The sequence below is a fragment of the Streptococcus sp. HMSC073D05 genome, assembly GCF_001812015.1.
GTDB classification, from domain to species: domain Bacteria; phylum Bacillota; class Bacilli; order Lactobacillales; family Streptococcaceae; genus Streptococcus; species Streptococcus parasanguinis_D.
Window position 1 is genome coordinate 153,755 of sequence record NZ_KV807483.1, and the last position, 44,467, is coordinate 198,221.

The following is a 44,467-nucleotide window of genomic DNA, read 5'->3' on the forward strand; positions in this document are numbered from 1 at the left end:
GAAGATGAGATCTATCGGGAGATCATTGTCCGTAGTCTCGGTCAAGGGGCTATGATCAACCGGACCATTGGGCACGGAGAAGATGCCCAGCCAGCGCCACTTCCAAAAGCGCATTTTAGAACCACCAATGAAATGCTGGATGAATTTGCCTTTTTGGGAGAAGACTTGGCGCGCAAGATTGTTATTGAAAACACTAATGCACTCGCAGAGACCTTTGAGCCGGTCGAAGTGGTCAAGGGGGACCTCTATACGCCATTTATCGACAAGGCCGAAGAAACAGTTGCGGAATTGACCTATAAGCGAGCCTTTGAGATCTATGGTAATCCGCTCCCTGATATTGTCGATCTGCGAATTGAAAAAGAATTGACCTCTATCTTGGGGAATGGCTTTGCAGTGATTTATCTGGCATCGCAAATGCTGGTGCACCGTTCCAATGAGCGGGGCTACCTGGTTGGATCGCGTGGATCCGTTGGATCCAGCTTTGTGGCGACCATGATTGGGATCACCGAGGTCAATCCGCTCTCGCCTCACTATGTCTGCAGCCAGTGCCAGTACAGCGAGTTCATCACCGATGGTTCTTATGGATCTGGTTTTGATATGCCAGACAAGGATTGTCCAAACTGTGGCCACAAGCTCAGCAAAAACGGGCAGGATATTCCTTTCGAAACCTTCCTTGGTTTCGATGGGGATAAGGTACCCGATATCGATTTGAACTTCTCTGGAGAAGATCAGCCAAGCGCCCACTTGGATGTCCGCGATATCTTTGGGGAAGAATATGCCTTTCGGGCAGGAACGGTAGGTACGGTCGCAGCTAAGACTGCTTACGGTTTTGTGAAGGGCTATGAGCGTGATTTTGGCAAGTACTACCGCGATGCCGAGGTCGAGCGCTTGGCTCTTGGTGCAGCTGGGGTCAAACGGACAACTGGTCAGCACCCAGGGGGAATCGTTGTTATTCCAAACTATATGGATGTCTATGACTTTACTCCGGTCCAGTATCCGGCAGATGATGTGACAGCTGAATGGCAGACCACTCACTTTAACTTCCACGATATCGATGAGAACGTCCTCAAGCTCGATGTCCTGGGACATGATGATCCGACCATGATTCGCAAGCTTCAAGACTTGTCAGGTATTGATCCGAACGATATCCCAATGGATGATCCAGGGGTCATGGCCCTCTTTTCTGGGACGGAAGTGCTAGGGGTGACAGCCGAGCAGATCGGAACGCCGACAGGGATGTTGGGGATTCCAGAGTTTGGGACCAACTTTGTTCGGGGCATGGTCGAAGAGACCCATCCGACGACCTTCGCAGAGTTACTTCAGCTCTCTGGTCTGTCTCACGGTACCGACGTGTGGTTGGGAAATGCCCAAGACTTGATTAAGGCAGGCATTGCCGATCTATCGACCGTTATCGGGTGTCGGGACGACATCATGGTTTACCTCATGCACGCGGGTCTCAAGCCTAAGATGGCCTTTACCATCATGGAGCGCGTGCGGAAAGGGATGTGGCTCAAGATCTCAGAAGAAGAGCGCAACGGTTACATCCAAGCCATGAAGGAAAACAATGTCCCTGAATGGTACATCGAGTCCTGTGGGAAGATCAAGTACATGTTCCCTAAAGCCCATGCGGCGGCCTATGTTATGATGGCCCTTCGTGTGGCCTACTTTAAAGTGCATCATCCACTTTATTACTACTGTGCTTACTTCTCGATTCGGGCCAAGGCCTTTGACATCAAGACCATGGGTGCAGGCCTTGAGGCCGTGAAAGCGCGGATGAAAGAAATCTCTGAGAAACGCAAGAACAACGAAGCTTCCAATGTAGAGATTGACCTCTACACCACCCTTGAGATTGTCAATGAGATGTGGGAGCGGGGCTTCAAGTTTGGTAAGCTAGACCTCTATCGCAGTCAGGCGACAGAATTCTTGATCGATGGGGATACCCTGATTCCACCATTTGTCGCTATGGATGGTCTGGGAGAGAACGTTGCCAAGCAAATCGTGCGAGCGCGTGAAGAAGGAGAATTCCTCTCTAAGACCGAGCTCCGGAAGCGTGGCGGTGTTTCGTCTACCCTGGTTGAAAAGATGGATGAGATGGGCATTCTTGGCAATATGCCAGAGGATAACCAGTTGAGCCTCTTTGATGATTTGTTCTGATGGAGGGAATCCATTCACAAAAGTTGATCCAGTTTCATCTAATTAAGACTTAACAGTAAAACCAGTAGAGATGATTTTTATGATTTTCATTTCTGCTGGTTTTTAGATATGATAGAATATAAATAAGTTTTTATCCAGAGACTAAAACTTTAGGAAGTTATATATTGAAATTATCAAAAATGATCGCTATAAATTATTAATAATGATACTCTCAAACAAGAGTAGGCTTAACGGAAGTAGTGTTTGCTATACCTTAATAACTTTTCGATATGGAATGGAGATAAGTATGATTTTAGGTGAAACTTATAGGAAAATAAGAGAAGAAAAGGGAATTTCTATTTCTTCATTAGCAGGTGCTGAAATTTCAAAATCTCAAATATCTAGATTTGAATTAGGAGAAACAGAGATTTCTGTCTTTAAGTTATTGTATCTTCTTGAAAGAATAGGAGTAACACTAGAGGAATTTCTGCTTATCTGTAATCATTATCAACCTTCGGATTTTAATACCTTAATAGCTTCTGTTAAACAGGCCGCATATAATGAAGATTCTCAAGCATTACTAGATATGGTAGAGAAAGAAATAGAACTTTTTCATAGGACAAATTCTCATTACCATAAATTAAATGCTATTTTCATTGAAAGTATTGTTTCGGGAATGGATAAGAATCATCAATTGAGTCGTCAAGACGCCTCTTATCTTACAAACTATTTATTTTCTGTTGAAAACTGGGGTTATTACGAAACGCTCATCCTTGGAAATTGCTGTCGTGTTCTATCTCCAGATTTATTATTTAGATATGCCAAAGAGGCGCTCAAAAAAGGGAAGTTGTATAGCTCTATACCTAAAAATAGACAATCTCTCATTCAACTACTTCTCAATTCTTTGATTATAATGATTGAGAACGACTTATATGAGGAATCTTTATTTTTAAAACAGGCTACGAAGAATATATTAGCGGATTCCACAGATTTTTTTGAACAAACTATTTTGCTGTATTTAGATGGATATTTGGAACTAAAATTCTATCATAATCAAAAATCACTTTTAAAAATCGAAGAAGCTTTAAAAATTTTCGAACTCTTCAATAAAACAATCTACAAAAATTACAAAGAATACTTTGAGAAACACATCATTCATTTAGTAGACTAGGCCATTTATCTATAGGGTAATAACGTGATCAAACTCTTCCAATATTTCTGGATTTTGATCATGAGTAATGACAATAACAATTGCATCTTTAATGGATAGAATGTAGTCCATCATTGCTTTGGCTTTTATTGGATCAAGGTTGCTTGTAGGTTCGTCAAAAATATATACAGAATATGGTTTGGCTAAAAACCTAGCTAAATCAATTCGTTGCTTTTCTCCTTCTGAAATGGTTTGATTTGATTGAGATAGACTCTTATTAAGGAAGTCTTCACTAAATCCTAAGGCTTTTCTTAATTTTTCAGTTAAATAAAGGTTTCTGGACAGTTTGATATTCTCTAGGATATTTCCTTCAATCAGAAAATCATTTTTTTGCACAAATGCAATATCTTTATATAACTCCTCTGAGGGAATATCAATATTCTGTTTTCCGTTGATTTTTATTTCCCCATCATAAAGATTTTTGGAATAATAGTTTAGTATTAATTTTACTAAAGTTGTTTTCCCAGCTCCTGAAGCACCTATAATCGCATAGCGTTTGCCTTTTTTAAATTCATAGGAAAAATGATCAAATAATATTTTATTTTCAATTTCATAATGTAATTGGCTAATAGAAATGGTCGAAATGTTATCACAATCAATTGTCCTTGTTTTATGGAAAAGTTCATGATTTGTCTCATATAAATTTTCTTGGATATTATCAATAATGGACTTGCTACTGCTGATTAAATTTTTATTGTAAAGAATAGATTGTAATGGAGCAAAAACACCGTTTAATAATTGAATACTTGCTACTAGTAATCCAATAGTCAGTAAGTTATTTCTTACAAAAAAGATACCAGCAACCATACAGGATAGTTGAGAGCCAAAACTTAGTAAAATTCCAGTAGTTGAAGCTAAGTCTTTTAAGAATTGATATGTTTTTCTGGACTCTTCAAATTCTAAACTGATTTCCTGAATTTTTTCTTGGGTCCAGCTTTGAATATTTAATAACTTAATTTGTTCAAAACCATTAATAAAGTTTGTCATTTTTGACAAATAGTGATTATTTTGTAGAGAATAATTATTTGTTGATTTAGTCATTAACTTTCCAGGAATTTGTGATAGAAAAATCGTTATACTCGACAATAAAAGAAAGACTAATGCTAATCGCCATTCTATATAAATAATAGCAACCACACTCATGATAAGGCTCCCTAAATTTGCAATTAGAGAGATTTTAGGGATTAATAAATTTTCTTGAATAAGGTCACTGTTTTTGGTGATATTATTTAAGAAATCTGAATGGTTACGGTTGTCAATTTGGTTAAATTCACGCGATAAATAATGTAATAAGAGACGCCTTTTTAGATCTAAAATAACTTTTTTTACATATTGGTTTTTAAGATAGGAATAGGAACAAGAAATCAAGAACCACAGTAAAATCGAACTTACACAAATAGTGATATGAAAGAGTAATCCACTATTTGAATTAGATATACTATCAAGTATTCTTCCTAATTGGAGAGAGAAGAATGTCATTAAAAGAGCACTTGTCAGACTTAATAAAATAAGCAAGAAATATAGTAATTTATATTGTTTCGTAATCTGCTTCATATTTTTCACCTCTTAATATATGATAGCAACATTATATTCTAAAACTAAAACTCAGGCTGAGATCTCCCATATTTGGGATACTAATTTTATTTCTTTACTATATTTTAGTTTACAGCTATCCATTGTATATCCTATGGATTTACAATAGCCTTCTTTTTTGATACAATAAAAGATAGAAAGAAGGTGAGAATATGTCAAAGACGAGCATGAGTATCCGTTTGGATAGTGAGGTTAAGGAGCAAGCCCAACTGGTATTTAATCATTTAGGGATGGATATGACCACGGCTATCAACATTTTCCTTCGTCAGGCTATTCAATATCAGGGCTTACCTTTTGATGTTCGATTAGACGATCGTGGTAAGTTGCTCCAAGTAGTAACGGATGTAGAGCAAAATCGGAATATGAGTCAGCCCTTTGAATCGGTCTCAGACTTGATGGAGGACTTGCGTGCTTAAGATTCGTTATCATAAACAGTTTAAAAAAGATTTTAAGTTAGCAATGAAGCGAGGTTTGAAGGCAGAACTGTTAGAAGAAGTTTTGAATTTTCTGGTTCAAGAAAAAGAACTTCCTGTCAGATATCGTGACCATCAATTGACCAATTCCAAGCATTTCCAAGGTGTTCGGGAGTGTCATATCCAGCCGGATTGGCTTTTGGTTTACAAAGTAGATCAGGATGAATTGATTTTAAACTTGCTGAGGACAGGAAGTCACAGTGATTTGTTCTAGAAACAAAGGAGGAGAACATGAAGTTAGAAATTTTTGCAGAAGACAAACCAGCTGAAAAAGTCTTTGAGTACAAGCTAGAAGTGGCAGACAATGTGCTGCTCCTTTCCACTGCCATGCTCTCAGGAGTGATTGCTCTAGCCAGCTTGTTTTCAGCCTTGAAAGATTAACTGACAGCCTCTATTTTCCTTTTGAAAATAGAGGTTTTTCAGTCCTTTCAGATCTGATAAGTGTTTTCTTTGGTACTGGATTGTGTTACAATTTTTAGTAACAAGTGTTTATAACAAGGAAACAGAAAAGATGAAACAAAGGAGAAGCGCGTGGCAAGATATTTAGTAGGGCCTTACAACAATAGTTGGAACTTTATGGATGCGCTTGAAAAAGCGCAGGATGGAGATACCATCGAGTTTGAAAATGGGTATGTGTTTCAATGGCCGACAGATGAGGTGATTGTGATCAACAAGAGCCTTCATTTTGTGGGGCATGTGGTTCCAAATCCAAATGGTAATGGGCGCATGTTTAACAACACGATTGAGGCTTGTTTCCGATTTGTAGAGGGAGCTCAGGTGACATTTGAAGATCTGTGGTTTAAAGTTGGTGGGAACTATACTGCCTTGACCTTATGGAATGAGTCAGCTATCACCTGTAAACAGGTCTATTTTGAAATCACTACTCCGACAAATAGTGAATTTTTTATCTATATGGATACGCATTCGAAAATGACATTGGATGGAGTTGGGATGAAGGTTCCGGAAAAACACCAAAGTGTCATCGGAATGTCAGCATCAGAACTGTCCATTCAAAATTCAACGATTTTTTCTAAGATAGATCTGTCAGAAGGATCTAAATTGACCTTAGAAAATGTCCATATTGAAAAATTTGGGAATAATACGATCCATGCCAAGGACTCAGAAGTGATCGCAAAAAATTCAACGATTACAGGCGGGGATCTGGAAAAGGACTTTCCACCAGTTTGGTTGAGGAATGTCATCTGGGAGTCTGAAAACTGTAAAATTGAGTTGCCTACTGGAACTGGAGTCTGTCTTGACAATAATGTTCAATTCAATTCGGATTCCGATCGTATCACCTCTCTCAATGCATTCAATAGTATGATCCGAGCTCACCAGGCTACATTTTCAGAATTTTTATGCGTCTATGAAGAGTCCTTTGCTTCCCTGACTGGAGAAACGACCTTCTTGAATGAGAATGCCCAAACCATTTCGTTTGGAGTTTTTGATGATGGTGTGCTGATGGCTGAGCATATGATTTGTCATAAGATTGCGGATCCTAATATACGGCTTCAAGGTGGAGCCTTTGCGAAGGTGGGCACCGTGACCTATAGGCAAGGCGATGCGCGTGATCTGACCAAGGAAATCGAGGATGACTGTGACTATCTTGTTGGCAGAGAAGTGGCCAAGGGCAATGCGCAAGTCGTTCCTACGGGACAGACGACGGATGCAACGGTGGCTCCAACCACCGCAAGAGACTCTGGTCCAGAGAAGAAACAAGATGCTCTTCAAGAACTCAATAGCCTGATTGGTCTTGAAAAAGTCAAACATGAGATCAAGAAAATGATCAACATGGTGGAATTTAACAAGAAACGAATCGCTAGTGGCAAGGCACCTGAAAAGCAAACCTTGCATGCTGCCTTTATGGGAAATCCTGGTACAGGGAAAACCACTGTGGCCCGTCTGTTGGGACAAGTGCTCTTTGATGCGGGTGTCCTCTCAGGGGAAGAATTCCGTTTCGTGGAAGCAACGGAGTCCGATCTGATTTCTTCGAATATTGGAGGAACGGCTGAACAGACCCAAGCCCTGCTTGAAAAAGCGCGAGGAGGCATTCTCTTTATTGATGAAGCCTATAGCTTGGATAAAAAGGACAGCGGTGCGGACTTTGGGATCGAGGCGATCAATACCATCCTCAAATTTATGGAGGACAATCGTGACGACATCATGATTATCTTTGCCGGCTATACCAAGGAAATGGAGGAGTTCTTAAAGACCAATCCAGGCCTTCGTTCTCGGGTACCAAATAATTTCATCTTTGAAGATTTCACAGGAGATGAGATTGTCCAACTAGGTGAAATGATCCTAAGCAAAGGGGACTACAAACTCGAAGACCGGGATTACTATGCGCGGCATGTTAAGCGGGCTTATGATGGCTCGCTAGATAAGAGCAATGGACGCTGGATCCGTAATCTGGATGAGCAATTGACCAAGACCATGGCGGATCGGGTGGTGGCCCAAGGTTCTGACGATATTGAGACCATCCTCAATAGCGATATCGATGCTGTCCTTAACCAAGGTAAGTATCAAGCAGGAGCCGACAAGGAAGAAGATGGGATGGCTGCCCTCAACCGTTTGGTTGGAATTGCCAAGGTGAAAGAGCAAGTCGAACAATTCGTAGCCATGGCTGAGTTCAACCAAAAACGGGCTGAACAAGGTGGCATCGTCGAAGACACGACCTTGCACTCTCTCTTTCTTGGAAATCCTGGTACAGGGAAGACTACCGTGGCCCGCATTTTGGGCAATATCCTCTTCCAAAAAGGGGTTATCAAACAGAAGAAATTCATCGAAGTTTCGCGGAGCAATCTGGTTGGAGGCTACCAAGGTCAAACAGCTTTGAAGACGCGCGAAGTCCTAGAAAGTGCACTGGGGGGAGTCCTCTTTATCGATGAGGCCTATACGCTCTATACCGGTTTAAATGACGATTTTGGGAAAGAAGCCTTGGACGAAGTCCTCAAATTTATGGAGGACCACCGCCGCGATATCGTTATTATCTTTGCTGGTTACACAAAAGAGATGCACGACTTCTTGCAGGTCAATTCAGGTCTGCAAAGCCGGATCCCGACTACATTTGATTTTGAAGACTACAGCCCAGATGAGATCGTTGAGATCGGTCTGTTAGGATTGCGTAAGCAAGGTTACCAGGTCAATGAAGCCCTTTATGGAGAGATTGTGAAAGGAAATTATATGCGTGCCAATGACCATAGTAATGGTCGCTGGGTTCGCAATCTCAATGAAAAACTCTTGCGCCAAGTATCAACTCGGGTAACCCGTGAAGGTAGTACAGACTACAATTCCATTTTGGATCAAGATTTGGAAGCTTTGAGAGAGAATAGCAGTTCAGAGCAACCCCATACCGTGGATGATCAAGGCTATGTTCTTCCTTAAGCTAGAAGGAACAAGAAAAAGGATTCTGCAGGAGCGGAATCCTTTTTGCATGGACTTATGGTATACTAGGAGAAGATTATTCACTTATGAAGGAGAAAGCAATGGTTTTACCAAATTTTAAAGAAAACCTCAAAAAATACGCTAAATTGTTGGTGGCGAACGGCATCAACGTGCAACCTGGCCATACCTTGGTCTTGAACATTGATGTGGAACAAAGAGAATTGGCCCACTTGATTGTGAAGGAAGCCTATGCATTGGGGGCGCACGAAGTGATTGTCCAATGGGCAGATGATTTTACTACCCGGGAAAAATTCCTCCATGCACCGATGGATCGCTTGGACAACGTGCCTGACTACAAGATCGCGGAAATGAACTACCTCTTAGACCACAAGGCTAGTCGCTTGGGTGTGCGCTCGTCTGATCCAGGTGCCTTAAATGGTGTTGATGCAGAGAAGCTTTCTGCCTCTGCCAAGGCTTTGGGCATGGCCATGAAACCAATGCGCATCGCAACTCAATCCAACAAGGTCAGCTGGACCGTTGCTGCAGCAGCAGGTTTAGAATGGGCGAAAAAGGTCTTCCCAAATGCGGCGAGCGATGAAGAAGCAGTGGATCTCCTGTGGGATCAAATCTTCAAGACTTGCCGGGTGTACGAAGAAGATCCAGTCAAGGCTTGGGAAGAGCATGCTGCTATTCTCAAGAGCAAGGCAGATACACTGAATAAGGAACAATTCTCAGCCCTTCACTACACAGCGCCTGGTACAGATTTGACTCTTGGCTTGCCGAAGAACCACGTCTGGGAATCTGCCGGAGCCATCAATGCCCAAGGTGAAAGCTTCTTGCCAAACATGCCGACAGAAGAGGTCTTCACAGCTCCTGACTTCCGCCGCGCAGAAGGTTATGTAACTTCTACAAAACCGCTTAGCTACAATGGGAACATCATCGAAGGCATCAAAGTGACCTTTGAAAATGGAGAAATTGTGGATATCACAGCTGAAAAAGGCGATCAAGTTATGAAAGACTTGGTCTTCAAAAACAAGGGAGCGCGTGCCTTGGGTGAATGTGCCCTCGTACCAGATCCAAGCCCAATTTCACAATCAGGCATTACCTTCTTTAACACTCTCTTTGACGAAAATGCCTCTAACCACTTGGCCATCGGAGCAGCCTATGCAACCAGCGTAGAAGGTGGCGCAGAGTTCACAGAAGAAGAACTCGAAGTAGCCGGCCTCAACCGCTCAGATGTCCACGTCGACTTCATGATCGGCTCAAGCCAAATGGATATCGACGGCATCCGAGAAGACGGCACCCGCGTCCCAGTCTTCCGCAACGGAGATTGGGCAATATAGGGAGCAGGACAGAAATCGGTAGACGCAGTCTCGATTTCGTAGTCCTGCCCCCACACAGTTGATTAGACTGGACGAAGAACCGAAAGGTTCGAGTGCCGTCAATCAACCACTGTGCCGAGAAACAGAAATCGGTAGACGCAGTCTCGTAAAAAAAGTAAGGTAGTAGTGATGATTCACTACTACCTTACTTTTTTGTCATTTGCGCTATTCTAAAATCAAGAGTCCTTCTTTGATTTCAAATGGGTTGTTTGGGTTGATGCGGTCATAGAACATGATACCGTTGGTGTGGTCGATTTCATGTTGAACGACGATGGAGTTGTATCCCTTGAGTTTGATGCGTTTCTTTTCCCCATCTTTTGTGAAATACTCAACTGTCACGCGGGCATGGCGAACCACATAGCCTGGGACGTTGCGGTCTACAGAGAGACAGCCTTCCCCGTCGCCAAGAGCCGCATCTTGAACAGAATGGGCGACAACCTTTGGATTGTACATGACTTCTTGAAGGCTATAGGCTTCTTTTGGTGGGTTTCCATCGGCATCTTCTGGATTGGGAACCAAAACAGCGATGATTCGTTTAGAGATATCCAGCTGAGGGGCAGCGAGCCCCACTCCTCCACGGAGGCCAAGTTTTTCAGCCATAACAGGGTCTTGAGAATGGTGCAAGAATTGCATCATTTTTTCACCCAGGATAATTTCCTGATCAGACAAAGGGAAGGTCACGTCTTCTGCAACAGCTCGAAGTGTTGGATTTCCTTCGCGGATAATGTCATCCATATCAATCAAATGGGATGCTCTTGTAACTTTTTCAATTGCTTTCATCGTTTTACTCTCACTTTCTTTCTACCCTCCATGATAACACAAAAGAGCCTAAAATTAAAGTTATCTGTCGACGGTTTCCGCATGTTTGATGGACAAATCATTCATCCTTTTTGCATCTAAAATCGTATAGACTCGCCCTTCTCTTTGGACTAAGCCCTCTTCGATCATCTGCTTGATGACACGGCTAAGGTGGCGGTAGCTGATCCCAAAACGCAGGGCCAGCTGATTCATCTTGGGCTTGAGGGTCCCATTTTCATCGCAATGCTCCAGAAAATGCGAGGCGAGGCGTTCCTTGACCGAATAATGAAAGTTGGCAGGAGCCAAATAGTTGATCTGGTGTAATTTCTCAGCCAAGGTCTTGGCCGTAGAGCGCAAAAAGGTTGGATCAAGCAGGAGGCGCTTCTTAAAGTGCAGGGCTGGGAGCTGGACGACTAGCGAGTCTTGGTCTGCAATGACTGATGAGATACAGACCCGATCGAGCAGGAGCTCAATCTCTCCTAAGAGTCCAGGTTTTTCTTGGATTTCAAGGATGGTGTCGTTGCCATTCTCAAGACTGTGGATAATCTTGAGCCGGCCTTTGAGAAAATAAGGAATGACATCTTGCTCAGAGCCTTGGCGGCAGATATAATCTCCAGCCTGGTAGAGAACGAGGTCCAGTTGGCTGAGGCAGTCGCCCGGAAAGATCTGGTCCAATTGGTAGTCTGTGATGATTTCCTTGAGTCTTGTAGATGGGGAAATTTTTTTCATCTCAATCTCCTAAAATAGGACAAATGTCCTGTTTTTCTATTTCTAAATTGATTATACTAGGATTCTATTGAAAATACTAGTTTGAATCTTTTCTGAAAAAACTAGTAAAATCAAATGTTACCAGTAAAGTGTAGGAAATAAAAAAATGAAAAAAACAATGGAAAGAATCAGTCTCTTGAGTTTGTCGCTCATGCTGATCTCATCCTTTTCAATTACAGCCGGTTTGCCGGCTATGAAGGCCTATTTTAGCCACTTCGGCTATACAGCAAGTCAGGTGGAACTCTTGGTTTCCCTGCCAGCCTTTGCGGTCGTGGCCATGCTTTTTTTAAATAGCCTGATCGAGCGGTGGATGAGTGAGCGCCAGATGATTGTCGTAGGGCTCTTGCTCTTTTCAACTAGTGGCCTCTTGCCTTTGGTTGTGCAGGACTATCCTCTCATCTTTCTGAGTCGTTTGCTCTTTGGCTTGGGGACAGGAATGATCAATGCCAAGGCTATTTCGATTATCAGTGAGCGCTACTCAGGCAATGATAAGACCCGGATGCTGGGCTATCGGGGGTCTGCTGAAGTGGTGGGCTCTGCCATCTTGACCTTTATTGTGGGACAACTCTTACCCCTAGGCTGGCCGGCGATCTTTGCCGTATATGGTGGTGGTTACTTGATTTTACTCCTCTATATCCTTTTTGTTCCCTATCCTAAGGGGCAAAAACAGGCTAGCTTGAAGGGGAAAAAGAAAGGTTCCGCACGCCTTCGCTCCCCTCAATGGCGTTTTAGTCTAATGCTAGCTGTGATTGCTGGTATCATCATTTGCTTCAATTCTATTATTAGCTTGCGCGTGCCGGATATTATCGTTGATGCTCGTATGGGAACGGCGACAACAGCTGGAACCGTCTTGAGTCTGATGCAATTGACAGGGATTGTAGCAGGGGTAGGCTTTGCCAGTTTAACACATGTTTTCAAAAAGAACTTGCTTATGATCATGTGCTTTGGCTTCGGTCTAGCTCTGGCCTTGATTGGCTTGTCTAGCCAGCTATTGAGCTTGGTTCTAGGAACCTTGCTGGCAGGATTTACCTACAGTACGGGGGTCACCAGTATCTTCTATCACTTATCTGAAAAAATCCCGACCAATCTCCTGAATCTTGCGACCTCGCTGGTCTTGATCGGCTGCAATCTCGGATCAGCCCTCTCTTCTTTTTTCATCCAGTTGGTAACGCCACTAGCTCCTAACAATCATCTGCTTTTTGTCTGGATTGGTGCTTTGATGGTTGGAACGGGAGTCTTTGCCTCACAATTGTTAGCACGAACGAAATGATGGAGAAATCATTTCGTTTTTTTAATTCAATCTATTGCGTCCTGTCACTAGCTCGTGTTATTATAGGAGGAGTGTGAAAAAAAGATTAGTTTAAAGGATAGAATAATGAAAAAAATCATGGAGAAAGTGAGTATTCTCGCGCTTTCATTTATTTTGACGACTTCGTTTTCGATTTCAAGTGCGCAGTCGGCCATGTTTGCCTATTACAAGGGAATTCCTCACAGCATGATTGAGCTCTTGGTCTCGCTTCCTTCAGCAGGGATCATGGTTTCGCTCATCTTCAATAAATGGATTGGACGTCTATTTTCAGAGCGTCAGATGATTGTGACAGGCTTAGTTGCTTACGCTCTATGTGGCTTTATTCCTTTAATCAGTCCAGCTTATCCGGTTGTCTTTTTGTCTCGGATTATTTTCGGGATGGCGGTTGGCTTGCTCAATGTTTCTGCCATTGCCATTATCAGTGAGCGCTATAAAGGAAAAGAACGCGTCCAAACTCTTGGTATTCGTGGTTCTGCAGAAGTTGTTGGGACGGCCGTTTTAACCTTTGGAGTCAGCCTTTTGATTCGCTTTGGCTGGCAGGCTGCCTTTCTCGTTTACGGCATCAGCATTCCTATCTTACTTTTGTATCTCTTATTTGTGCCTTATGGATCTAAGACAGAAGCAGTGGAGGAAAAACACAAGGATGTGAAGATGACGGGGGGACAATGGCGGACTACGCTCGGCTTAGCGGTCGTTGCGGCAGCTATCGTCTTGTCCAATGTCATGATCACCGTTCGGATTCCAAGTGTGGTAGAACAAATTGGACATGGCACTGCCCAAACTGCTGGGGTTATATTAGCAGCCATGCAATTTGTTGGGATCTTGGCAGGTTTGGCCTTCTCGCCCTTGACCTATCTATTCCGTGATCGTTTATTATTGGTTTCGGGAGTAGCTTATGGTGTGGCCCAAATGTTGATCGGGGTCTCTCCAAATCTCTTGATTCTTGCCCTTGTAACAATTGCTTCTGGCTTCGCCTACAGTGTGGCTTTGACAACAGTTTACAATGTCTTATCTGATAAGATGCCAGCAGGGGTCTTGAGCCAGGCAACGTCCATTGCGGTTTTGGGATGTAGTACAGGTTCGATCGCAACGACCTTTGTCCTTAGTCTATTAGGGACGATCTCATCTGCTCCAGTCTTCATTTTTGGATTTTCTGGTATCCTCATGATCCTGGTTTCCTTTTTTGGTCTTTGGATTGTACGAAAGAGCGGGAAGTAATCATGCGACTAGATAAATTTTTAGTGGATTGTGGCGTGGGGAGCAGGTCCGAGGTCAAACAACTCCTCAAGCAAAAGAAAATCGCAGTAAATGGAAAAAAAGAGACAGCAGGAAAACTACAGATTTATCCAGACAAGGATCAGGTGACCTTTATGGGAGAAGACCTGGTCCATGAAACCTTCGTGTATTATCTGCTCAATAAACCAGCTGGGGTCATCTCAGCGACTGAAGATGATCATCACCAAACTGTGCTGGATTTATTGGATGAGACAGCCCGTCACAAGGAAGTCTTTCCTGTCGGGCGCCTGGATATCGATACCCATGGCTTGCTCCTTTTGACCAATAATGGCAAGCTCGCTCATGCCATGCTGTCGCCGAAGAAGCATGTGTCGAAGATCTACCGTGCCCAAGTGGCTGGGATCATGGATGAGGCAGATGTAGCCCGCTTTGAAGCAGGCATTGCCCTCAAAGACTTCACGACCCTGCCTGCGAGATTGCAGATCTTAGAGGTGAATGAGGCAAATGCCAGCTCCTACGTCAAAATCGAAATCGCTGAAGGAAAATTCCATCAGGTCAAGCGCATGGTCGCTGCCTGTGGCAAGGAAGTGGTGGATTTAGAGCGGATCTCTATGGGACCTCTAACGCTAGATTCAACTCTTCAATTGGGAGCATGGCGGAGGCTCCATCCTTCTGAACTCAAGTCCCTAGAGGTCTTCGGTGTTCCTTTATAAGCAAAAAACCAAGAGGCTGGGACAAAAGTCCTAGCCTCTCAATTGTCTTAGATTGTCGAGCAAGACGCAGTGCTTGAGTGGGCTCTACTACGCTGATTTCATCAGCTTTTACAGCCATACTCAACTGTGCGGAGGCGGGACGACGAAATCGAATTCTAACGAATTACCGATTTCTGTCCCCCTCTCTATTTTTTATTTGTATCAAGAAAATGAACTGAAAAGACAAAAAAATGAATTTAATTGCTTGTACTATCAAAGCAAATTGTTTATAATGAAAAAAGATAGGTTGTGTATAAAATCACAATATGTAGTGATAATTTTTCGACTCACATACCTTATCTAGTAAACGTAGAAAAAGGAGAAAAATCGTTTATGAAAAAGTGGCTCTATTCTGTTGTGACAACAGTTGCCCTATTTTTATTAGCGGCTTTAGGATTTGCCAAACCCAATAGTCCAGCTAAAGTCCATGCAGATACGATCAATGATGTTGTGACATCTGTAAACATCTCGAAATCAACTGGTGGAGCGATTACAGATCCACTCGGTGTTTGGGAGAGTTTTCAAGTTGAAGCAAAATTTGTGTTGCCGAATGGACGTGTAAAAAAGGGAGATCAGACTGTTATCCAACTTGGAGATGACTTTAAGGTCTTTGAAACGGACACCATTGACCTGCTGGATCCAAGTGGTCAAAAAGTTGCGACAGCAACGGTAGACGATCAAAGAAAGGTCATCACAGTAACCTATACAGACTATCCTGAAAGAATGGCCAATGTGACAGGGAAACTGCGTTTCTTTGCGCGTGTTGACCACCAAGTCGTCAAAGGACAAAAGACACTTGATTTCAAACTTGAAATCGGTGAAAATGTGATTTCAGGTGGGAATGTCGATTACAAAGGGGTCAATCCAGGTGAGAATCCTCCTACTCCAGAAGTCTTTAGCAAGTGGGGGTGGACCAACTCAGACGATAAATTAAAATTGACCTATACCTTGAACATCAATCAAGGCCACACAGCCCTTCATAATATTGACATTAAAGACCAATTGGCCTTTACAGATGGGAAGATCAAAGCAGATTCTGTCAACATCCATACAGGAACTTGGCAGGTTAGTGACGAAGATGGGGCTTATCATTTAAAAGATACCACAAACGTCACTAAAAATTATTCCCCTGTTGTCAGCGCTGATGGTCGTTCTCTAACAGTTCATATTGGAGATCTAGCTCCTGAACAAGGGATGACTGTTCGCTATGATGTCTATCTGGACAAGGTCCCAGCCATCAATACATCCTTTAAAAACAATGCTAGCATGACAGCTACAGAAATCAAGGAACAAAATAAGGTTGCAGACATTCTGTATCAGTTCCTTGATGGAGACTTCAATGGTGAGAAATATTCCTTCACCATTCACAAAAAAGGTGAAAATGGTCAAGCGCTTGCCGGTGCCGTCTTTGCTGTGATAGCAGATGATACTGGTGAGCAAGTGGGAACCATCACGACAGATGAGAATGGTGTTGGTACCATTACGGGCTTGATCAAACAAGCTTATACGGTTCAAGAAATTCAAGCCCCAACAGGCTATGTTCTCTCTGAAGAACCTATCAAGATCAGCAAGGACGATTTTGGGAATGACCTTGCACTTTCTCGTGATGTTGTGAACCAAAAAGAAAAAACAAGTGTCTCTGGCCAAAAGACATGGAATGACAATGACAACCAAGATGGCAAGCGTCCATCAAAAATCACAGTCAATCTCCTAGCAAATGGTGTCAAAGTCGCTTCTAAAGAAGTGAAAGCAGATGCTACAGGAACTTGGGCTTATCATTTTGATAATCTCGATGTGGTCGATGATGCTGGCAATGTCATTGCCTACACTGTTTCAGAAGAACCTGTTGAAGGCTATGAAGCGACTATTGAAGGAACCAATATTACCAACAGTCGGACACCAGAAGTTGTTGAGATTCCAGTAACGAAAGTTTGGAAAGACAATGATAACCAAGATGGCGTTCGTCCTGACAAGGTCACTGTTCGTCTCCTTGCAGATGGTACAGAAGTAGCTAGCCAAGAGCTAAGTGCAGCGACTGATTGGAAGATAGTCTTTACCAATCTTCCAAAATACAATCACGGCAAACAAATTGTCTACACAGTCACAGAAGACACAGTAGCCAATTACTCTGCTGCGATTGATGGAACAACCATTACCAATAGCTACAAGCCAGGTAAAACCAGCGTCACTGTTACAAAACGTTGGGAAGACAACAATGACCAAGATGGCAAACGTCCAAGCGCCATTAAGGTACAGCTCTATGCAGATGGCAAAGCTCAAGGAAAAGAAGTGGAACTTTCTGCTAAAAATAACTGGACTCATACCTTTAGCAATTTGCCTCTAAAAGCGAAAGGCAAAGAGATTCAGTACCAAGTGAAAGAAGTTGGGACAGTCAAAGGCTATACTAGTACGGTCGATGATAGTAACAAGGGAAATGTAGTAATCACTAATAGCCGCACACCAGAAGTAACGGAAGTAGCGGTCAAGAAGATCTGGGATGATGCAGACAATAAAGATGGTCTTCGTCCTGAAAAAATCACCGTTCGTCTCCTTGCGGATGGTCAAGAAGTGGCTGTAAAAGAAATCACAGCTACTGATAATTGGCAGGCAAGCTTTACGGATCTACCTGTATACAAGGAAGGCAAGAAGATTGCCTACACGATTACAGAGGATCCAGTAGCAGGTTATACAAGCAACATTGATGGTTTCACGGTAACCAATCGTCATACACCACCAACAACACCTCCTACCACACCACCAAGCACACCGCCAACGACTCCTCCTACAACTCCACCAACGACTCCGCCAAGCACACCGGAAAAACCAGAAATTCCAACTACACCAAAAGAAGGAAAGAAAAAAATTCTTCCATCAACTGGTGAAGTTGTTGCTTACGGGTTGACCATACTCGGTGCCCTCTTAGCAATTTTTGCTTTGGCTTTGCTCTTGCGTGGTAAACGGAAAGAGAAATAAGCTTCATACCGATAAAAGACAAATATCCTAGAGATATTTGTCTTTTTGAATAAGTTGCTTGAAGAATGATCCATCAAACTGTTCAAATTCCCAAGGTTCTTTTTAGAAATGAGAAAAGCTCCTCTCAAAGGAAACATAAGTGTTTGACAGAAAGATGAAATCTTGGTAGAATAAGAAGGTCGAATAGACAACTAACTCTTTCTTGGTAGCAGGATATGCCAAACCTGCCACTCGGATAGAGCATAAAGAAAAGGAGCTTATCATGGCAATCTCAAAAGAGAAAAAAAATGAAATCATTGCACAATACGCACGTCACGAAGGTGACACTGGTTCAGTAGAAGTACAAGTTGCTGTCCTTACTTGGGAAATCAACCACTTGAACGAACACATCAAACAACACAAAAAAGACCACGCTACTTACCGTGGTTTGATGAAGAAAATCGGTCGCCGTCGTAACTTGTTGGCTTACCTTCGTACAAACGACGTTAACCGTTACCGTGAGTTGATCAACTCTCTTGGACTTCGTCGTTAATCTGCTCTATTTTCCACTTACGCTGCGTTGTCACCTTGCCTCGATATACTCGAGTATAATCTTCGGCTTCGGTTCCTAGCATCGTAAGGTAAAATAGACCAGATCTATCTCCCTTCGGGGAGATTTTTTGTTTTCAGAAGAAATCCGGTACAATCTTCGGTTCGTCGCCTTGTCTAGAAACGTTTTATCCAGCAAGAATGGAGCCCTCTGAATTCAGAGGGCTTTTTCTTGTCTTTTCCTTATCGAACGAGATCCATTATTCTGAGGAAGTCGTTTTGTTTGACAGATGTAATGTCTAGAGTTACAATTGATACATCATAAGAAATAGAGGTTATCGATATGATTGATATTACATATCTAGACGGTGCAAAACAAGAAAGAGTCATGCATTTTGATTCCTACGATGAGTTTGAACGCTCCCAACAAGCTTGCTTAATTGGGGTAGCAGATTTTTATCCTGTTGTGAAACTGACCTATAATGGGCATGAGTTGGATTACCAAGGGACTTACGGAGATGTCTTCTTCTATCTGATGAAGCAAGATTTGACCCAGTACCAAAACTAAAGGAGAAAGAAAATGGCAAAAGCAATTACAGACGCAACATTTGAAGCAGAAACAAAAGAAGGCTTGGTCTTGGTAGATTTTTGGGCAACCTGGTGTGGTCCATGTCGTATGCAAGCTCCTATTTTAGAAAAATTATCGGAAGAACTTTCGGAAGATGAGTTAAAAATCCTAAAAATGGATGTGGACGAAAATCCAGAAACAGCACGTGCTTTCGGCATTATGTCTATCCCAACCTTGCTCTTTAAAAAAGATGGGCAGGTTGTTAAACAAGTAGCAGGAGTGCACACCGCAGACCAAATCAAGGCAATTATTGCTGAGTTGAGTTAAAAGCATAAGCACTCCCATTAATAAAATGGGAGTGCTTTTTTATATGATAAATTGCAAGAATAAGTGCAACAGTTAGTATTGAAAAGACTGAATGGTCTCTTTCAACTCATCTTGTAAAAAGTCTCTCTGATCAAGTTGAATATAGACTTCTAACAGACAGGATCTAAGGTTGGAAAATTTATAAAAATCTTCCCTTTCTTCTATTGGAAAGTCAAGCGTTTTTATCCAAGAAGCTATTTGTTCTTGCTCGATTTTCCCTTGCAAAATAGGTTCATAGAGCACTCTAGCTAAACGCCAATCCTCATCATCGGTAAAACGAATTGAAATTCTTCTAAAGACTTGGCCAAGTATGTTCAATCCTTCATGAACTTTGTCATTAGGAAAGTCCGGATGACAAACTACTTCTGTCAAAAGATCAGCTCCATGCGCAAAAGCGTGAACCCAGCCATACTGGCTGGAAAAACCTGTTGTATCCTTTTCTTTTAAAAGATAGTGTAAGCCTTGATCCATTAAAATATATCTTATATCAGCTTTTAATCTTTGATAAAAAATCGATTGTTGGTTGGCATCTGCAGACAAGAGATTAGCATAAATAAGCGCTCTAAAAGAACGATCAAGTGTCGATAGCCCAATCTTGTCAATCTCTTTTTCTACTCCTTCATCGGATAAAATCGTCTCAGAAATGAAATGAAATTGTTCTTGCGTAAAGAGTTCTTCTTGAATCCCTCTAGCCAAGCTTGTAAAAACGATATCATCGCGAATTTCTGGCGAGGGGTCTCCCAAATGTTCCAGCAACCACTGGATTTCTTCTCGGCTATAACTTGGTTTTTCTTCTGTAACTTTACTTTGTAGTTCTTGATCCATCATAAGCACCTCTGCATTTCTACTAGTATATTTTAGAGTTGGCTGTAGAGGAGTTTATTCTCCCAATTCTGCACTGTAGGCAATAATCTGATCAACCGTGTCTGAAAGGAATTGGATGGTATCGCGGAGTGGTTTATCAGTCGAGATATCTGCTCCGATGATCATGGCTGACTCAAGGAGAATAGTTCAACCCCTAGGCCTATTCTCAAATTTTTCCTTTTACAAATCAAAAATTTGCTAAAAATCAAATATCATCAATTATAGAAGCTGTTGTTCTCTTCTTGGTTTTATTGTTTTCGATAATCTTAGAGGACCAATCAAAGATAAAATTCAATCTTTGAATAAACCATGATTCAATCCACTTACATAAGGATTCTTTATATTCTTCTGGAAATTGAGTATAATTTACATCTCCTTTTTTTTCTAAGAATTTAATTAATTTTTTAGAATACTCGTCTCCTATTTCCATATCATCTATATCATCTATGTTCAAATCAGATTCTTCAATAATCTTAAAATGTATATGATAGAACGCTCTGTGATCTTCGTTGATAATAAAAGCTATTCTTTCTGAATTTTTTTCAAATGAATTCTTACCCAACTTAAACATTCTAAAGAAAATACTTATAAATTCTCCTAAATCTTGTGAACTCTCATATAATACTTTTACTCTTTTTATCAATTCGACATATAAATTTAAGTAAGTTCGATTTTTTTGAACTGTTAATAAAGTTGTAAGAAAGGTTTTATTATATAAAATGTGATTTCCGTCTTCAATGGCCCATGAAGTTAAAAGTTTCTTTTGTGTTTGATCATCTAATTTACTAACCCCGACACCAGCAAAATATTCTTGAAATGATCTATGAGAAAACTTATAAGAAATACCATCTTGTAAAATCATACAAACATTAGAAATAGAATCTCTAATGAAATCTGAATTTACAAACTTCATAGTATTTTTTTCTTTGAAAGAATCAAGGTAAGAATTAAAACTGTCAGAATTAAAGGTTATCTGTCCTTTGAAAAAAGTTTTCATTGCTAGATAAGATAAAGCTTCTTTAAATTGTTCAGGAGATAAATTAGCTTTCAATTCTCTTTTATATCCAGATTTTGATGCATCATGTTTTTGATAAAGAGTATAGAATGCTAGATTGTAAAAATCAGTTAGATTATTTGGTATAGATGCACCATCTTCATATGTCATTAACATAATAGTTAACAACAGAGGGATTGAAGCAAAAGATTCATGGTTATCATATAATATGTCCTTTAATTCTTTTGCAAACTTGTTTTTTAACTTTGATTCATACTCTAATTTTAAAATAAGAGAAACAGCTTGCTCCTTCGTCAGTAACTTAATCTCATATTCTAAAAAATTAGACCAACCTATAAAATCATCTGAAGGACGAGAGCTAAGAATATATCTGTTTTTATTATATCTATCTACAAATTCTTTTAAGGATTTATCTAACACATTTCTATGAGTAGATATAATTTCATCAAGTCCGTCAAATATTATAGTGTATACACCTGATTTTAGAGTTTCTTGAAAATGCTCTCTCTCTATATTCAAATGATGACATTTAATCTCTTCAAAAATAAATAATTCAAAATCAAAATCATCTAACGGCTTCTCGTTTATAGATTTTAATTCTATAAAAATTGGAATACTGCTTGCAGTGTCTATTTGGTTAATAAAGATATGCTTCATTAGCATAGATTTACCTACCCCACCAGTTCCAGTAACAATTATTTTATTATTTTTCTGAAAAATCAAACTTGAATTTGTAGTATCAATAACCTCCCCATTTTCAGATTCTAAAAACTGTGGTTCGTAAAAATTGTATAAAAATTTACCTTCATTTTTGTACAATAAAGTCTTTACAGTAGAATATTTTTCATATGAATATTCCAAGTAATCTTTGAAAAGAACTCCTAATTCACTTTCAACTTTAAACTGTTTATCATTATAAACTTTTTTACTCCTCGACCATAATTTAGGAAGGATTTTTACTAATGCATTTGTAATAGATTTTTCACTAGTAACTGGCATAATATTCTCCCATCATCTTCTGTAAATATTAAATCAATAATAACATATCGTATATAGTATATTCAAAAGGTCAACTTTATTATTAAATATTTTTTCTTATCCTCTTATTCTCCCAATTCTGCACTGTAGGCAATAATTTGATCGACAGTGTCTGAAAGGAATTGGATGGTATCGCGGAGTGGTTTGTCAGTTGAGATATCTGCTCCGATGATCATAGCTGACTCAAGTGGGGTCTTGCTGCCACCTGATTTAAGGAGGTCTAGCCAATCTTTGGCTCCGTTTTCGGAGTTCTTCAAATGTAGGTATCCCGCTGTTGAGATAACCAAGCCAGCTGAGTAGGTATAGCTGTAAAGCCCCATGTAGTAGTGGCTTTGACGCATCCAGGTCAATGCTGCATCGTCATCGATTTCAACAGCGTCTCCCCAGAATTCGGTTAAGACTTCCTTCATGATGCTGTTGAGCTTGCTAGCGCCGAAGGTGCCACCTTCTTCGATCAAGGTGTAGACCTTGCGTTGGAAGGCTGCTTCCAACAAGTGGGTGATGAAGTTGTGGAAGTAGGTGTCTGTCAAACGGTGAGCTAGGGCAAAGCGTTTTTGACGAGGATCGTCAAACTGGTGTTCCAAGTAGTCGCTAAGGAGGAGCTCGTTAAAGGTAGAAGGAGCTTCCACATAGTAGGTCGACATGTGGGCGTTGAAGTAGCTTTGGTTGTTGTCTGAGAAGATGAATTGACCAGAATGTCCGATCTCATGGATCAGGGTATAAACATCGCTCATCCGTCCTGTCCAGCTCATCAGGACATAAGGATGGACACGGTAAGGATCGGCTGCATAACCACCGGAATCCTTGCCTTCATTAGCAGCAAAGTCGACCCAACGTTCGGTTTGGTAGCGGGCAATTTCGCGAGAATATTCTTCGCCAAGAGGTGCCACGGATTTCATGACCAAGTCATAAGCGTCATCAATGGTGACATCTGGGTTGAGCGCACTGTCCAAGTCCAACTTCCAATCAGCAAAGGTCATTTTCTCAAGGCCGTTGACCTTGGCCACGTGTTTGAGGAATTTTTGAGCGACCGGAGCGAAGTCCTTCATAATCAGGTCAATCTGACGATCAAACATAGCACGATCCACTTCCTGCTCAGCTAGGAGATAGTCAAAGACGGAGTCGTAGCCCCGCATATCTGCGATCAGTTTTTCAGACTTAACTTGAGCTAGATAGGTAGCAGCAGCCGTGTTTTGGTGCTTGCGGAGACCTTCTGAGAAGGAACGAAAGGCTTTTTCACGAACTTCCGCATTCTCATGGTTTTGGTAGAAGTTTTCATAGGTGACAAAACTATTTTTGTAGACTTTTCCATCCACTTCGAAATCAGCCATTTCAAAGTCGCCTGCCCGCATCTTGGTATAGATGTCTTGTGGTCCGTAGAAGACTTCACCCAGGTTGGTCAAGGTCTTTTCCACATCAGCTCCCAAGTAGTGAGCTTTCTTGATTTTGGCTTGGCGAATGGCAAAAGTTAGGTGAGGAAGTTGTCCCAGGCGTTCGAGGACATCTTCATCTGCTTCGACCAAAGCATCATCAAAGAAGGAAAGTTCGACGCTGGCCCAAGTTTCGAAATCCATCCCTGCTTGGGCAATCTCTGCGAAAGCTTCGTCGCCAAAGTCAGTCGTTTGGGGCATAAAGCTGTAGTTACCAATGTGGCTGAGTTGAATCTGAATCTGTTCAAAGATGGCAAAGGCAGCTTCGAAGTCTTCAAAGGTGTGGAGGTTACCCTTGTAGTTACGGACAAATTCATTGATTTCTTCACGTGTTTTTTCAATGGCACGCAAGAAGTCTTCCTGGTCTTGGTAGAGGGCTGTGAGGTCCCAGAGTTCGTTCTCAGGAAATTCAGAACGTTTTTTTAATTCCATAATGTTCTCCTTTTGATCGGTATTCTTCCTTAAGTATAGCAGAAAATAGGACAGAAACATAGAGGGAGAGGGGAAAATGCTTGTTTGAAAATCTTGAAAGAGCTGGAAAAATTGACCATTTTTGATATACTAGGATAGAAATGAGGAGGTTTTTATGAAAAAGGTTATGATTTCACTACTGGCGGGTGCGTCCGTTCTAGCTCTGGTGGCTTGTACGCCCAAACGCTATGAACGCCAAAGTAAACCAAAGACAGCAACGTCATCATCGGTTAAAAAAGAAAAGAAGGATACGGGTCAAAAGTATTATCAAGAGGTTTTGGAGCGGTATGCTAAGTATGATACAGCTCTTAAAAATGGCGATAAGTCAGGCCTGTTTGCGGAATTAGGTAAGATAAAATCTGGCTCAGAAGAAAGCATCTATCTAGATGCTTTGGAGCGCTTAGGAACTCCGGTAACCTTCCAATACGCTTTTACAGACTTGAACAAAGATGGTGTGGATGAGCTCTTGGTGTCCAATCAATACACTGGAAAAAAACAATACGTTTCTGCCATCTATTACCTCAAGGGTCAAGAAGCCGAATTGCTCCATACAGCTTATACAGCTGCGGTTGGTGGCTATCGCTCCAGCCTAGACCTTTTTGATAATGGGCAAATTGTCTACGCCACTTGGCAATCTGTGAGCCCAGACCGGGAATTGACCCTTTATTCGCTAGGAAAAGGGGAAGCCAAGGAAGAAAAGAAAGCAACCATTCAAATTGGTGGGGACCAAACAGCAGAGAAGGCTCTTGGGATTTCAGCCAAGCAGTTGGACCTCAGTAAGCTGGACTGGAAAACTTTTGACGGTTCAGGGGATTCCAAATCAACAGCAAAAGAAGAAGAGAAAAAATCAGAAAGCTTCCAAGTGCAAGTCAGTGTGTCGGATCTTCGTATTCGAAAAGAACCATCTACTTCAGCTCCATCTGCAGGAATGATCGCAAAAGGAACTCATACCATTACGGAAACCATAGATGCGGATGGTCATACCTGGGGCAAATTAGAATCTGGACAAGGCTGGATTGCCCTTGACTATACAACGCGAGTGGATGGAAATGCCGAATCAGCTCCTGCCCCTGCCAAAACAAGCACTGAGATGAATCTAGATGAAATAAAAGCTGGAAATTTCTCAAGTGTAGCGGGAGTTTGGAAAAATAAGTACGGTACGAGTATTGAGTTTGATGCGCAAGGAATTGTGAAGGTCAATGGTAGTGCTGTCAATGGTGTTCAATTTTCTGGTTTTTACTTCAAGGAAGGCAATTTACACGGAGTTAGTCGGATGCCTGGGGCAACGAATGACACGCCTATTCTTTTCATTCCTTCAAGAGAAGGTGGCAGTGAATCCATTTACTGGAGTAAGAGTGATGCTACGAATGGGAACGATTTGTACTACCGTGTGAACTAAAAAATAAGGAGACAAACATGAAAAAAATTGGAACATATTTACTAGCTGCAGCCCTCTTGCTTTCCCTAGCAGCTTGCGCTCCAAAACGCTATGAGCGTAAGCACAGTCCGGTAGGAGCTTCATCGGTCAAAAAATCATCTGACAAAGCCCAAGAAAAAGAGCAAACAGAAGAAGCTAAGTCAGATGAACATGATAAAGAAGCCATTGGAACCTTGTCAAAAGCAGACCAAGCGGATATCTACTCGATCATTGAAAACAGTGCGTCTTTGACCTATTCACTTCAGGTGCAACCGACTCGTTTGCTGGAGTTGAACAATGATCACAGTGCAGTTGAAGGCTACTCGCAAGACATGTTCATTGATTACTTCAATACCTACACGCCAGAAACCTATAATTTACAAGATATCATTGATAAATTGAATGCTGAAGAGATCTCGGACTCTATCCGTAGTCTGTCACAAGACCAGTTGATCCAACTAACAAATGAAAAGAAAGATGGCTGGATCTATTCGACAAAAGACAAGGCCTTTTACGAAATTGTATCTGGTGGTCGTGGCGGAGCGATGCCACCGATGGAAATTCCTTCACCGGATGAATGGGTGATCAATGAAGATTCAGTTGAAGTGACAACGACCATCCAAGGAACTTCCGATCCATACAGACGTTTTGTCTTGAAACGCAACAACAAGAATTACAAGGGTGGAACCCACAAAACACGCTTTTATGTCGACAGCACTGAATTCGCGAAATCTTAAAAATAAATAGAAGCTATACCTGGATCTAAAATTTTTATATAGGTCTCTTGGAAGATTCGCAGAAAAAGGCCCTTAAAGCCTTTTTCTTTTGGGCTTGAATATGTTAAAATAAAAGGTATACGTGCTTGGATACAAAGATGAGGATATAACATACAGATGGGCTGTCGAAATTCCTATCTCGTTGAGATGGGTGGCCTGGGTATCTTGAGTAATTGAATTTTGGCCTCATTTCTTAGGAAAAAAGATCAGCTTCCTAGCACTCATCGAGTGTGGCGTCACCTTCCTATTTTTCTACAGAAATGTTCGGCAAGCCGAACCGTCCAAAATATCTTGAGTAATTGAACCCGCCTACAACTCTGTGGAAAAAGATAAATCTACCTAGGAGCGTTCGCTCCGTCGTTCGATTTTCTATTTTCCTTTGAGTTGCTTAACGGCTTGGTATCTTGATAGTTGAACACGGGCTAAATCCCTAGTGAAAAAGATAGATTTCCTAGTGTGCGTGGCACACTGCGTCAATCTATGCTATCATGCGTAATTGAACCCGGCCGAAAAGCTGTGTAAAAAAGATAAACTGTCTTGTCTTCATCGAAGACTTCGCCAGTTTCCTATTTTTACTTTGCTTTTTGCGGCCTTAGTATCTTGATCTTTGTAGGCAAGTCGTATAATTTTATCAATCCAAAGGGGATTACAATGACAAAACAAGTGTTTCAAACGACTTTTGCGGGTCGTGAGTTAATCGTAGAGACTGGCCAGGTTGCCAAGCAAGCAAATGGCGCTGTTGTCGTGCGTTACGGGGAGTCAACTGTCTTGACGGCAGCTGTCATGTCTAAGAAGATGGCAACTGGGGATTTCTTCCCACTTCAAGTCAACTACGAAGAAAAAATGTATGCGGCTGGGAAATTTCCTGGTGGCTTTATGAAACGGGAAGGTCGTCCTTCTACAGATGCGACTTTGACAGCGCGTTTGATTGACCGTCCGATCCGTCCAATGTTTGCGGAAGGTTTCCGTAACGAAGTGCAAGTCATCAACACAGTCCTTTCTTACGATGAAAATGCATCTGCCCCAATGGCAGCTATGTTTGGTTCATCCTTGGCCTTGTCTATCTCAGATATTCCGTTTGACGGACCTATCGCTGGGGTACAAGTGGGCTATGTTGACGGAGAAATCGTCATCAACCCTACTCAAGAACAAGCAGAGCAATCGCTTCTTGAATTGACAGTAGCTGGTACCAAGCACGCTATCAACATGGTAGAGTCTGGTGCCAAAGAATTGTCAGAAGAAATCATGTTGGAAGCTCTTCTTAAAGGGCACGAAGCCGTTAAAGAATTGATTGCCTTCCAAGAAGAAATCGTTGCGGCAGTTGGGAAAGAAAAAGCAGAAGTGGAATTGCTTCATGTAGATGCTGACTTGCAGGCTGAAATCATCGCAGCCTACAACAGTGACCTTCAAAAAGCGGTTCAAGTTGAAGAAAAATTGGCGCGTGAAGCTGCAACTCAAGCAGTCAAAGACCAAGTCACAGCAGTTTACGAAGAAAAATATGCCGACCACGAAGAATTTGACCGCATCATGCGGGACGTGGCTGAAATCTTGGAACAAATGGAACACGCAGAAGTGCGCCGTTTGATTACAGAAGACAAGGTTCGTCCGGATGGTCGTAAGGTCGATGAAATTCGTCCTTTGGATGCACAAGTCGACTACCTTCCTCGCGTACACGGTTCTGGACTCTTTACACGTGGACAAACGCAAGCCCTTTCTGTCTTGACCTTGGCACCAATGGGTGAAACGCAAATCATCGATGGTTTGGATCCTGAGTACAAGAAACGCTTTATGCACCACTATAACTTCCCTCAATACTCGGTTGGTGAAACAGGTCGTTATGGTGCGCCTGGTCGTCGTGAAATTGGTCACGGTGCTCTTGGTGAGCGTGCCCTTGCTCAAGTATTGCCAAGCTTGGAAGAATTCCCATATGCCATCCGTTTGGTAGCAGAAGTATTGGAATCAAATGGTTCTTCATCTCAAGCCTCTATCTGTGCGGGAACACTTGCCCTTATGGCTGGTGGTGTGCCAATCAAGGCCCCAGTAGCTGGTATTGCCATGGGTCTGATCTCAGATGGAAATAACTATACAGTATTGACCGATATCCAAGGTTTGGAAGACCACTTTGGAGATATGGACTTCAAGGTTGCTGGAACTCGTGACGGGATCACAGCCCTTCAAATGGATATCAAGATCCAAGGGATTACTGCAGAAATCTTGACAGAAGCGCTTGCCCAAGCCAAGAAAGCTCGTTTTGAAATCCTTGATGTGATTGAAGCAACGATTCCAGAAGTGCGTCCAGAATTGGCACCAACTGCTCCAAAAATTGATACCATCAAGATTGATGTCGACAAGATCAAGATTGTCATCGGTAAGGGTGGAGAAACCATCGATAAGATCATCGCTGAAACAGGTGTTAAGATTGATATCGACGAAGAAGGGAACGTATCGATCTATTCGAGCGACCAAGATGCGATTAACCGTGCCAAGGAAATCATTGCTGGTTTGGTTCGTGAAGCCAAAGTGGATGAAGTCTACCATGCCAAAGTGGTGCGGATCGAGAAATTCGGAGCCTTTGTCAACCTCTTTGACAAGACGGATGCCCTCGTTCATATCTCTGAAATGGCTTGGACGCGCACCAACCGTGTCGAAGACTTGGTAGCGATTGGCGATGAAGTGGATGTTAAGATTATCAAGATTGACGAAAAAGGTCGTGTCGATGCTTCTATGAAGGCACTATTGCCACGTCCGCCAAAACCTGAACATTCAGAAGAAAAAGGTGAAAAGGGTCCTCGTCATGGCGATCGTCCTCGTCACCACAATAAAGACCACAAACCTAAAAAAGACTTTACCATTACACAAAAAGATTCAGAATAAGCATTAGAAAAGGAGGAGCACGGTATGGGATGGTGGCGTGAAACCATCAATATTGTAAAAGAAAATGACCCAGCAGCGCGTACCTCGCTGGAGGTCCTTTTGACCTATCCGGGAGTCAAAGCACTGGCAGCTCACCGTGTTTCCCACTTTTTGTGGAACCATGGTTTTAAGCTCTTGGCGCGGATGCACAGCCAATTCTGGCGTTTTTGGACCCAGATTGAGATCCATCCAGGTGCGACCATTGCTTCTGGTGTCTTTATCGACCATGGAGCGGGCCTCGTTATCGGGGAAACAGCCATTGTTGAAAAAGGCGTTATGCTCTACCACGGGGTGACCCTTGGGGGAACAGGAAAGGATGTCGGCAAACGCCATCCCACGGTACGTGAAGGAGCCTTAGTCTCCGCTCATGCCCAAGTCATCGGCCCAGTGGAAATCGGAGCCAAGGCCAAAGTCGGAGCAGGAGCTGTCGTGGTCTCAGATGTACCAAGTGATGTGACCGTTGTCGGTGTTCCTGCCAAGATCGTGCGGGTGCACGGTCGAAAAGACGAACCGGTTATTCACCAAGAAGAAGAAAAACGGGAATACTACATGAACAAGCTGGAGCATGCTAAGGAAGCTAGCCATCGGTCTTCGAGCTTGTAAGGAGATCGCTACGTGATTCAATCAACCAATACATTGAATGACCACCAACTACTGCAAGCAAAGGCCCTTATTGCCATCTGTCAGAACTATGACGGAACGTTTCGGGATCCTTATCTCTCCAATATGCTCAATTTTGATCCCTATATGCCCGCCTTTTTCCTTTATTACGAAAAAGGTGAACTTGTTGGCCTATTAACCGTCTATGCAGATGACCAAGATGTGGAAGTAGCGATCCTGGTCCACCCTAATCACCGTCGGCAGGGAATTGCGCGTGCTTTGTATGGAAGTTTTGAGAAAGAAACGGCATCTTATCCAATTGAGTCTGTGACTTTTCAGACAGAGCGTATTTTTCTAGAGAATCATCCTGATTTTGCCAGCAATTGGGGACTGGTTGAGGATGACGAAACAGAAACCTGGTTAGGACGTGATCGAACCGCTTATGCATTAGATTCCCGTTCGGATGTCGATGTGCTCTTGGCAGAACCTTCTTATCTTGAAGCCATTGCCCAGCTCCACCACCAAACCTTTTCAGATGAAGTGGAAGCACCAGAAGTGAGCCACAGATACATTTCGGAGGCCTTGAAGGATCCTGATAGTCTGCTGTACATATTACTCAAAGAAGGTCAAGTGATTGGTGTTTGTACGGTCGATGTGTCTGGAAAATACAATTACCTTTATGGACTTGCGATTGCTGAAGTCTATCGTGGGCAAGGCTATGGAAGCTATTTGGCAAAATCTCTCGTCAACCAACTCATTGAACAAAATGACAAGGAGTTTCAGATTGCCGTGGAAGACAGCAATGTAGGTGCCAAACGTTTGTATGAAAAGATTGGCTTTGTCAAACAGACTCAGGTGGTTTATTTGAAGCCAAAAGAGTAGAAACAGAAAGGAAATGAAGCGTGTTAAAAATTTATGATACCATGTCTCGTGATTTGCGAGAATTTGTCCCCATCGAGGAAGGGAAGGTCCGCATGTATGTTTGTGGGCCAACGGTTTACAACTATATCCACGTTGGGAATGCCCGTTCAACGGTAGCCTTTGACACGATTCGTCGCTACTTTGAGTATCGTGGCTACGAAGTTGCCTATATTTCCAACTTTACCGATGTGGATGATAAGATCATCAACCGTGCCAAGGAAGAAGGCATTACTCCTCAGGAAGTGGCGGATAAGTACATCGCAGCCTTTCGTGAAGATGTGACGGCTCTTGGGGTCAAGCCTGCAACCCGCCACCCTCGTGTGGTTGAGTTTATGGATGACATCATTCGCTTTGTTACCGACTTGATCGAAAAAGGCTATGCCTATGAGAGCCAAGGCGATGTCTATTTCCGTGTGGAAAAATCCCATAACTATGCTAAGTTAGCCAATAAAACTTTGGAAGACCTAGAGCTAGGAGCTTCTGGTCGGACAGATGAAGAAACAGCCCGCAAGGAAAATCCAGTCGATTTTGCCCTCTGGAAAGCTGCCAAACCAGGTGAAGTTTCTTGGGAAAGCCCTTGGGGACCTGGTCGTCCGGGTTGGCACATTGAGTGTTCGGTCATGTCAACGGGGATTTTAGGCGATACCATTGATATCCACGGTGGTGGAGCTGACCTTGAGTTTCCGCACCATACCAATGAAATTGCCCAGTCAGAGGCTAAAACTGGTCAAACCTTTGCCAACTACTGGATGCACAATGGCTTTGTCAATATTGACAATGTCAAGATGTCCAAGTCTTTGGGCAACTTTATCACTGTGCATGATGCACTCAAGACCATTGATGGCCAAGTGCTTCGCTTCTTCTTTGCGACCCAGCACTACCGCAAGCCCATTAACTTCACAGAAAAAGCGGTACGCGATGCGGAGACCAACCTTAAGTATTTGAAAAATACCTATGAGCAACCTTTCGCCGGAGAAGTGGATCCAGCAGACTTACAAAACTTTGTGGACAAGTTTATTGCGGCTATGGATGAAGATATCAATGCCGCAAACGGAATCACTGTCGTCTTTGAATTGGCTAAATGGATCAACTCAGGTCACTACGACCAAGACGTCAAAGATGCCTTGGCAAAGATGTTAGAAGTCTTTGGAGTGGTCTTTGTTGAAGAAGTTTTGGATGCGGATATTGAAGCCTTGATCGCTGAACGTCAGGAAGCACGGGCTAAGAAAGATTTTGCGCGAGCAGATGCGATTCGCGATGAATTGGCTGCGCAAGGAATCAAGCTCTTGGATACAAAAGAAGGTGTAAGGTGGACACGTGATTGATGTCAATCTAATCAATGGGATCGCCCTTGCCTTTGAAGGGGATGCGGTCTATTCCATGTATATTCGCAGGCACCTAATTTTTCAAGGGATGACCAAGCCCAATAAGCTTCACCAGACTGCAACCTGCTACGTCTCTGCTAGAGCTCAGGCTAGCTTGATTGAAAGCATGCTGGAGCAAGAAATTCTGACAGAAAAAGAGTTGGAGATCTACAAGCGCGGTCGCAATACCAATAGCCATACCAAGGCCAAAAATGCGGATGTCGTGACCTATCGGATGTCGACGGGCTTTGAGGCTGTCATGGGCTATCTCCATATGACGGGGGAGCTCTCTCGGCTAGAAGAGCTGATTGACTGGTGCATCCAGCAAGTAGAAGAAGGAAGAAAGCAGTGAAAAATATCAGAGAGTGGTTTCCTCATGCAGAGGTGACGGATCAAGCCAATCCACCAGCTGGTTATGTAGCCATTCCCCTTCAGGCTCATCAATGGTTGCTGCTGAAGGAAGAAGAGCTAACCGAACGAGAAAAACAATTGATTTCCTGGTTGGGCGGTGAAGAAGAGGTTGCCCCTAATCCTTGGTACCAGTACCTGATCGATGGAAAGGGAGAAGCCCCTCAAGTCATCAAAAAAATGCAGCTTGTCTATTGCCACATTTCGCATTCGACAGCGGAAGGGACGGCTTCTTGGCTAGAGATGATGCAGACACTTTTGCCCAACTTCCGAGCAACCTTGCAACTGAGCGGACAAGATTATGTGCTCATTCTGGACCAAGACCAGTCTTTACCTGTGGCCGATATCTTAAAAGATACCGTCTCTGCCATGGAGTATGACTTCAATATTCGTTTATCTATCTTGGTCGGGCAAGTATGGACCGAGTCTAAAGACGGGAAAGTGTCTCCGGTCATCCGAGCAGAACGGGCGGTCTTTCGAGCCTGGATTCGAGAAGGCCATCAAGGTGTCTATCGCTTTTCTCAACTCTATCTATGGGGAATCGAGCAGGCAGATTTAGATCTCACTCCAATCAAGGCAAGCTTGCATCAGTTGATTGAAAGTCAAGATCAATTGCAAGACATCATTGTTGCTCTTTGGGACAATGGGGCAGTCGTCACCAAGGCCGCCCAGCAACTCTATCTCCACCGCAATTCGCTCCAATATAAGATTGACAAGTGGGAGGAGTTGACGGGTCTTCAGTTGAAAAATCTGACAGATCTAGCCCTGTGCTATCATTTAGTTTTACAAGATGTGATTTAAACGGAATCAATCCAGAGTTTTGTGCAACTTGCACAAAACTCTTTTTCTTTTTTGTGAGACTTGCCATAGATTTGTAAAACGTTTTCATTTACAATAGAACTATAAAAATCAAAGGAGTACCATCATGGTAGAATTGAATCTTAGTCACATTTATAAAAAATATCCAAATAGCGAACATTACTCAGTTGAAGACTTCAACTTGGACATCAAAGACAAAGAATTTATCGTTTTCGTAGGTCCTTCAGGATGTGGTAAATCAACGACTCTTCGTATGATCGCTGGTCTTGAAGACATCACAGAAGGTGAATGTTCGATCGATGGCACTGTTGTAAACAACGTGGCACCTAAAGACCGTGATATCGCCATGGTATTCCAAAACTACGCTCTTTACCCACACATGACTGTGTACGATAACATGGCCTTTGGTTTGAAATTGCGTAAATACAGCAAGGAAGATATCGACAAACGTGTACAAGAAGCAGCTGAAATCCTTGGCTTGAAAGAATTCTTGGATCGTAAACCAGCTGACCTTTCTGGTGGTCAACGTCAACGTGTGGCCATGGGTCGTGCCATTGTCCGTGATGCAAAAGTGTTCTTGATGGACGAACCTTTGTCAAACTTGGATGCTAAACTTCGTGTATCCATGCGTGCTGAAATTGCGAAAATCCACCGTCGTATCGGAGCTACAACAATCTACGTAACCCACGACCAAACAGAAGCGATGACATTGGCTGACCGTATCGTTATTATGTCTGCTACTAAAAACCCAGCTGGTACAGGTACTATCGGACGTGTAGAACAAATCGGTACTCCGCAAGAAGTGTATAAGAACCCTGTGAATAAATTCGTAGCTGGATTCATCGGAAGCCCTGCCATGAACTTCATTAACGTGAAGTTGGAAGGTGGACACATCGTTGCCAATGGATTGAATTTGAAAGTTCCAGAAGGTGCTTTGAAAGTCTTGAAAGAAAAAGGCTATGATGGTAAAGAATTGATCTTTGGTATCCGTCCAGAAGACGTGAATACAGAAGCTGCTTTCCTTGAAACTTTCCCAGAATCAGTCGTGAAAGCAACCATCTCAGTGTCTGAGTTGCTCGGTTCTGAATCTCACTTGTACTGCCAAGTTGGTGACAACGAATTTATCGCAAAAGTAGATGCGCGTGACTACCTTGGAACTGGTGAAACCATCGAACTTGGATTTGACTTGAACAAAGCTCACTTCTTCGATAAAGAAACTGAAAAAACAGTATACTAATACCTACTGACACTATGGAGACTGAGATGATTTGTCTCGGTCTCTTTCATTTAAGGAGACAAGACATGGAAAAAGATTGGTGGAAGGGGAAGGTCGCTTACCAGATTTACCCAAAAAGCTTTAAAGATAGCAATGGTGATGGCGTTGGGGATTTGAAAGGAATCACGAAGAAACTCGATTACCTTCAAAACTTAGGAATTGACATTCTCTGGTTATCGCCTATTTACAAGAGTCCGTTTATTGACCAGGGCTATGATATTTCAGACTACTATGCCATTGATCCTATTTTTGGAACTATGGAAGATATGGAGGAGCTAATTGCTGAAGGTAAGAAGCGGGGCATTTCTATCATTATGGACTTGGTGGTTAACCACTGCTCCAGTCATCACGAGTGGTTCCAAAAAGCTCTATCAGATCCAGATGGCCCTTATGCAGATTACTTTTATTTCATCGAAAGTGACAAGGAACCCAACAACTGGGAAAGTTACTTTGGAGGCAGTGTCTGGGAACCAGTTCCTGGCACCAACAAATACTATCTCCATTCTTATCACAAGGATCAGCCAGACCTTAATTGGCAAAATCCTGTCTTGCGCGAAGAAATTTACAAGATGATCAACTGGTGGTTGGACAAGGGAATTGCGGGCTTTAGGATCGATGCTATTATCAATATCAAAAAAGATCTAGAATGGCGTTCGCTTCCGTCTGATCGCGAAAATGGCTTGGTCCCAGTACTGGAGTCTCTAGTGAATGCCCAATCGATTGAACCTTTCTTGCAAGAGTTAAATGAGCGAACCTTCGCCAAGTACAATGCCTTCACAGTTGGGGAAGTGTTCAATGAAACCGACGAAGAATTGCATTTCTTCATTGGAAAAGACGGTGTCTTTTCTTCTATCTTTGACTTCAAGCAAACCTGCTTAGGGCAGGAAGGAAAGGGCTGGTTTGACCATACTCTTCCAACAGCGGAAGAACTTAAGGAAAGTATTTTCCAAGCGCATGAGCGCGCAGATAGGATTGGTGTTCTCTCGACCATCATCGAAAACCACGACGAACCTCGAGGGGTGTCCCATTATATTGCGGAAGGTCCAGTCAACGATACCAGTAAAAAAGCTCTGGGAACCATTCAAATCTTGCGTAAGGGAATTCCGTTTATCTACCAAGGCCAAGAAATTGGGATGGAAAACCAAGTATTTGAATCGGTGGAGGACTTTGATGATATCGCGACCATCAATGGCTACCATGTGGCGAAAGAAGCTGGCTTGAGCGAGGAAGAAGCCTTGGCAGCAATTGCCAACTACAGCCGGGACAATGCACGGACACCCATGCAGTGGTCAGCAGAGCCAGGTCTGGGCTTTAGCGATGGAACAGCCTGGTTGATCAGTCCCAAACCAGATGTTGCCATCAATGTGGAAGACCAGGAAAAGGATCCAAATTCCATCTTGAATTATTACCGTCAGCTGACAGCCTTGTATCGCCATCCCCTTTATGGAAATACCATTCGGTTTGGAGATATGATTCCAGCGTATCGGGACCGTGAAAACATCATCGCCTTTGAACGCCGTGGGGACAAGCGTCTCTTGGTGATCAGCAATTTCCAAAATCGCCAGGCCACCTTGGAGTTGCCAGCTCCGATTAAAACGGTCGTTTTAAATAATACAGCAGGATTATTCCAAGAAGGAGACCAAGTGCTCGAATTGACCCCTTACCAAACTGTTGTGTTGGAATTGGTGGAATAAGGAGAAACTTTGCATCAGTATTAGGATTTAATGTAGAATAGTATTTTCATTAAATATTCTGGAGAAATTAATAAAAGTTTTCTATACTTTAGAATCAATCAAGTATAAACTGAAACTTTCCGCTGTGAGAAAAGTGTTTGAAACATTATTGTTTCAAACACTCGGGAGTTTTGAGACCTTAGGCTCAAAACTAAGTCATGGAACTTCGAAGAAGTTCGCTGACGTCCGTACTCACCTAAGGAAAGTTTTGAAAGATAGTTTAGATCCAAAAAGAACCTTCGCATCTGCAAAGGTTCTTTTCATGTCATCCAAGTCTAAACCTGGAACTTACTCAACTTCTTTCTTTTTCAAGAGGAGGAAGCCTCCGCTAACGGCTAGCAAGAAGCCTGAAAGAATGAAGTGCGCAGTTGTGTCTTCTCCAGTTTTTGGCAATTGTGCCTTGGCTGGACTTTCTTGGAAGCTTTGTCCTACTTGGTAAGTCAAGGCTTGCACACTTTCTTCATTTTTAGTTGTCATTTCTTTTTGTGGAAGGAGGACTTTAGGAGTATCCTTCTTGGCTAAGATTGGCTGTGGATTGGTTGTTTGGTTATGAATTGGAACCACCACTTGATCTGGTTCTTTAGCTGGAACGTAATCCATCAAGCTTGCTAACTTGCTGCCAAAGATCGCATTGGTTACCCAGCGGAAGAAGTGGACAGGGTGTTGACGGTTGGTTGGATTTCCTGCATAGACAAAGAGAGGTTGTCCCATCAGTTCTCCAGAGATGGCCATGACTTTGTTGGCTAGCACATCATTATGTGGCCACCAACCTGCAATATAATAATCACTCGGAGCGATGCTCATCAAGGTCTTGAAATGCTCTGGAACCTTTTCAATCCAGTTTCCTGAGTTGGAGTAGAAGAGGGTATTCTTCTTGTATCCGCTGGTCAATGGATCCTGGTCATCAATGATCGCTTTCATCAAGCCTTCGTAGTCACTACCGCCTTTTAATTTTTCAGCGTCAAATCCTGTAAGAACTCCCAATTTTTCCAATTTTTGCATGGCTTCCCCACCAATGACAAGGGTTGGTTTCTTGCCAAAAATGGAAGCATCAAAGCGGTTGCTTTCCAAAATAACAACATCCGCTTCTTCTGGCGTATTGACGATTTGGAAGCCTAATTTTTCAAGGACCAGACTAGTATGAGCAGGCGCATCTACTCCAGCCCAATTATAGTGGTAGTTCGGAGAGTAGACCTTCATCGGTTTCAAGGTTGGTCCGCTTGGCACCTTGTAGAGGGCATCCCCATAAATGGCATAGTTTGGCAGGAGAGAAGCAAAGGTATCGCGGTCAACGATGTAGCCATCGTCTGTTAGGTAGACGGATTTTCCTTGCGCGATGGCCTGGTTAACAGCTTTAACGGCACTGGCTGAGGTATTTGCGATCACATAGTAAGGAGCTTTTGGATCGATCTCAGAGGTACGAGTCGCGCGGGTGGTAGTAACTTCTCCTAATTTTCCATTGAAAAGACCGTCCGCAAAGACAGGTTCGGACTTGAACCCTCTCATATCTGGGAAGTTGACTAGCAACTCTGCGTACATAGCAGCCCAGGCAGATTCGTTGGAGCCCTTGTAGAGAATGTGGTTGGCATAGCCACGTTTGGCTTGGGCCATGTCAATGACTAAGTCCCCCTTTTTATAGTTGCCAATATCTTCTTTGAGTTCCTTGACGAGGACACCATTGCGTTTGAAGTAGTCGATCATATTGAAGGCTTCTTGGGCATCGTTGTCTTTGTCGAGGCTCATTGGGATGACGTAGTAGTCTGGGAAGAATTTCGGACGACCATTTTTCACACGTCCAACGATTTCTCCATTTGGGCCGACCAGTTCATTTTCAGCTTTTGGATCTTCGGTTTTATTGAGACCGCGCAGGTAGAAGTTGAGACGCATCTCAAGGAGACGGTCCGGATCTTGGTTGAGGAAGTCAATCCCTCCTAGAACAGCATTGCGACCTGCTTTGTAGGATTCTTCATTTCCTTCTGGAATTTCAATGGTATGGCCTAAGATACCATGGTAGACAGCATATACCCCTGTATAGCCAGAGAAGGAGTCATCCCAGCCATCGCCCCAATCCAGTTTTGGAATGATGTAACTATTGTATTTAGAATTGGCAACTCCTGCCCGTCCCATATGATGGGCATTTTCTAGCATCAGGTCTGACAGAAGATCGTATTCGAAGTTCGGATCATGTGGTGGCGTTGCAGGTTCGATTAAGAATTCTTTGACAAAACCGTGTAAGTCGTAGAGAGCGATCGGATTCCATTTGTTGATCATTTGGATAACCGTGCGAACTTCAGGGTTGGTTTGGTAGCTGGCATCCCGGTTTGGATCGAGCCCGTTTGCTAGGGCCCGCAGGTTGAGAGCATCCCCATCTGGGTTTTCCGTGAAGTCAAATAAGAAGATGAATTTATTGAGCAAGGTTGGAATATCTAGCGTTACAGTTTTAGCATTTCCAGCTTCATCTGTAGTGTTAAAGGTCACTTTTTCCTTGGTAGCAAAGGTATGAAAGAGGCCAGTGATGATATCAATTCCAGGCTGTTCATCCGCGTGGGTGTTGTGGACTAAGACAGGTAATTTGTAATCCAAGGTCTTGTCTTTTAGTGCGGCCAGCATTTCGCTTGGCTTAGTCAAGGCTGTAGGATTGGTGCTAGAGAGGTAGTGATCGATGCTGGCTTGGTCCTTGCTCACGATCCCCATCTTCATATCCCGGCCTTGGGCACTCTTGCCAAGGGTTTCCAGCTGCACTAAACGATCGGGTTTCGCTTCTTCCTTGGATTTTTCGATAGCAGCTAGCATTTCTTCATGCGTATGGTAGTCTTGGTAAGGTCGAAAAACAAGGGTTTTATTGATGGTCACACCCAAGTCTGCATTGGTTCCGACTAGTTCATGGTTGCCGATGTAGTTGCGATAAGTCCGGCGAATATTATTTGGGCTACGAAGACTGAGATCTTCACCAAAGAGATCCTGCACGTCAATGTGGAGATCCAGATCATTGCCGTTTGCGGTCTCTGTGATAGTGAGGAATGGATCCTTGCTCAGTGTTCCTGTCTCCATATCCCAGGTTTTCCACTCAGAGAGAGGTTTATTGTCTAAGGTCCAGCTGATCTTGCCAGCAGCTTGAGCTTTTTCTTGGACTTTGTCATCAATCGTACTCTTTTCAGAGAGATAAATGGTGCTATCCGCCAATCGAGTCGCTTGGTCAGCGGTTGTTGTAGCACGGGTAGTGCTTGGACTAGCGGTTGGAGCAACTTCTGTAGTAGAAGTCCCATCAGAAGTCGCTGCTCTTTCTGCAGGACTAGCAGGAGTTACTTCTGTGGCTGTAGCGGGACTAGTCGTCTCGGCTGTCACAGGTTGCTCAGTAGCAGGTGTCGCTTCAAGGACCGTGCTTGGTTCCGTTTGAGGAGTTTCTAAGCTATCGGCTGAAGCTTGGCCATGACCGATAACGGAAAGCAAGACAGCCGCTGAGAGACTGAGTGTCGTAGTGTACAAATGTTTCTTATATGAAGACTTCATATAGAAGACCCTCCTTAAAAAAAGTTATTTTCCAGTTCTAGTATACCATTTTAGGAAAGCGTTTACAACGATTACCCTAATAAAGAAGCCTTTGCATCTTGCAAGGGCTTCTCTGTCTATTCTGTTTCCTTATGAAATTGTTGGTAAAAATCAACCTTGATTTGGATAAAAGTTTCTAAGTCTCTTAAGAGTTGGAGCAAGGTGGCGCGTGTTTCGAATTCTTCACGGGTCTTGGGAAGAGGGCGTTCGCGGAAGATCGCCAAATAATGACTAATATCATCTAGAAGATCTTGGGCAGGATTTTCCTGGCTTAACTGTTGAGCCGTCTTCTTAAATAGTTGTGCCAGGATTATGCTTTCACTCGCCGCTAACTGACAGCGATTGACGTTTTCTGCCATATCTCGCAGAATATCGTTTTGCCGCTTGCGCATTTCGAAGTAGTGAATATGGTAGTTGGTTTGGTGAAAGAGGTGGTTGGAATGGTCCAGATAAACTAGCTTCAAAGCATCCTTTAGGATACCATCCAACTCCTTAATCAAGCGAGCATCATTGCGACCATCCCCTTTACCAAGTAATTCCGCAAAACGACCAAGGATCTTCTTTAGTTGGTCTTCAACAACATCATGGTAATGATCGATCGCTCCCTGATTAGAAGGCATATAGAGATTGGCCAGCAAGGCAAAGCTGGTCCCAATTAAAAAGAGAGCAAGTTCATTGAGCAAGAGCCCCCAGGAGGTAGACTGCTCAATCAAGAGGTGGGTAACCAACACCGTACTAGGGGTGATACCGATCTGCCAACCCAATAGAAAGGCACCAGGAACATAGAGAGCGATAAAAACTCCCAGTGCCCAAAGGTTAAATCCTAAAAAGGAAAAGGCGAGACTTCCGATAGCAAGGGCTAGCAAGGTTGACATAAAGCGCTGGTAGGCCTGCTTGATGGTACTGCGACGCGTATCAGAGATACTCAAGATGGCAATGACGCCAGCTGAGATGGCATAGGTCAAGCCCAGAGCATAAGCAAGGGTAGCTGCTAAACAGGTGGCCAAGGTGAGCTTGATGGTTCGTTGAAAAAGAGGCATGGCTTCCTTTCTAGTTATGTTTGTTCATTGAGATAGATTTGATTTCATTATATCATGAATTGGCCTCTTCCTCCTTTCTTGTGGTATACTAGTTCTATGGAAAATAACGATATCGTATACGGTGTCCACGCAGTCACCGAGGCTTTACAAGCCAACACAGGCAATAAATTATATATTCAAGAAGATCTCCGAGGGAAAAATGTCGACAAGATCAAGGCCTTAGCAGCTGAGAAAAAAGTGTCGATTTCTTGGACGCCAAAGAAAACCCTGCAGGAAATGACAGAAGGAGCTGTTCACCAAGGCTTTGTTCTTCGAGTGGCAGCCTTTGCTTACACCGACTTGGCAGCGATTCTGAAACAGACAGCCCAAGAAGAGAACCCGCTTTTATTGATTCTCGATGGCTTAACAGATCCGCACAATCTTGGATCTATCTTGCGGACAGCTGATGCGACCAATGTCTCAGGAGTCATCATTCCTAAGCACCGAGCGGTTGGGGTGACCCCAGTGGTGTCAAAAACTTCTACCGGAGCAGTGGAACACATTCCCATTGCGCGTGTGACCAATCTTAGCCAAACCTTAGACAAGCTAAAGGAAGAGGGCTTCTGGATCTTTGGAACCGACATGAACGGCACGCCATCGCACCAGTGGAATACGGCTGGCAAGTTAGCCTTGATCATTGGCAATGAAGGAAAAGGGATCTCAGCCAACATCAAAAAGCAAGTCGATGAGATGATCACCATTCCCATGAATGGTCATGTGCAAAGCCTCAATGCCAGCGTGGCAGCAGCTATTCTTATGTATGAGGTCTTTCGCAACCGACTATAATCCTAGAAAGGCAATGATATGAAACGAAAAATCTTATTGGTTGACGGCTATAATATGATTGCCTTTTGGCAGGAGACTCGCCAGCTCTTTCAAAAAAGTGAGCTCGATGCAGCTCGCAATATCCTCCTGCAAAAACTGAGTCACTATGCTAGCTTTGAAGGAATCGAAGTCATCTGTGTCTTTGATGCCCAGTATATGCCAGGAGTGCGGCAGACCTATGAGGAGTTCAATGTTCAGGTGGTCTTTACCGGTGAGGATGAGACGGCAGATGACTATATCGAGCGCTTGGCTGCAGAGCTTAACACGCCCCTCCACCAAGTATCGGTCGCAACCAGTGACTTAAATGAACAATGGACCGTCTTTGCTCAAGGAGCTCTTCGGGTATCTGCCAGAGAGTTAGAAAAACGGGTCGCAGTCGTCAAAGGAAACCTTAATCAGGCGCAGCTAGTGGTCAACGATCAAAAACCACCTATGCGACCGCTCGATCACGAAGTATTGCGACAATTACAAGAAATGATGGGAGACAAGTAATGACATTTGCTATTTTAACCGATTCGACCGCAGATTTAGATCAGAACTGGGCCAAGGAACATCAGGTGACCATTCTTGGCTTAACCATTGAGTTAGATGGGACGGTTTACCAGACAGTTGGCCAAGGTCAATTGACCAGCCCAGAGCTTTTAGAAGCTATGAAAAATGGGGCCAAACCGACAACCAGTCAGGTCAATGTGGGCCAATTTCAGGAAACCTTTGAACAATTTGCCAAAGAAGGGAAAGCCGTGCTCTATGTGGCCTTTTCATCAGTCTTATCTGGGACCTACCAGAGTGCAGTCATGGCACGAGACCTGGTTTTAGAAGACTACCCGGAAGCAGTGATCGAGATTGTCGATCCGAAGGCTGCTGGGATTGGAGAGGGATATCTGGTCATGCGGGCAGTAGCTGCGCGTGATGCGGGCCGTTCATTAGCAGAAGCCAAAGAAGAAATCATGGACCTAGCGCCAAAACTGCGGACTTATTTCCTCGTCGATGATCTCTACCACCTCATGCGTGGAGGGCGTCTCTCAAAAAGTGCCGCGATCATGGGAAGTTTGGCCAGCATCAAACCCATTCTCTGGATTGATGCGGAAGGGAAATTAGTGCCCATCAGCAAGGTTCGGGGACGCAAAAAAGCTGTCCGAGAATTACTAGAGCTGATCAAAGCAGATATCGGTGAAAGCACAGCCTTGGTTTCTTATACCAATGATCTAGAAGGAGCAGAAGCACTGAAGAAAGAAATGCTTGCGCTTGAAGGGATCGATGAAGTCCTCGTGATGCCCCTTGGACCAGTCATTTCAGCCCACGTCGGCCCAAATTCCTTGATCGGATTTGTCATTGGAAAAGAAAATCGCAAATAATTTTCCAAATCGGTTGACTTTTATCTTAGAATTTTGATACAATAGTAGGCGGTATTGTTTACCCCATTTGTAAGGCCCCGGAACCTTTCAAATAACTTGCGGACCGGAACATCCGCCCTGTAAACAAAAACGACATTCATATAGGAGAAATCATGAACAAAACTACATTCATGGCTAAACCAGGCCAAGTAGAACGCAAATGGTACGTTGTTGACGCAACTGATGTACCTCTTGGACGCCTTTCAGCAGTTGTTGCTAGCGTGCTTCGCGGAAAAAACAAACCAACATTCACACCTCACACTGATACAGGTGACTTCGTAATCGTTATCAATGCTGAAAAAGTTAAATTGACTGGTAAAAAAGCAACTGATAAGATCTACTACACTCACTCAAACCACCCAGGTGGATTGAAATCAATCTCTGCTGGTGAACTTCGTTCTAAAAATGCAGTTCGTTTAATCGAGAAATCAGTTAAAGGTATGCTTCCACACAATACTCTTGGCCGCGCTCAAGGTATGAAATTGAAAGTATTCGTTGGAGCTGAGCACACTCACGCTGCACAACAACCAGAAGTTCTTGATATTTCAGGACTTATCTAAGGAAAGGAACAATAAAGTATGTCACAAGCACAATATGCAGGTACTGGACGTCGTAAAAACGCTGTTGCACGCGTTCGCCTTGTTCCAGGAACTGGTAAAATCACTGTTAACAAAAAAGATGTTGAAGAGTACATCCCACACGCTGACCTTCGTCTTGTAATCAACCAACCATTCGCAGTTACTTCAACTGCAGGTTCATACGACGTTTTCGTTAACGTTGTAGGTGGTGGTTACGCTGGTCAAGCAGGAGCTATCCGTCACGGTATCGCTCGTGCCCTTCTTCAAGTAGACCCAGACTTCCGCGATTCATTGAAACGCGCAGGACTTCTTACACGTGACTCACGTAAAGTTGAACGTAAGAAACCAGGTCTTAAGAAAGCTCGTAAAGCATCACAATTCTCAAAACGTTAATCAATACGATTATATCAACGTTTCGAAACACTTCATGGTTCACACCATGGAGTGTTTTTTTGATGATTTTTAGCAAAATTCACACCACTTTTCACACCAAATTCACACCATTACTTTTTAAGATTACGAAA

At 43.1% G+C, this 44,467-nt stretch carries 37 protein-coding genes (1 of these 37 only partly in view); 29 read left to right on the forward strand and 8 right to left on the reverse strand.

The window, feature by feature from the left end; translation table 11 throughout:
- On the forward strand, positions 1-2,154 hold the final stretch of the coding sequence (locus HMPREF2832_RS01985; protein WP_070505351.1) for a PolC-type DNA polymerase III. The gene continues 2,241 nt to the left of window position 1, outside the view; the window shows 2,154 of its 4,395 coding nt (coding positions 2,242-4,395); its start codon lies off the left edge, out of view; its stop codon occupies positions 2,152-2,154.
- Between the two features lie 286 nt (positions 2,155-2,440).
- A complete protein-coding gene (locus HMPREF2832_RS01990; RefSeq protein WP_041818440.1) occupies positions 2,441-3,304 on the forward strand; it encodes a helix-turn-helix domain-containing protein in 864 nt (287 codons plus the stop codon).
- 9 nt (positions 3,305-3,313) lie between these two features.
- On the opposite strand, the gene HMPREF2832_RS01995 is transcribed toward HMPREF2832_RS01990, so the two are convergent.
- Positions 3,314-4,897 (reverse strand): ATP-binding cassette domain-containing protein, encoded by a 1,584-nt coding sequence (locus tag HMPREF2832_RS01995; protein ID WP_070505352.1) that lies wholly within the window; start codon positions 4,895-4,897, stop codon positions 3,314-3,316.
- Between the two features lie 191 nt (positions 4,898-5,088).
- Here HMPREF2832_RS01995 and HMPREF2832_RS02000 point away from each other — a divergent pair, with 191 nt between their 5' ends.
- The 5 genes from HMPREF2832_RS02000 (at position 5,089) to HMPREF2832_RS02015 (ending at position 10,136) form a co-directional block, all read left to right on the forward strand.
- Entirely contained in the window at positions 5,089-5,352 is a 264-nt protein-coding gene (locus tag HMPREF2832_RS02000) for a type II toxin-antitoxin system RelB/DinJ family antitoxin (protein WP_003016112.1), read from the forward strand.
- Positions 5,345-5,623, forward strand: a complete 279-nt coding sequence (locus HMPREF2832_RS02005; RefSeq protein WP_003016081.1) for a type II toxin-antitoxin system YafQ family toxin — start codon at positions 5,345-5,347, stop codon at positions 5,621-5,623. Before HMPREF2832_RS02000 ends, HMPREF2832_RS02005 begins: the two co-directional genes overlap by 8 nt.
- A gap of 17 nt (positions 5,624-5,640) precedes the next feature.
- Positions 5,641-5,790 carry a hypothetical protein gene (locus HMPREF2832_RS10100; RefSeq protein WP_049488740.1) on the forward strand — a complete coding sequence of 50 codons (150 nt, stop codon included), beginning with the start codon at positions 5,641-5,643 and terminating at the stop codon, positions 5,788-5,790.
- A gap of 150 nt (positions 5,791-5,940) precedes the next feature.
- Positions 5,941-8,793 (forward strand): AAA family ATPase, encoded by a 2,853-nt coding sequence (locus tag HMPREF2832_RS02010; RefSeq protein WP_070505353.1) that lies wholly within the window; start codon positions 5,941-5,943, stop codon positions 8,791-8,793.
- 101 nt (positions 8,794-8,894) lie between these two features.
- The gene (locus HMPREF2832_RS02015; RefSeq protein ID WP_070505354.1) at positions 8,895-10,136 is read left to right on the forward strand and encodes an aminopeptidase; all 1,242 of its coding nucleotides are present in this window, start codon (positions 8,895-8,897) and stop codon (positions 10,134-10,136) included.
- 204 nt (positions 10,137-10,340) lie between these two features.
- Here the strand turns inward: HMPREF2832_RS02015 and def are convergent, their stop codons facing one another.
- Both def and HMPREF2832_RS02025 read right to left on the reverse strand, forming a co-directional pair.
- On the reverse strand, positions 10,341-10,955 hold the full coding sequence (gene def, locus HMPREF2832_RS02020) for a peptide deformylase (RefSeq protein ID WP_003004253.1): 615 nt from the start codon (positions 10,953-10,955) through the stop codon (positions 10,341-10,343).
- 60 nt (positions 10,956-11,015) lie between these two features.
- Entirely contained in the window at positions 11,016-11,702 is a 687-nt protein-coding gene (locus HMPREF2832_RS02025; RefSeq protein ID WP_070505355.1) for a cyclic nucleotide-binding domain-containing protein, read from the reverse strand.
- 145 nt (positions 11,703-11,847) lie between these two features.
- Here HMPREF2832_RS02025 and HMPREF2832_RS02030 point away from each other — a divergent pair, with 145 nt between their 5' ends.
- The 7 genes from HMPREF2832_RS02030 (at position 11,848) to trxA (ending at position 19,434) form a co-directional block, all read left to right on the forward strand.
- On the forward strand, positions 11,848-13,011 hold the full coding sequence (locus HMPREF2832_RS02030; RefSeq protein WP_070505356.1) for an MFS transporter: 1,164 nt from the start codon (positions 11,848-11,850) through the stop codon (positions 13,009-13,011).
- 105 nt (positions 13,012-13,116) lie between these two features.
- On the forward strand, positions 13,117-14,268 hold the full coding sequence (locus HMPREF2832_RS02035) for an MFS transporter (RefSeq protein ID WP_070505357.1): 1,152 nt from the start codon (positions 13,117-13,119) through the stop codon (positions 14,266-14,268).
- Between the two features lie 2 nt (positions 14,269-14,270).
- Positions 14,271-14,999 carry a pseudouridine synthase gene (locus tag HMPREF2832_RS02040; RefSeq protein WP_070505358.1) on the forward strand — a complete coding sequence of 243 codons (729 nt, stop codon included), beginning with the start codon at positions 14,271-14,273 and terminating at the stop codon, positions 14,997-14,999.
- A gap of 372 nt (positions 15,000-15,371) precedes the next feature.
- Positions 15,372-18,011, forward strand: a complete 2,640-nt coding sequence (locus HMPREF2832_RS02045) for a Cna B-type domain-containing protein (protein ID WP_070505359.1) — start codon at positions 15,372-15,374, stop codon at positions 18,009-18,011.
- 262 nt (positions 18,012-18,273) lie between these two features.
- Positions 18,274-18,543, forward strand: a complete 270-nt coding sequence (rpsO, locus tag HMPREF2832_RS02050; RefSeq protein ID WP_003004251.1) for a 30S ribosomal protein S15 — start codon at positions 18,274-18,276, stop codon at positions 18,541-18,543.
- Between the two features lie 339 nt (positions 18,544-18,882).
- Positions 18,883-19,107: a DUF4649 family protein gene (locus tag HMPREF2832_RS02055; protein WP_024054957.1), complete on the forward strand. Its 225-nt coding sequence runs from the start codon at positions 18,883-18,885 to the stop codon at positions 19,105-19,107.
- Between the two features lie 12 nt (positions 19,108-19,119).
- A complete protein-coding gene (trxA, locus tag HMPREF2832_RS02060; RefSeq protein ID WP_070505360.1) occupies positions 19,120-19,434 on the forward strand; it encodes a thioredoxin in 315 nt (104 codons plus the stop codon).
- A gap of 72 nt (positions 19,435-19,506) precedes the next feature.
- Here trxA and HMPREF2832_RS02065 read toward each other — a convergent pair whose 3' ends face one another.
- The 3 genes from HMPREF2832_RS02065 to pepF all read right to left on the reverse strand — a co-directional run bounded on the left by HMPREF2832_RS02065 (position 19,507) and on the right by pepF (position 24,252).
- Positions 19,507-20,298 carry a DUF2785 domain-containing protein gene (locus tag HMPREF2832_RS02065; protein WP_070505361.1) on the reverse strand — a complete coding sequence of 264 codons (792 nt, stop codon included), beginning with the start codon at positions 20,296-20,298 and terminating at the stop codon, positions 19,507-19,509.
- A gap of 244 nt (positions 20,299-20,542) precedes the next feature.
- Entirely contained in the window at positions 20,543-22,351 is a 1,809-nt protein-coding gene (locus tag HMPREF2832_RS02070) for an NACHT domain-containing protein (RefSeq protein WP_070505363.1), read from the reverse strand.
- A 104-nt stretch (positions 22,352-22,455) separates the two neighbouring features.
- Positions 22,456-24,252: an oligoendopeptidase F gene (gene pepF, locus HMPREF2832_RS02075; protein ID WP_070505365.1), complete on the reverse strand. Its 1,797-nt coding sequence runs from the start codon at positions 24,250-24,252 to the stop codon at positions 22,456-22,458.
- A 154-nt stretch (positions 24,253-24,406) separates the two neighbouring features.
- On the opposite strand from pepF, the gene HMPREF2832_RS02080 reads away from it, so the two are divergent.
- The 10 genes from HMPREF2832_RS02080 (at position 24,407) to HMPREF2832_RS02125 (ending at position 36,479) form a co-directional block, all read left to right on the forward strand.
- A complete protein-coding gene (locus HMPREF2832_RS02080; RefSeq protein ID WP_070505366.1) occupies positions 24,407-25,690 on the forward strand; it encodes a DUF6287 domain-containing protein in 1,284 nt (427 codons plus the stop codon).
- A 17-nt stretch (positions 25,691-25,707) separates the two neighbouring features.
- Positions 25,708-26,445: a hypothetical protein gene (locus HMPREF2832_RS02085; protein ID WP_070505368.1), complete on the forward strand. Its 738-nt coding sequence runs from the start codon at positions 25,708-25,710 to the stop codon at positions 26,443-26,445.
- A gap of 690 nt (positions 26,446-27,135) precedes the next feature.
- Positions 27,136-29,358: a polyribonucleotide nucleotidyltransferase gene (pnp, locus tag HMPREF2832_RS02090; protein ID WP_070505370.1), complete on the forward strand. Its 2,223-nt coding sequence runs from the start codon at positions 27,136-27,138 to the stop codon at positions 29,356-29,358.
- Positions 29,359-29,382: 24 nt separating this feature from the next.
- A complete protein-coding gene (cysE, locus tag HMPREF2832_RS02095) occupies positions 29,383-30,000 on the forward strand; it encodes a serine O-acetyltransferase (protein WP_003018264.1) in 618 nt (205 codons plus the stop codon).
- 12 nt (positions 30,001-30,012) lie between these two features.
- A complete protein-coding gene (locus HMPREF2832_RS02100; protein ID WP_070505372.1) occupies positions 30,013-30,879 on the forward strand; it encodes a GNAT family N-acetyltransferase in 867 nt (288 codons plus the stop codon).
- Positions 30,880-30,899: 20 nt separating this feature from the next.
- Positions 30,900-32,243 (forward strand): cysteine--tRNA ligase, encoded by a 1,344-nt coding sequence (gene cysS / locus HMPREF2832_RS02105; RefSeq protein ID WP_070505373.1) that lies wholly within the window; start codon positions 30,900-30,902, stop codon positions 32,241-32,243.
- Entirely contained in the window at positions 32,236-32,634 is a 399-nt protein-coding gene (locus tag HMPREF2832_RS02110) for a Mini-ribonuclease 3 (protein WP_070505375.1), read from the forward strand. The genes cysS and HMPREF2832_RS02110 overlap by 8 nt, the downstream gene beginning before the upstream one ends.
- Positions 32,631-33,491: a helix-turn-helix domain-containing protein gene (locus HMPREF2832_RS02115; RefSeq protein WP_049516411.1), complete on the forward strand. Its 861-nt coding sequence runs from the start codon at positions 32,631-32,633 to the stop codon at positions 33,489-33,491. Before HMPREF2832_RS02110 ends, HMPREF2832_RS02115 begins: the two co-directional genes overlap by 4 nt.
- 124 nt (positions 33,492-33,615) lie before the next feature.
- Complete coding sequence (locus HMPREF2832_RS02120; RefSeq protein WP_003010064.1) at positions 33,616-34,746, forward strand: ABC transporter ATP-binding protein; 1,131 nt, start codon at positions 33,616-33,618, stop codon at positions 34,744-34,746.
- A 65-nt stretch (positions 34,747-34,811) separates the two neighbouring features.
- Positions 34,812-36,479 (forward strand): alpha-glucosidase, encoded by a 1,668-nt coding sequence (locus HMPREF2832_RS02125; protein ID WP_070505377.1) that lies wholly within the window; start codon positions 34,812-34,814, stop codon positions 36,477-36,479.
- 327 nt (positions 36,480-36,806) lie between these two features.
- Here the strand turns inward: HMPREF2832_RS02125 and HMPREF2832_RS02130 are convergent, their stop codons facing one another.
- Both HMPREF2832_RS02130 and HMPREF2832_RS02135 read right to left on the reverse strand, forming a co-directional pair.
- Positions 36,807-40,028 (reverse strand): LPXTG-anchored zinc carboxypeptidase, encoded by a 3,222-nt coding sequence (locus HMPREF2832_RS02130; RefSeq protein WP_070505378.1) that lies wholly within the window; start codon positions 40,026-40,028, stop codon positions 36,807-36,809.
- Between the two features lie 116 nt (positions 40,029-40,144).
- The gene (locus tag HMPREF2832_RS02135) at positions 40,145-41,107 is read right to left on the reverse strand and encodes an aromatic acid exporter family protein (protein ID WP_049487803.1); all 963 of its coding nucleotides are present in this window, start codon (positions 41,105-41,107) and stop codon (positions 40,145-40,147) included.
- 96 nt (positions 41,108-41,203) lie between these two features.
- Here HMPREF2832_RS02135 and rlmB point away from each other — a divergent pair, with 96 nt between their 5' ends.
- From rlmB to rpsI, 5 genes are all read left to right on the forward strand, one after another.
- Positions 41,204-41,932, forward strand: a complete 729-nt coding sequence (rlmB, locus tag HMPREF2832_RS02140; RefSeq protein ID WP_003010074.1) for a 23S rRNA (guanosine(2251)-2'-O)-methyltransferase RlmB — start codon at positions 41,204-41,206, stop codon at positions 41,930-41,932.
- Between the two features lie 18 nt (positions 41,933-41,950).
- On the forward strand, positions 41,951-42,463 hold the full coding sequence (locus HMPREF2832_RS02145; protein ID WP_070505380.1) for an NYN domain-containing protein: 513 nt from the start codon (positions 41,951-41,953) through the stop codon (positions 42,461-42,463).
- Positions 42,463-43,326, forward strand: a complete 864-nt coding sequence (locus HMPREF2832_RS02150) for a DegV family protein (protein WP_070505382.1) — start codon at positions 42,463-42,465, stop codon at positions 43,324-43,326. Before HMPREF2832_RS02145 ends, HMPREF2832_RS02150 begins: the two co-directional genes overlap by 1 nt.
- Before the next feature lie 152 nt (positions 43,327-43,478).
- Complete coding sequence (gene rplM, locus HMPREF2832_RS02155; protein WP_002876943.1) at positions 43,479-43,925, forward strand: 50S ribosomal protein L13; 447 nt, start codon at positions 43,479-43,481, stop codon at positions 43,923-43,925.
- A gap of 18 nt (positions 43,926-43,943) precedes the next feature.
- Entirely contained in the window at positions 43,944-44,336 is a 393-nt protein-coding gene (gene rpsI, locus HMPREF2832_RS02160; RefSeq protein WP_002893764.1) for a 30S ribosomal protein S9, read from the forward strand.
- Positions 44,337-44,467: the final 131 nt, after the last annotated feature.

Excerpts from the sequence above, each read along its gene's own strand:
- HMPREF2832_RS02085 (WP_070505368.1), top strand. The coding sequence starts at position 25,708 with ATGAAAAAAATTGGAACATATTTACTAGCTGCAGCCCTCTTGCTTTCC.
- def (WP_003004253.1), bottom strand. The coding sequence starts at position 10,955 with ATGAAAGCAATTGAAAAAGTTACAAGAGCATCCCATTTGATTGATATG.
- HMPREF2832_RS02045 (WP_070505359.1), top strand. The coding sequence starts at position 15,372 with ATGAAAAAGTGGCTCTATTCTGTTGTGACAACAGTTGCCCTATTTTTA.
- rplM (WP_002876943.1), top strand. The coding sequence starts at position 43,479 with ATGAACAAAACTACATTCATGGCTAAACCAGGCCAAGTAGAACGCAAA.
- pnp (WP_070505370.1), top strand. The coding sequence starts at position 27,136 with ATGACAAAACAAGTGTTTCAAACGACTTTTGCGGGTCGTGAGTTAATC.
- HMPREF2832_RS02035 (WP_070505357.1), top strand. The coding sequence starts at position 13,117 with ATGAAAAAAATCATGGAGAAAGTGAGTATTCTCGCGCTTTCATTTATT.
- HMPREF2832_RS02030 (WP_070505356.1), top strand. The coding sequence starts at position 11,848 with ATGAAAAAAACAATGGAAAGAATCAGTCTCTTGAGTTTGTCGCTCATG.
- HMPREF2832_RS02070 (WP_070505363.1), bottom strand. The coding sequence starts at position 22,351 with ATGCCAGTTACTAGTGAAAAATCTATTACAAATGCATTAGTAAAAATC.
- rpsO (WP_003004251.1), top strand. The coding sequence starts at position 18,274 with ATGGCAATCTCAAAAGAGAAAAAAAATGAAATCATTGCACAATACGCA.
- cysE (WP_003018264.1), top strand. The coding sequence starts at position 29,383 with ATGGGATGGTGGCGTGAAACCATCAATATTGTAAAAGAAAATGACCCA.
- HMPREF2832_RS02000 (WP_003016112.1), top strand. The coding sequence starts at position 5,089 with ATGTCAAAGACGAGCATGAGTATCCGTTTGGATAGTGAGGTTAAGGAG.
- HMPREF2832_RS02125 (WP_070505377.1), top strand. The coding sequence starts at position 34,812 with ATGGAAAAAGATTGGTGGAAGGGGAAGGTCGCTTACCAGATTTACCCA.
- rlmB (WP_003010074.1), top strand. The coding sequence starts at position 41,204 with ATGGAAAATAACGATATCGTATACGGTGTCCACGCAGTCACCGAGGCT.
- rpsI (WP_002893764.1), top strand. The coding sequence starts at position 43,944 with ATGTCACAAGCACAATATGCAGGTACTGGACGTCGTAAAAACGCTGTT.
- HMPREF2832_RS02120 (WP_003010064.1), top strand. The coding sequence starts at position 33,616 with ATGGTAGAATTGAATCTTAGTCACATTTATAAAAAATATCCAAATAGC.
- HMPREF2832_RS02015 (WP_070505354.1), top strand. The coding sequence starts at position 8,895 with ATGGTTTTACCAAATTTTAAAGAAAACCTCAAAAAATACGCTAAATTG.
- HMPREF2832_RS02065 (WP_070505361.1), bottom strand. The coding sequence starts at position 20,298 with ATGGATCAAGAACTACAAAGTAAAGTTACAGAAGAAAAACCAAGTTAT.
- trxA (WP_070505360.1), top strand. The coding sequence starts at position 19,120 with ATGGCAAAAGCAATTACAGACGCAACATTTGAAGCAGAAACAAAAGAA.
- HMPREF2832_RS02150 (WP_070505382.1), top strand. The coding sequence starts at position 42,463 with ATGACATTTGCTATTTTAACCGATTCGACCGCAGATTTAGATCAGAAC.
- HMPREF2832_RS02080 (WP_070505366.1), top strand. The coding sequence starts at position 24,407 with ATGAAAAAGGTTATGATTTCACTACTGGCGGGTGCGTCCGTTCTAGCT.
- HMPREF2832_RS02025 (WP_070505355.1), bottom strand. The coding sequence starts at position 11,702 with ATGAAAAAAATTTCCCCATCTACAAGACTCAAGGAAATCATCACAGAC.
- HMPREF2832_RS02040 (WP_070505358.1), top strand. The coding sequence starts at position 14,271 with ATGCGACTAGATAAATTTTTAGTGGATTGTGGCGTGGGGAGCAGGTCC.
- HMPREF2832_RS01990 (WP_041818440.1), top strand. The coding sequence starts at position 2,441 with ATGATTTTAGGTGAAACTTATAGGAAAATAAGAGAAGAAAAGGGAATT.
- HMPREF2832_RS01995 (WP_070505352.1), bottom strand. The coding sequence starts at position 4,897 with ATGAAGCAGATTACGAAACAATATAAATTACTATATTTCTTGCTTATT.
- HMPREF2832_RS02130 (WP_070505378.1), bottom strand. The coding sequence starts at position 40,028 with ATGAAGTCTTCATATAAGAAACATTTGTACACTACGACACTCAGTCTC.
- HMPREF2832_RS10100 (WP_049488740.1), top strand. The coding sequence starts at position 5,641 with ATGAAGTTAGAAATTTTTGCAGAAGACAAACCAGCTGAAAAAGTCTTT.
- pepF (WP_070505365.1), bottom strand. The coding sequence starts at position 24,252 with ATGGAATTAAAAAAACGTTCTGAATTTCCTGAGAACGAACTCTGGGAC.
- HMPREF2832_RS02145 (WP_070505380.1), top strand. The coding sequence starts at position 41,951 with ATGAAACGAAAAATCTTATTGGTTGACGGCTATAATATGATTGCCTTT.
- HMPREF2832_RS02135 (WP_049487803.1), bottom strand. The coding sequence starts at position 41,107 with ATGCCTCTTTTTCAACGAACCATCAAGCTCACCTTGGCCACCTGTTTA.
- HMPREF2832_RS02055 (WP_024054957.1), top strand. The coding sequence starts at position 18,883 with ATGATTGATATTACATATCTAGACGGTGCAAAACAAGAAAGAGTCATG.